The sequence below is a fragment of the Lentilactobacillus sp. SPB1-3 genome, assembly GCF_026913205.2.
Lineage (GTDB): Bacteria > Bacillota > Bacilli > Lactobacillales > Lactobacillaceae > Lentilactobacillus > Lentilactobacillus terminaliae.
Genome location: NZ_CP168151.1, coordinates 634,388 through 692,058 on the forward strand (window position 1 = coordinate 634,388; position 57,671 = coordinate 692,058).

The window sequence follows — 57,671 nt, forward strand, 5'->3', positions numbered from 1 at the left end:
TGACGACGAACTTGCTCAGTCAATTGACCAGCTTCATCATAACCTACATATCCAGGAGGTGAACCAATCAACTTAGCCACTGAGTGTGGCTCCATGTACTCAGACATGTCGAATCGAATCATTGAATCCTTAGAACCAAATAGTTGGAAAGCAAGTTGTTTAGCTAACTCAGTTTTACCAACTCCAGTAGGTCCAACGAATAGGAATGAACCAATTGGACGACCAGTTCCGTTGAATCCGACACGGTTACGACGGATTGCACGAGCAACCTTTTGAACGGCGTCATTTTGACCAATAACGTGTTTTTCAAGGTTAGGAGCAAGGTTCTTAAGTTGTTCTTGTTCCTGTGCTTGCAGGTCCCCAACTGGAATATCAGTCTTTTCTTCAACGATTTTTTGCATATCAGATTCAGTAACTTCTGGAATCGAAGCAGAGTCAATGTTGCCATCGGCTTTCTTTTGTTCCAATTTAGATACTTGATCACGGTAGTATGCAGCTTTTTCGTAATCTTCGTTCTTTAAGGCGTCTTGTTTTTGACTTTCAGCACTCTTGATCTTTTCTTCAATTGTTGAAGGGTCAACAACGTTGATAGTTAAGTTCTTACGAGAACCAGCTTCATCTAATAAATCAATGGCTTTGTCAGGTAAGAAACGATCTTGAATGTAACGGTCAGATAATTCAACAGCCGCTTTGATGGCATCATCAGTGTATTTAACATGGTGATAATCTTCGTAGCGCTTTTGAATTCCCTTAAGAATTTTGACTGCTTCCTCTGGAGAAGGTTCTTCAACAGTGACTGGTTGTAGTCGACGAGCCAATGCAGAATCTTTTTCAATGTCACGATATTCTTTTAAGGTTGTTGCACCAATAAGCTGAAATTCTCCACGGGCAAGTGCTGGCTTCAAAACGTTACCAGCATCCATGCCGCCTTCAGCATTACCAGCACCAACGATTTCATGAATTTCATCGATGAATAAAACAATGTCAGGGTTACCCTGAACTTCGTCAATTAATTGTTGCATCCGTTGCTCAAATTGGCCACGGATTCCAGTTCCTTGAACTAAGGAAACAACATCAAGACGGATAACTTGTTTGTTTTGCAGTTTAGCAGGAACATCGCCTGAGACGATTTGTTGAGCTAATCCCTCAACAACGGCTGTCTTACCAACACCGGCTTCACCAATCAAAACAGGGTTGTTCTTTGTTCTTCTATTAAGAATTTCAACGACTCGTTGAATTTCATTGTCTCGACCAACAACTGGATCAATTTTTCCATCTTTAGCAAGTTGGGTCATGTTGATACCATATTGATCAAGTAATGAATTTCCGTTACCTGAACGACCATTTTGACCACCGTTGGTAGGGCCTTGTGGTTGAGTAGGTGGGATTGATGATTGTGGATTATTGTTCATATCAGGATTTCCGTTTTGCATAGCTCGGAAAATATCATCTAATCCACCGAATCCAAATGGATCTTGTGCCATATCTTGAGCACCTCCCTGATTTCTTTGTCTGTTAGTTAGGAGTTGATAGCAATTTTGGCAAAGGTTAATTGTTTGCTTTGAACCATTTACATTTGTATATAAATGGATAGTTGCTTCATTTTGATGGCAATTTTGGCATAGCATTAATTGCTTTCCTCCTTTAAAATTAAGAATAAAGGTTTTGGTCAAAAAATACTGACCAACTTTGACCTTCGAAAAGTATTATACAATAACCAACTATAGAATCAAGTATATTGATTCATATTAAGGAGGCAGCTATGGAGAAAGCAGAATTCACTGATCAATTGCAAAAATTACGAAGCGGTGAGGTCTCTGAAATTAAAGTGGAGCCGGCAGATTTTATGAATTTTCAAGAGGCGTTTATGGATTTTGAGGCAAGAAAGCGAGTGATTGGTACTGCACAAAAAGGTGGTACGGTTGTCTATACCTTTGAAAAAACGGAAAGCGAATGAAAAAAACACTGTAAGCGGTTCATTTAAACTTGTATTTTGCTTTATTAATTGATATTCTTAGTAAGTAAAGATGATTTGACTTAACTATCTTTAAGCCAATAAACTCAGAGGAGAATGATAACAATGGAAAAACACGAATATAACATTACTGCTGAGACTGGAATTCACGCTCGTCCAGCTACTCTTCTTGTTCAAACTGCAAGCAAATTCAATTCAGATATTACACTTGAATATCAAGACAAATCAGTTAACTTGAAGTCAATTATGGGTGTTATGTCACTCGGAGTTGGTCAAAGTGCATCTGTTTCTATCACAGCAGACGGTGATGACGAGAAGCAAGCAATTGAAGCTATTACTGAAACTTTGAAACAAGAAGGATTAATAGACTAATAAAATGAAAATGTTCAAGGGGATTGCTGCTAGTGATGGGATTGCTATTGAAAAAGCATTTCTGCTAGTCGAACCTGATCTTTCATTTACAACATATACTGTGGATAACCCAGACGAAGAAATTGAACGCTTAAATCAAGCAGTGCAATTATCTAAGGATGAGTTATTTACAATTCATCAAAGAACCCAAAAAGACCTCGGTAGACATGCAGCTGAGGTCTTTAGTGCACATATAGAGATTTTATCTGATCCTGAATTTTTCGAACAAGTGACCCAGCTTATATCGCAGAAACGAGTTAATGCAGAATCCGCATTGGACACAGTTACCAATAAATATATGGATGCTTTTAATTCGTTAACTGATGCTTACATGAAACAGCGTGCTGACGATGTCAATGACGTTATCAAGCGGGTAATGAGTCATTTGCTTGGAGTTTCTTTGAATGATCCAGCTCTCGTTAATCGACAAGTCATTATTATTGCTCATGAGTTGACCCCAAGTGTAACAGCACAATTTGTCCCCAAGCTAGTTAAGGGGATAGTGTCTGACTTGGGTGGTAAAACATCTCACTCTGCGATTATGTCGCGGACATTAGCGATTCCTTCGGTCGTTGGATTGGAGAATATCATTGGAAATGTACACGATGGTGATACTGTGATTGTCGATGGCTTGACTGGGGATGTAATAGTTGACCCAGATGAAGATCAGATTGAGACATATCAGAAGAAGCAGCAAGAGTATCAGCAACAGAAGGCGCTTTTAGAAAAATTAACTGCTAGAAGAACCGTATCTAATGATGGCAAAGAAACATTATTGGCTGCCAATATTAGTTCGGATGACGAAGTAGAGTTTGCTATTCAGCACGGTGCAGAAGCCATTGGCTTATTTCGGACTGAGTTCTTGTATATGAGTACTGACAAATTGCCTACTGAAGAAGAGCAATTTACGATTTACAAACATATTTTGGAATTGATGAATAATCGTCCTGTGACGATCAGAACTGCTGACATTGGCGGAGACAAGCCAGTCCCGTATCTTCAAGCACCCAAACAAGCCAATCCGTTTTTAGGATATCGAGCAATCAGGTTAAGCTTGGACCGAGAGGATATTTTTAGAACTCAGCTTAGAGCGCTCATCAGAGCTTCGGCATTTGGTAAATTATCAATTATGTTTCCGATGATTGCGACCATTGAAGAGTTAAGACAAGCTAAAACAGTCTTTAATGAAGAGATGGCTAAAGTCAAATCTGATGGATTAAAGGTTGGCGAGATTAAAATTGGTATCATGGTCGAGGTGCCATCAACTGTGATATTAGCTGATCAATTCGCTGCAGAAGTCGACTTCATGAGTATTGGAACTAATGATTTAATTCAGTACACAATGGCGGCCGACAGAGGTAACGAAAAGGTGGCATACCTTTACCAGCCGCATAATCCGGCAGTACTCAGAATGATCAAGATGGTAATTGATGCTTGTCATCGAAATTCGATTCCAGCTTGTATGTGTGGTGAAATGGCTGGGGATCAGTTGGCCATCCCAATTTTACTGGGAATGGAACTAGATGAATACTCCATGAGTGCCAGACAAATCTTACCAAGTCGTTCATTGATAAGTACATTAGATTCTGACAAAATGGTGGCTCTGGCTAACCGTACTTTGAGCTTTTATTCAACAAGTTCAGAGGTAGTTAAAGATGTAAAACGTACCTTATATGATGACCACGAAGATACTTATAAATAACTTAACAAACCGGCTAATAAATTGGTGTTACTCAATTATCAGCCGGTTTGTTGTTTTACTGGTTTGCAATACATTTTTGAAACAAATATAATTACAATGATTATCTTGTAGCCGTTCTAGACGGAGTACGAATACTTAAAAAAGAAAGGGGAGCTTATCGTGAATATTGGAATTTTCACTGACACGTATTTTCCACAAGTAAGTGGTGTAGCTACCTCGATAAAAACTTTGAAGGATGAACTCAAACGCCAGGGGCACCAGGTTTATATCTTCACTACCACTGACCCTCATGTTGATAAAGACAAGTTTGAAAAAGATATCTTTAGGTTCTCAAGTATTCCATTTGTTTCCTTTACTGACAGAAGAATCGCCGTCAGAGGATTGTTTCAAGCTTATGAAATTGCTAAGGAACTTAATTTGGATATCGTGCATACTCAAACTGAATTTTCGATGGGAATGATCGGTAAGTTTGTTGCTAGAAATTTGAATATTCCCTGTGTGCATACATATCACACGATGTATGAAGACTATTTGCACTACGTGGCAAACGGCAGGTTATTGCGTCCAGTACATGTCAAAGAAGGGACTTTGGCTTTTTGCCATAATTTAAATGGTGTTATTACTCCATCTGACCGAGTGCTAGACACTCTCACTGATTATGGTGTTAAAGCTAATATGCGGATCATTCCAACTGGAATCGATGTGGATAAATTTAATAATCCTGTGCAAAAAAATATCCGTGAGGCTTATCAAATAGATGAAAAAACACCGTTGATTCTTACACTTAGTCGATTAGCCTTTGAAAAAGATATCGATCACGTTATCAATCTGTTGCCACAAATAGCTAAATCAATAACGGATGTTAAATTGATGATAGTCGGGGATGGCCCCGCTAAAGATGCGTTAAAGGATCAAGTTAATGAAATGAACTTGAACGATAGAGTAATTTTCACGGGCGAAATTTCTAATGATGACGTTAATGCTTTTTATCAAGCTGCAGATGTGTTTGTGTCAACGTCGACATCGGAATCGCAAGGATTAACGTATATTGAAGCGATGGCCGCTGGTGTTCCCGTTATTGTTCGATCAAGTGATTATACGGATGGCTTATTGAATAGTAGAAGTCTTGGTCAAACATTTAATAACGATGATGAGTTTGTTTCAATCGTTGATCGGTACCTAACAGAACCAGTCGATAGAACTGACCATTTCGTAGTTCAGACACTTGCCAACAAGCTACATGAGATTTCTGCACAGACGTTTGGCAATCGAGTGGTTGATTTCTATCGAGACATGAGAGTTAACCAGGAGTTAACTAGAAATAGTTCAATCGATACTCTTGAATAATTTTGAATCTGGAAGGAAAGTTGTATGTTAAAAATCAATATGTTTTCTACTGCTGAGAAGGTAAAGGGCCAGGGTGTGGGAAGCGCATATTCCGAGTTGGTAAAGATGCTCAAGAAGCATTTTCCCAATGATTTTAAAATCACAATTAACAAGTATGGTAAGGCAGACATCACGCACTATCACACGATCAATCCCACATTTTACTTGTCCACATTTTCTAAAAGTCGTGGTAGAAAAATTGGATACGTTCATTTTCTTCCCGAAACTTTAGAGGGTAGCATTAAGTTACCACAACCATTTAAGGGCATCTTTTATAAGTATGTCATTGCTTTTTATAAGCGAATGGATCACATTGTTGTGGTTAATCCCACATTCATTGATAAGTTGGTAAATTATGGCATACCTAGGGACAAGATTACATATATTCCCAATTTTGTTAGTAAAAAAGTTTTTTACGCGGTGGATGATGCCCAAAAATTAGCTTTAAGAAAAAAATATGGGTATGACCTAAATAAATTTACAGTTCTAGGTAGCGGACAGATTCAGACTCGAAAAGGAGTTCTGGATTTTATCAAACTAGCAGAGCAAAATCCATCGGTTCAATTCATTTGGACTGGGGGATTCTCTTTTGGCAAGATAACTGAAGGTTACGCTGAGCTAGAAAAGGTAGTGAAAAATCCACCTAAAAATTTGTCTTTCCCAGGAATTATTTCTAGGGATGAAATGGTTGAGTATTATAACATCAGTGACTTATTCTTATTACCCTCTTATAACGAACTCTTTCCTATGTCTGTCTTAGAAGCTTTTAGCACCAATACACCAGTCATGCTGAGAGACTTAGATTTGTACCATTCAATCATCGATGGATACTATATTGGTTGTAAGGACGAATCTGAAATGAATGAGAAGCTTCATGAATTAAGCAATGATTCAGAACTTCTAAACAAATACCGTCAGCAATCAATCATAGCGAGTGATCGTTATTCAGAGGACCACTTAGCAAAAATTTGGTTTGATTTTTATACTGAACAATCCAAGGAAGGGTCATATGTCAAGAAATAATAAGATAACACTTTCAATTATGCTGCTGTTGGGGGTTGCTATTTTTGCTTACTCAATTCGAGATGTTAAATTGAGTTCCTTAATTTCCGACTTTTTTTCACTTAACTTCTGGTGGCTACTAGTTGCATTTATTTGTATCATTATCTATTTGTTTGTTGAAGCTGTAATCACTAAGGTACTTGTTTCTGATAGGGTAGAACACTTTACTTTTAGAGATGCAATAAGAGTGCCGTTGGTTGAACAGTTATTTAATGGGATAACGCCATTTTCTTCTGGCGGTCAACCTGGACAACTATTTGTGATGATGCAGACAGGAGTCGATGGCGGTCGAGCAAGTTCGGTTTTATTGATCAAATTTGTCGTGTACCAGGCTATGATCGTAGTGAACTTCTTTATTAGTTTGGTAATTGGCTTTCATTATGTTGCCAGTAAGCTGCATCTGTTAGCGTTATTTATTGTGCTAGGATTTTTTATTCATCTTGGAGTTATTGTGGGACTGCTATTAGTTATGTACGTTCCCAAATTTACTAAGAAGATGGCAATGATTCTTTCGAAGCCCGCCAAGTGGTTTATGAAGGATGATAGGTATGACGAAATGCTGGCTACTTTACTCAGTAAAATTGATAATTTATATGAAGAAAGTGTCAGAATTGGCCGTAAAGCCAGTTTGCTATGGAAAGTTACCGGATTGACGTTTATTCAGCTGATCGCGTACTACTTAATTCCATACTTTATTATGCTTTCGTTGGGTTATACCAACGCAAACGTCATTATGATTACAAGCCTGCATGTGATGATCGTAATGATTATTTCACTATTTCCAATTCCGGGTGGTTCCGGTGGAGCAGAGTTTTCTTTTGAATCATTATTCGGTAGTTACATTACTAACAATAGCAAGATGGTCCTGGCAATGCTTTTATGGAGAATCATTACCTATTACTTTGGAATGTTTGCTGGAATCTTTGGATTAGTAATGAAACCTGATAAGGTCAGGGATTAAAAAACATTCATTAATGCCCACTAATATTAAATGAAGAGGCTTTTGGAGGAAACTAAGAATGTCGGATATTAAAAACCGAGTTAAAAATATTTTTAACACGACCTGGGGATTTTTCTTTTTAGTGATCGTGCTTTTCTGTATTAAAACATATATTGTTTACCAGACTAAGTTCACGCTTGGTGCTAAGGGTTCAATGCAACAATTCTTATTAGTAGTTAACCCAATCCCAGCGGCATTGTTAACTTTTGGGGTGGCACTATATTTTTCTGGTAGATTGAAATACTGGTTGATATTGATTATTGATTTTATTGAAACTACTTGGATATTTGCCAATATCGTTTACTATCGAGAATTTTCTGACTTCTTATCCCTTGGTATTATTAAAGGGTCAGGTAATGTTCAAAATAATCTTGGTAAGAGTTTAATGGAAATCATTCATCCAACTGACTTTTTAGTTTATTTGGATATTATTGTGCTAGTGGTATTACTAGTTACTAAAGCCATTAGAGTGGATACTAGGCCATTTAAAAAGTACAAAGCTTTAATAGTGACTATCGGTTCCTTATTCTTGATGTGGGGTGAGTACGGTCTCGCAAACACAGATCGAACGGGGTTACTGACTAGATCTTTTGATAACAACTATATTGTTAAGTATCTGGGATTAAATGAGTACGCTGCATTTAACGCTTATCAGACACAAAAAGAGTCTGCGACTAGATCACATGCTAAAGCTAGTGATATGGATAGTGTTCTTAAATATCTGAAACATTCTCGTGCCAAGGCCGATCCTTCATACTTCGGTAAGCTTAAGAATAAAAATATTATCATTATTCACTTGGAAAGTTTCCAACAATTCCTGATCAACTATAAGGTTGATGGTAAGGAAGTTACCCCTAATTTAAATAAGTTCTACAAGAATAAGCACACTCTGAGTTTTGATAACTTCTATCATCAAGTAGCCCAGGGTAAAACTTCGGATGCTGAAATGATGCTTGAAAATTCCTTATATGGATTGCCACAAGGATCTGCTATGGTGACTTATGGTTCACAAAACACGTATCAAGCTGCTCCTGCAATCCTTGACCAAAAGGGATATACGACCGCAGCATTCCATGGTGATGTACCAAGTTTTTGGAATCGTGATAGTACTTATAAGTCATGGGGATACCAGTACTTCTTTAGTTCACAGTACTATAAGGAAAAACCTAACTATAGCGTCGGATATGGTTTAAAGGATAAAATCTTCTTTAGAGATTCTGCTCAATATCTACAACAATTGCCACAGCCGTTTTACGTTAAACTGATTACTTTAACCAACCACTATCCATATCTGTTGGATAAAGAAAATACTAGTTTTCCAGCTACTAAGACTGGTGATAAGACTGTTGATCCATATGTTCAGACGGCTCACTATCTAGATCAAGCTTTTGGTGAATTTTTGAATTACTTAAAGAAGACTGGGCTTTATAAAAATAGTGCAATCGTGTTATATGGAGATCATTACGGTATTTCTAATAATCATCGTCCCGCTATTGCACAATTGTTGCACAAGAAATCAATTAATAGTTATGATCTTGCACAGTTCCAAAAAGTACCATTTATGATTCATTCACCAAATCTTAAAGGCGGAATCAGAAATACGTATGGTGGTGAGATCGATGTCTTACCAACGTTGCTACATTTGATTGGTGATAAAAATAACAACACCATTCAATTTGGTACTGATTTATTGTCTAAACAGCACGATCAAACCGTTGCGTTTAGGGATGGTGATTTTGTGACGCCTAAGTATACTAAAGTTGGTAGTTCGGTATACTTAACCAAAACTGGTAAAGAGATTACTCCTAACAAGAAACAATCTGAGCAAATCGATTCAATTCAAAACCATGTCACTACGGAATTATCTCTTTCCGACAGGGTAATTTATGGAGATCTTTTGAGATTTTACACGCCAAAAGGATTCACTAAGGTCAATAAGAAGGACTTTACTTATCAATATACTAAGTCCTTGAAGAATCTTGATGATGCTCAAAAGAAAAAGCCAACCAGCATCATGGCAGAGAATCATAATAAGTCTACGGTTTCTGAATATAAGACTGATGCACCCGAATTAAAATAATTGAATTGGTTTCTAAAGCTTTGTTAATTGACTTAATAAATTTGTAGGTGATGTTTTGCTGATATGTAATCAGCGAGGCATCGCCTATTTTGTTTGTTCTACATGATTCATAGAAGGTCTTCTTCATTGACTTTATTTCTATTTGAGAATATTCTTTAAGTCGTGGTGAAAAAAGTGTTGACGCCATTCTTGATTCTTGATAAGATATTACCTGTTGCTGATTGAGAACGAACGACATATACCAATTCGAAAATAAATTAGTTGTTGACATTATTTTCTGAATGTTATATACTTATCTTCGTTGTTTAATCGCAACACACAACTGAATTTCAAGTTATCACATCGGAATTTATTTCTGATTAGAGCTTCTAATTCACAATGTAGACCTTTGAAAACTGAACAAAATTTTCGACAAACAAATGTGTAGGGTTCTTTGATCGTTAGATCAAAGACAAACAATTTGCGAAGTCAATTCGCTAGTAACAAAAAAATAATCATGAGCTTACAAGCTTATCATTTTAAAATGAGAGTTTGATCCTGGCTCAGGACGAACGCTGGCGGCGTGCCTAATACATGCAAGTCGAACGCGTCTACGTTAATGAAATCAATGTGCTTGCACGGCGATGGATTTAACATTAGACGAGTGGCGAACTGGTGAGTAACACGTGGGTAACCTGCCCTCAAGCAGGGGATAACACTTGGAAACAGGTGCTAATACCGTATAACAACAAAAACCGCATGGTTTTTGTTTGAAAGATGGTTTCGGCTATCACTTGAGGATGGACCCGCGGCGTATTAGCTAGTTGGTGAGGTAATGGCTCACCAAGGCAATGATACGTAGCCGACCTGAGAGGGTAATCGGCCACATTGGGACTGAGACACGGCCCAAACTCCTACGGGAGGCAGCAGTAGGGAATCTTCCACAATGGACGAAAGTCTGATGGAGCAACGCCGCGTGAGTGAAGAAGGGTTTCGGCTCGTAAAACTCTGTTGTTAAAGAAGAACAGGTGTAAGAGTAACTGTTTACACCGTGACGGTATTTAACCAGAAAGCCACGGCTAACTACGTGCCAGCAGCCGCGGTAATACGTAGGTGGCAAGCGTTGTCCGGATTTATTGGGCGTAAAGCGAGCGCAGGCGGTCTTTTAAGTCTGATGTGAAAGCCTTCGGCTTAACCGGAGAAGTGCATCGGAAACTGGGAGACTTGAGTGCAGAAGAGGACAGTGGAACTCCATGTGTAGCGGTGAAATGCGTAGATATATGGAAGAACACCAGTGGCGAAGGCGGCTGTCTGGTCTGTAACTGACGCTGAGGCTCGAAAGCATGGGTAGCGAACAGGATTAGATACCCTGGTAGTCCATGCCGTAAACGATGAGTGCTAAGTGTTGGAGGGTTTCCGCCCTTCAGTGCTGCAGCTAACGCATTAAGCACTCCGCCTGGGGAGTACGACCGCAAGGTTGAAACTCAAAGGAATTGACGGGGGCCCGCACAAGCGGTGGAGCATGTGGTTTAATTCGATGCTACGCGAAGAACCTTACCAGGTCTTGACATCTTCTGCTAACCCAAGAGATTGGGCGTTCCCTTCGGGGACGGAATGACAGGTGGTGCATGGTTGTCGTCAGCTCGTGTCGTGAGATGTTGGGTTAAGTCCCGCAACGAGCGCAACCCTTATTGTTAGTTGCCAGCATTTAGTTGGGCACTCTAGCAAGACTGCCGGTGACAAACCGGAGGAAGGTGGGGACGACGTCAAATCATCATGCCCCTTATGACCTGGGCTACACACGTGCTACAATGGACGGTACAACGAGTCGCGAAACCGCGAGGTCAAGCTAATCTCTTAAAGCCGTTCTCAGTTCGGATTGCAGGCTGCAACTCGCCTGCATGAAGTTGGAATCGCTAGTAATCGTGGATCAGCATGCCACGGTGAATACGTTCCCGGGCCTTGTACACACCGCCCGTCACACCATGAGAGTTTGTAACACCCAAAGTCGGTGAGGTAACCTTTTGGAGCCAGCCGCCTAAGGTGGGACAGATGATTAGGGTGAAGTCGTAACAAGGTAGCCGTAGGAGAACCTGCGGCTGGATCACCTCCTTTCTAAGGAATAATACGGAAACCTACACATCGTCGAAAGTTTTGTTTAGTTTTGAGAGGTCTACTCTCAAATTTTGTTCTTTGAAAACTAGATAATATTAATTTTCTGTAGTGAATTATATTTAGAATATAATTTCAACCGAGAACACCGCGTATTGAGTCAATAAAATTAACGAATAAGTTTAATCGCATAAACTCAATTAATCAGTATCACGAAGTGATACTAGGTTAAGTTATTAAGGGCGCATGGTGAATGCCTTGGCACTAGGAGCCGATGAAGGACGGGACTAACACCGATATGCTTCGGGGAGCTGTACGTAAGCTTTGATCCGGAGATTTCCGAATGGGGAAACCCAGCAGTTTTAATCGACTGTTACTGGTCAGTGAATACATAGCTGATCAGAGGTAGACGTGGGGAACTGAAACATCTAATTACCCACAGGAAGAGAAAGAAAAATCGATTCCCTAAGTAGCGGCGAGCGAACGGGGAACAGCCCAAACCAAAGAGCTTGCTCTTTGGGGTTGTAGGACTGAACATTTGAGTTACCAAAGTTGTTGATAATCGAACAATCTGGGAAGATTGGCGAAACAGGGTGATAGCCCCGTAGATGAAATCAATGACCCTCAGTTCAGGATCCTGAGTACGGCGACACACGTGAAACGTCGTCGGAATCCGGGAGGACCATCTCCCAAGGCTAAATACTCCCTAGTGACCGATAGTGAACCAGTACCGTGAGGGAAAGGTGAAAAGCACCCCGGAAGGGGAGTGAAATAGTTCCTGAAACCATGTGCCTACAAGCAGTTAGAGCCCGTTAATGGGTGATAGCGTGCCTTTTGTAGAATGAACCGGCGAGTTACGGTAACATGCAAGGTTAAGGTGAAAAGCCGGAGCCGCAGCGAAAGCGAGTCTGAAATGGGCGTTTAAGTATGTTGCTGTAGACCCGAAACCAGGTGATCTACCCATGTCCAGGCTGAAGGTGAGGTAAAACTTACTGGAGGGCCGAACCCGTGTACGTTGAAAAGTGCTGGGATGAGGTGTGGGTAGCGGTGAAATTCCAAACGAACTTGGAGATAGCTGGTTCTCTCCGAAATAGCTTTAGGGCTAGCCTCGGACTTAGAATCATGGAGGTAGAGCACTGTTTGGACGAGGGGCCCGTCATGGGTTACTGAGTTCAGATAAACTCCGAATACCATTGATTTATATCCGGGAGTCAGACGGTGAGTGATAAGATCCATCGTCGAAAGGGGAACAGCCCAGACCACCAGTTAAGGTCCCTAAATGTATGCTAAGTGGAAAAGGATGTGGAGTTGCATAGACAACTAGGATGTTGGCTTAGAAGCAGCCACTCATTTAAAGAGTGCGTAATAGCTCACTAGTCGAGTGATTCCGCGCCGAAAATTTACCGGGGCTAAGCATACTACCGAGACTGTGGACATGACCATTCGGTCATGTGATAGGAGAGCGTTCTAAGGGCAATGAAGTCAGACCGTAAGGACTGGTGGAGCGCTTAGAAGTGAGAATGCCGGTATGAGTAGCGAAAGATCAGTGAGAATCTGATCCACCGAATGACTAAGGTTTCCTGGGGAAGGCTCGTCCTCCCAGGGTTAGTCGGGACCTAAGCCGAGGCCGAGAGGCGTAGGCGATGGATAACAGGTTGAGATTCCTGTACTAGTTGATTATGTTTGAGCGATGGAGGGACGCAGGAGGCTAAGTTGTGCGCACGATTGGAAATGTGCGTTCAAGCTATGAGTCAGTTGAGGAGTCAAATGCTTCTCAGCGGGTTGACAAGTAGTGATGAGGACCGAAATTTAAGTAGGGAAGCAACTGACGTCACACTGCCGAGAAAAGCTTCTAGTGAGTAATCAACTACCCGTACCGCAAACCGACACAGGTAGTCGAGGAGAGAATCCTAAGGTGAGCGAGTGAACTCTCGTTAAGGAACTCGGCAAAATGACCCCGTAACTTCGGGAGAAGGGGTGCTGACCGCAAGGTCAGCCGCAGTGAAAAGGCCCAGGCGACTGTTTATCAAAAACACAGGTTTCTGCAAAATCGTAAGATGACGTATAGGGGCTGACGCCTGCCCGGTGCTGGAAGGTTAAGTGGATGAGTTAGCTTCGGCGAAGCCCAGAAATGAAGCCCCAGTAAACGGCGGCCGTAACTATAACGGTCCTAAGGTAGCGAAATTCCTTGTCGGGTAAGTTCCGACCCGCACGAAAGGCGTAACGATCTGGGCACTGTCTCAACGAGAGACTCGGTGAAATTAAGATACCTGTGAAGAAGCAGGTTACCCGCGACAGGACGGAAAGACCCCATGGAGCTTTACTGTAGCTTGATATTGGGTGTTGACACAGCTTGTACAGGATAGGTAGGAGCCGATGAAGTCGGAACGCTAGTTTCGACAGAGGCGTTGGTGGGATACTACCCTCGCTGTGTGAACACTCTAACCCGCGCCACTTAGCGTGGCGGGAGACAGTGTCAGGTGGGCAGTTTGACTGGGGCGGTCGCCTCCCAAACAGTAACGGAGGCGCCCAAAGGTTCCCTCAGAATGGTTGGAAATCATTCATAGAGTGTAAAGGCAGAAGGGAGCTTGACTGCGAGACAGACAGGTCGAGCAGGGACGAAAGTCGGGCTTAGTGATCCGGTGGTACCGTATGGAAGGGCCATCGCTCAACGGATAAAAGCTACCCTGGGGATAACAGGCTTATCTCCCCCAAGAGTCCACATCGACGGGGAGGTTTGGCACCTCGATGTCGGCTCATCGCATCCTGGGGCTGTAGTCGGTCCCAAGGGTTGGGCTGTTCGCCCATTAAAGCGGTACGCGAGCTGGGTTCAGAACGTCGTGAGACAGTTCGGTCCCTATCCGTCGCGGGCGTAGGAAATTTGAGAGGAGCTGTCCTTAGTACGAGAGGACCGGGATGGACATACCGCTGGTGTACCAGTTGTGCCGCCAGGCGCATCGCTGGGTAGCTATGTATGGATGAGATAAACGCTGAAAGCATCTAAGTGTGAAACTCGCCTCAAGATGAGATTTCCCATTCCTATATGGAAGTAAGACCCCTCAGAGATGATGAGGTAGATAGGTTGGAAGTGGAAGTGCAGTGATGTACGGAGCGGACCAATACTAATCGGTCGAGGACTTAACCAAAAAATGGTGGTAAGTACCGGTACAGAAAATTAATATTAGCTAGTTTTGAGAGAACAAAGTTCTCTAAGTAACATAGTGTGGTGGCGATAGCCTGAAGGATACACCTGTTCCCATGCCGAACACAGAAGTTAAGCTTCAGCACGCCGAGAGTAGTTGGGGGATCGCCCCCTGCGAGGGTAGGACGTTGCCACGCAAATTAAAACCGTCGATAGTTAATTCTATCGGCGGTTTTTTTCTTGGGTTGATGTTCTTTAAGGATTCATATAAAATTAAGATTGCCGTTTTAGCTCAGAAGGTAGAGCATTTCCATGGTAAGGAAAAGGTCCCGGGTTCAAATCCCGGAAACGGCTTAATAAAAACAAAAAAATGACCTATTAAGGTCATTTTTTAGTCATAATTAATTGTGTGATCAATTTTGATTTCACTACTACTCAACGAGTCCTGACTAATAATTGGGGTTACTTTACCAACACTAATCATTGTTAGGCTATGCATTGCTCGTGTAAAGATGGTGTACAATGTGCCAGTATAATTTGAATTAGGATAATTCTTTTCAGAGATATCCCAAGCAATTACAGAATCAAATTCCAAACCTTTAGCTAGATAAATTGGAATAATCAAAACTCCCTTTGGCAGAGTTCGATCGGCATCTTTTAACAATGAAACATCGACTTTGGAATGAAGTTGTTCATAGACTTGGTTAGCCTCTTCAACATTTTTAACTAAAACAGCGACCGTACCATATTTAGATTGTTGATCTGAGACTAATTTTGTTAATTGATCATACGATTCTTTTAAATCGTTGGTGACAATCAACTCAGGAAGATCACCGTCACGCTGGAAAGCTTCAATATCACTACCATTAGGCAGAATCGATTTGGCAAAAGTCGTGATCGGGTATGTTGATCGATAAGATTTTAGTAAACTGATCAATCTAGAATGCTTAGTTTCAAAAGAAGAATTCAGCCTATCTAAGAGTTGCTTTGGTGTTTCCACTGACTTAAATAGTGTTTGTTCACTATCGCCTAGTAATGTCCATTTAGTTTGTGGAAAAGCATATTTTAAATATTTAAGTTGTGCGACTGTGTAATCTTGCATTTCATCAATAAATAGATATTTCATTGTATTGTTTTGACCACCACCACACATATAGTCCCTGAGGTATAGCAATGGGGCAGCGTCGTCTAATTCAACTTGATGAAATTCAAGTTTATGCATAAACTTATTTAATTCAGATTGCCATTCTTCCGTTGAAGCATGCACAGGTGCAGTGTATTGTTTCATAAACGCATCGTATTGAACATACGGATCAACAAAGTTATTGTTGAAAATCGCATCATAAACAGATTGAAGACGATTGGTAACAATTTGCTTAGCAATGTAAAATCTTTCTGCGCTTTCATCTTGAAAATCATTCAAGCGTTTGCCAGCCAATAAGTTATGATAACGTTCATCATTCATTTCATCTATCTGCTCATTAACCCAATCGGCTTGAGTTTCTTTATCAATTCTTCTTTTTAAACGTTTAATTAGTGCGTTCTTTGTCTTAGTGAATTTATCAGCTGTTTTTAAAGCCGCTGGAAACTGATTGAAAACCCGTTTGATTTCTTCTTTAGAAAAGAAAATTTCACCATTAAAATTGATATTAGAAAACGCGATTTTATCGGCAGTTAATGCATCACAATAATCAGTGATGGCATTCATGTATTCACCAGCTTCTTTTTCTTGGCGAATATTCATGTCAGTCTTGCTTAAGGTGTCGTCAATTTCATATCGTTCAAATAAACTTTGAACATTGATTCCTTTAAGTCGGTTATCAATGAATTCAGCAAAGGTAACTTGACGCATATTACGCTCACCTAAACTAGGCAAAACTTCAGAAATGTAGTGGCTGAACAAACGGTTAGGTGAGAACAAGATAATTTGATCCGCTTCTAAAGTATCTCGACTGTGGTATAGCAAGAAGGCAATTCTTTGTAAAATTGCGGATGTTTTACCAGAACCTGCCACCCCTTGAACAACTAGCAAGTCACTACGTGTGTCACGAATAATGTCATTTTGTTCGCGTTGGATAGTGGCAACGATATTTTGCATGTATTCATCGTTTTGCTCACCAAGGGCACTTTGCAATAATTCATCGCCAACAGTTTCATTAGTATCAAACATATTTTTGATTTCACTATCATTGATTTGAAATTGGCGCTTTTTATTCAGAGTCACAGTTTGTGTACCCATGGGAGCTTCATAACTTACTTTGCCCAGCGTACCGTTATAGTAAATACTGGAAATAGGTGCGCGCCAGTCATAGATTAAAAATTCACCATTTTTATCTTGGAAAGAAGCAGTACCAATATATAGCTTTTCAGGAGTTGGTTCATCATCTTCGGTGATATCGATTCGACCAAAGTAAGGTGATTTTTTTAGCTGTTTATAAGTATCTAATTGATCTTTTAAGATAGATTCGTTTTCAGTTAATCTTGAGACCAAACCTCTTTGCTGTTGTAATTCAGCACTGGTTTCAATCCGGTCATCAACTTCAAAATAGTTAACAGACGTGTTAGTAGAATAACTTTGTTGAACCCGTTTGGTTTCATCGTGAGCTCGGTCATATTCCTTTTGGGTATCATCAATCTTGTCAGTCAGTTTGGTTACAACTTCATCAACACGCTGCTGTTCAATTTTCTTTTCATTATTATCCAAATGGGCAAGTCCTTTCTTTTAGTCGTTATTATAAATGCTTTGAACATTTTAGATGTATTTTATGTGCCTGTCAATTCAAGCATACTTTGACATTTTGTTGATTTATAAGTAAAATAAAAGCGATATTTTGTTAAGTAGATAAGTCACTATCAGAGAGACTACAAACGGTGAAAGTAGTCACGATAAATCGAAATGGAAAAGGTAAACAATGGGTAACTCCTTATCGTTGAGAAGTGGCGGCTATTAATAGTCCGCAATTTAGGTGGTACCACGGTTTAACGTCCTATTGAGCAAGTCAATAGGGCGTTTTTTGAAAGGATGGATATTAGATGGCAAGAAAAGTTATTTTAACGGGAGATCGTCCGACAGGTAAGTTACATATTGGTCACTATGTTGGTTCTTTAAAAAATCGGGTTGAATTACAAAATTCCGGTGAGTACGATACTTACATTATGATTGCTGATATGCAAGCTTTGACAGATAACGCACGGGATCCAGAGAAAATTAGAAATAGTTTACTTCAGGTAGCAATGGATTATTTAGCGGTTGGTATCGATCCTGAAAAATCTACTATTTTAGTTCAATCACAAATTCCAGCATTATCTGAATTAACTGAGCATTATTCAAACTTGGTGACAGTATCTCGTTTGGAGAGAAACCCAACTGTTAAATCAGAAATTCGTCAAAAGGAATTTGGTAAGAGTGTGCCGGTTGGATTCTTTACCTACCCAATTAGTCAGGCCGCCGATATTACTGCGTTTAAAGCTGATACGGTTCCGGTTGGTGATGACCAAGAACCAATGCTTGAGCAAACGCGAGAAATCGTTAGATCGTTCAACTCAATCTATAAACAAGATATTTTGGTTGAACCACAAGGATATTTCCCACCTAAAGGCATGGGACGGATTCCAGGCTTAGACGGGAATGCGAAAATGAGTAAGTCGCTTGGAAATGCAATCTACATTTCTGATGACGCTGACACTGTAAAACAAAAAATTATGTCAATGTACACTGATCCGAACCATATTCATATTGAAGATCCTGGTCAGGTTGAAGGTAATGTTGTTTTCACTTACCTTGATATCTTTGATGAGGATAAGAAAAAGGTTCAAGAACTTAAAGATCAGTATAGTCATGGTGGTTTAGGTGACGTAAAAATCAAATTATATTTGAACGAAGTCCTTCAAGGAGTTCTAGAACCAATTAGACAACGTCGAAGTGTTTACGAACAAGATCCTGCAGCCGTCTACGATATTTTGAAGAAGGGTAGCGAAAAGGCAAACATTGTTGCCAATCAAACTCTTCAAGAAGTACGTGACGCAATTGGAATCAACTATTTTAACTAGTAGAAGGTGTTCAGTATGGAAAACCTTGTAATCTTGGATGTTGGTTCTAATTCCGTTAGGATGGCAATTAACCAAATTCAAAATGACGGCTCTTATCGAGAAATCAAGCGAGTTAAGAGTGACAGTCGACTATCTGAGGGAATGGGCGCAAAAAAAGTCCTTCAGGAAGTTGCGATGAAAAGAACTATTGCCTCGTTGGCAGATTTTAAAGATATTTATTCTCAATACAATCACGTTAACGTCATTGGTATCGCTACGGCCGCTGTTCGCCAAGCGACCAATAGTGCTGATTTTTTGAACCGAGTGAAGCAAAGAATCGGAATTGAAATTCAGGTTCTCTCTGGGGATGAAGAAGCATATTACGACTACGTCGGTGTCGTCAATAGATTAGGAATTAAGAATTGCTTGATCTTAGATATTGGTGGAGCAAGTTGTGAGTTAGTTGCTGTTAAGAAAAGCAAAAACACTAATTTAATTAGCATTCCGATAGGCGCTGTAAATTTATCTGAAAGATTTCATTTATCAGATCGAGTTTCTGGTTCTAACTTATTCAATGCTCAATTTCATATTAGAAAAGAATTCGCTAAAATTGATTGGCTTAATCAATCGAGAAGACAGCCACTTGTTCTTTTAGGTGGGGCTAACCGAACTTTAGCTAGAATTAATCGGAAACGGCAAAACATGTTACGAATTGACGCAATTCATGGATATCATCTATCGTATGAACAAGTCAATCGAACATTTTTGAACATGTTACGGGGTAATATGAAGCATAGACAACAGATTCCTGGATTGGAAACTGATCGAGCAGATATTATCGTCGGTGGTTTGATGCCACTAGTAGTGTTAATGGATTATTTAGATACTAAAAAAGTATATTTTTCTCAAAGTGGAGTTCGAGAAGGAATTATCACAGAATATATTGAGAAGCATTATAATAAATAAGAAGTAGCTAAAAGCTGGGGCAAGAAAACTTGACCAGCTTTTTGGCGCTATTGGTGGTGATGACATGAATTTAAAATATAATGGCTTTTATAAACATGATTATTTGACCAGATTGGATTTGGTATTGGGTCGAATAAATAATGCAGAAAATTCAAAGGTTATTATTGATGGGAACTATGATTCAAAATTTAAGAATATTATCGAAAATTATCTCACTAACTATCAGTTGCCAGAAGGCATTGCCACTAATTTAGTCGTGAATGATAGAGAATATATGGTACCAATGGTGACGGAGGAACCTTCTGTTATAGCAGCTTGCAGTAATGGTAGCAAGTTACTTTCAGATAATGGTGGTATTTCAGCAACTGTTATTAGTAACTTGGTTGATGGTCAGATAATTTTGAAAAGCAAAACACCGGAAACTGTTGAACAGTATGTAACTGAAAATCAAGCTAACTTGGTCAAAGTGGCAAATTTGAGCCACCCATCAATTAAGAATTATGCTCGTGGTGCACTTTCAGTTGCTACAAGGCGGTTAGATGGCCAATATATGTCATTAGACGTCACTGTGGACGCCGGTGAGGCAATGGGAGCAAACATAGTTAATTCGATGCTAGAGGCTGTTAAAAGCTACTTACAGGATGAACTAGCAAATGTGGAGGTACTGATGGCGATTTTAACCAATGATTCTCACCATGCCTTAGTTAAAGTTAAGGGAAAGACGTCTCTTAACCAATTATCTACACGAAGCATGTCTGGTAAGATAGTTGGTCAAAAGATATCTGAGGCCAGTTACATTGCCAAAATTGACGCTGTGCGAGCTACCACTCATAACAAAGGAATCATGAATGGAATTGACGCTGCTGCCATCGCACTAGGTAATGATTGGAGGGCGTTGGAAAGTGCCGTTCACAGTTTTGCCGTTAAGGATGGTCGATATCAAGGATTAACTGATTGGCAGATCGATGACGAATACTTAGTTGGTGAGATGACCATCCCAATTCCAATCGGTTTTATTGGTGGGGCTACTCGTGTACTTCCTCTGGCTAAAATCAATCAAGAGATTGCACAAGTTAGTGATAGCGAACAAGAGATGATGTTAATCGCTTCGGTGGGACTAGCACAAAACTTGGCGGCCTTAAAAGCACTAGTAACAGAGGGAATTCAACGAGGTCATATGGGACTAGCGGTGAAATCTGCCGTTATCGCAAATGGAGCCACTCCTGATGAAGTAGAAAAAGTTGTCAAAATGTTGGCAAAAACTGGCCAACACGATTCAGAAACAATTAAAAAGGTAATTAATAATTTCCGTAAGGAGAGTAATAAACATGGATAATAATGTTGATGTTAAATTAAATGATCAAGTCCAAGGACTTATTAATACGGTTGACCAATTTTGGGATGGAGAAGTGTCCGTTCAGTTCATTGGTAATTTACAAGCAGGTTTTGTTCGTCATGATCAAGCACAAGCAGTCCAAGATGGTAAAAAATTGATGATTCAAGTTTCTGATTTGAGTGCGCCAAATTATACGGCTTCTCACGAATTGATCCATGTTTTGATGACATTAAGAGGCTTTCCTCAAGTATTCTTCCCATTAACAACTGGTGATGAAAAGCTTGATGAGCAACTACAAATGTTGGGAACAGAGCTGTTTGACATTGTTTCTCATTTTGTAGTTGTCAGCGAACAACGAAAGCATGATTTGATTAATGATGAAATCGAGTCTATGTATTTAGAAGGTATTTATAAAACTATCAAGCCTGAACCTAAAGAAGGCGATGACCAACAGACGTTGCGTTCTTTGACATTGTTGGATGCAATGGTATTTTATGGCGATAAGATTAGTGCCTACAAAGAAAAATTAAGCCAAGATTTTCCAGTTTCATACCAAGCTGCTGAAAAATTATATGCAGTGATTACTGCTAAACCAACTAATTCGCCATTTGCTTTGCGACGTAATGTAGTTAAGCTATTTAAGGCCTTTGATGAGCAGTTACAAGCATGGGGATTACCTCAACTTCACAATACGGAATTTACCACAGTTTCTAATGTCTTATCTGAAAGACAATTAAACCTATCAGTGCGTCAAGTTTTCGAAATTTTCCATTCTGAGTTGAAGATTGCCAACACTGATAATCGTGCATACGTGGGCTTCAATAAAAACGATGATCAGAATTCATTTGTAATTGAAGAACCTGATAGCAAGACTGATAGTGCTGAGTTCTTCAAGGAAACATACGATAAGACTGTGAAGGAATTGTTAGAAGAATTAAAAATGCCATATATTATTCGAGAATAATTTGGGGATGAATTCAATGATTGAACCAGCAATTCAAGAATTATTTGATAATGCAAAAAAGATTACGTTTCTAACTGGGGCGGGGGTGTCGACGCCATCAGGGATACCTGATTACAGATCAAAAAATGGCTTATACACCAGTCAGCACACTGATAGACCCGCAGAGTACTACTTAAGCATTGATTGCTTAAGGCAAGAGCCTGAGGTCTTCTATGATTTTATGATCCACAATATGTATTACCCAGATGCTCAGCCTAATGTGATTCACCAAAGACAATCGGAATTCACAAAAAAACGGGATGCCATGGTAATCACTCAAAATATAGATGGTTTGTATCAAAAAGCTGATACGAAAAGCTTAGTGGAATTTCATGGAACGTTATTTGATGTTTACTGTCTTAAATGCGGTAAGCACGTTGATTACCATGAATACTTAAACGACATGCATCACGAAAATTGTGGTGGTATTTTACGCCCCAATATCGTTTTATATGGCGAAGGTTTGAATGGTGAAAATATTAGCCGGAGTATTGCTGCGGTTTCAACAAGTGATCTTTTAGTAGTGGTTGGAACATCAATGAAAGTTTATCCATTCGCCGGCTTGATTGATTACCGGCTTAACAGTGCTAAGGTTGTTGTAGTTAATCAAGAAGTTTTAGATTTGGGCTTTCCAATAACAATGGTTAAAACGAATGCAACAAACTTCTTTGAGGATTTACAGGTCAATTAACGCAGTGGAGGTCAATGATGATTAATATTGGATTAACCACTTTTGCAGATCATCCTGATCTGTCTGTAGATGGCAAGAAACAGGCTAAGCTTAGCGAATATAGTGGCCATTTCCCAGTGGTGGAAATGGATACACCATTTTACGCGATTCCCAAAACTTCAGTTATTGAGCATTGGCAGCACCAAGCGCCAGATAACTTTCAGTTTATTCTCAAAGCCAATCAATTGATGACTCTTCATGACATCGCAAAAGGCGAATCAGTGACGGAGGATGAGCGGGAAAAATCTTTTAGAGAATACTTAAAGTCAGTTAAACCATTGATTAAAGCTAATCAACTAAAAACGGTTTTGTTTCAATTTCCACCAACATTTCAGTTGAATACGGAATCCATTGAGTACTTGCGATTGATCAAAAGTCGGATGGGACAGTTATCTGTCTCCGTAGAATTTAGAGACGATTCTTGGTATGCAGATAACGTGAAAGGCGATGTTAAAAACTACTTAACTGAGCTTAATTTTACGTTTGTCACTCCTGATGAACCACATACATTAAATGTTGGGGTGCCATTTGAACCAGTGGTTACAAGTTCTTCGTTGGCATTCTTACGACTGCATGGTCGCAATGTTAAGGGATGGACAAATTCTAGTAGCAATTGGCGAACTGAACGAACGCTTTATAACTATTCAGAAGACGAATTAATGGAAATCGCTGCAATGGCGAAACAGCTTGCTGATCAAGTTGCTGAAGTTGTTGTGATTTTTAATAATAATGCTGGCCATGATGCCGCAAAAAACGCTCTTAGATTAAAGAAAATTTTGAATATTGAGTACAATGGTTTGGCACCATTACAAATGGATTTATTTTGAGTTAACGTCGCCAAAGATAAGGATTTTTGCTATACTTGAGGGTAATTATTAAAAAGTAAACGATATGAAAAGAGGTACTTTCATGGCAGAAAGTAAGCCAACATACTATATAACAACGCCAATCTACTATCCTTCTGGTAGATTGCACATTGGAAACTCATACACTACTATTGCTTGTGATGCCGAAGCTCGGTATAAGCGAGCAATGGGGTTTGACGTGTTCTTTCTAACAGGAACCGATGAACATGGATTAAAAATCGAACAAAAAGCGGAAGCTCTTAATACAACTCCGCAAGCCTATGTTGATGACATGGCTGCTCAAATTAAAAAATTATGGAAAACATTGGAAATTTCAAACGATCAATTTATTCGAACAACTGATGATTACCACGAAGAAGCAGTTGCCGAAATCTTTGACCGCTTATTAAAACAAGGTGATATTTACCTTGGCGAATACGAAGGTTGGTATTCAGTTTCTGATGAAGAGTACTTTACTGAAAGTCAACTTGCCGAAGTTTATAAAGATGAGAATGGCAAGGTCACAGGTGGTAAAGCACCATCTGGACACGAAGTTCAATTGGTTAAAGAACAGTCTTACTTCTTTAAAATGAGTAAGTATGCTGACTGGTTGCTACAATACTATCGCGAGCATCCAACTTTCATCCAACCAGAAGCACGGATGAATGAAATGATCAAAAACTTTATTGAACCTGGTCTAGAAGACTTGGCAGTTAGCCGAACAACCTTTAACTGGGGTGTTCCGGTTAAGTCTGACCCTAAACACGTTGTTTATGTTTGGATCGACGCACTTTCTAACTATATAACTGCACTTGGATATGGTTCTAAGGATCAAACCAACTTTGATAAGTATTGGCCAGCTGATGTCCACATGGTTGGTAAGGAAATCGTTAGATTCCATACTATCTATTGGCCAATTATCTTGCATGCACTTGGCTTACCTTTACCTAAGCAAGTATTCGGTCATGGTTGGTTGTTGATGAAGAATGGTAAAATGTCTAAATCTAAAGGTAACGTGATCTATCCAGAAACATTGGTGGAACGTTATGGATTAGACGCCGTTCGTTATTACCTACTTAAGGCAATGCCTTACGGAAATGATGGGATCTTTACGCCTGAAGACTTTGTTGACCGTGTTAATTATGACTTGGCCAATGATTTAGGTAACTTGTTAAACAGAACTGTTTCAATGGTTAATAAGTACGATGATGGTATTGTTCCTGAATTACAAAGTGGTGTGACTGATTTCGATAACGAATTAGAAGCAACAAGTAATGAAGTAGTGGCTAACTTTAAGTCATTTATGAATGAATTACACTTCTCAGATGCTTTAAGTGAAGCATGGAAGCTAGTGGCTGCATCTAATAAATATATTGATCAAACAGAGCCATGGGTATTAGCAAGAGATGAATCAAAGAAACAACAATTAGATTCAGTGATGGCTCATCTTGTGGCCTCATTGAGAGTAATAGCTGAGTTGGTTAGCCCAATCATGACACATGCTCCTAAAGAAATCTTTAGTCAACTTGGTATCCAAGACGAAATCGATTTGACTAACTTAGCATTTGCTGATCTTAAGGGCGGAGTTAAAGTTGCGGAAAAGGGTCAACCAATTTTCCCAAGACTTGATGTTGAAGAAGAAGTAGCATTTATCAAGGAACAAATGACTAAGTCTGATAAAGCTAAGGGTCGTGCTGCGATGAAAGAGGCTGCTGCCAACAGCTTTGATCCTACTGAAACTGGTTTGGTTTCTGATAAAAAAGAAGTTAGGTTTGATGCTTTTGAAAAGATTGAGTTAAAGGTCGCTGAAGTCAAAAATGTTCAAAAAGTTGACGGCGCCGATAAATTATTACAATTCCGTTTAGATGCTGGTGATGATGGTGATCGCCAAATCTTATCAGGAATTGCTCAATGGTATCCTGACTTTGATAAATTAGTTGGTAAAAAAGTAATTATCGTAGCTAACTTGAAACCTCGAAAGATGAAAGGTGAAGTTAGTCAAGGTATGTTACTGTCTGTTGAACATGATAATGGTGATGTTGAATTGGTTACAGTACCTGAACATTTGCCAAATGGCTCAACTTTAGAATAGGAGAAAGCCGCCTTCAGAAGAAAGCGGCTTTTTCAATAATTGAGGGATAAAATGAAAATATTTGATTCACACACTCATTTAAACGATGATGCATTGTATGAAGATGTTAATGGATACTTTGAACACGCACAAAAGTTAGGTGTGGAAAAAATTGCCAATGTTGGGTCTAACCAGGTACTAAATGAACGGTCAATTGCATTGGCTGAACAACATGCTGATATGTATTCAATTATTGGCTGGCATCCAGAAGATGCAATTTATTTTAAAGAAGAACAAGAACAGTGGTTGATTGATCAATTGAGCAACCCAAAAGTTGTCGCAATCGGTGAGATCGGATTGGATTATTACCAAACAACATCACCTAGAGCGGTTCAAAAAGCAGTATTCAAGCGCCAATTAGAAATTGCTAAAGAGTATCATCTGCCAGTTTCAATTCATAATCGGGATGCATTTGAAGATACTTATGCCATCTTAAAAGAAGTCGGCGTGAGTGAAATTTCTGGTGTTATGCATAGTTTTAATGGTGATCCAGAATGGCTCCAAAAATTCTTGGACTTGGGAATGTTGGTTTCCTATAGTGGTGTAGCCAGTTTCAAGAAAACTCATGAAGTTCATGAATCTGTCAAACAGACACCAATGGATAAGATGTTAGTTGAAACTGATGCACCTTATCTTGCGCCAGAACCATTCAGAGGTAAGCAAAATGAACCTGCTTACACTCTCTACACGGTTGAGGCTCTAGCAAGAATATTAGATGTAAACCCAGAAATCGTGGCGCGACATACCTACGAAAATACCTTAAGATTATTCGGGATAAGTGATGACAATAAATAAAAAAATTAAAGAAGTAATCGTCGTTGAAGGAAAAGATGATACTAAACGAATCAATGCCGCAGTTAATGCAGATACTATTGAGACTAGAGGCTCTGCAATTGATGAAGATACTTTACAATTGATCGAAAAGGTTGCTGAAACTAGAGGAATCATTATTTTTACTGATCCCGACTTTTCTGGTGAAAAAATCCGGAAAATCGTTTCTGAAGCAGTTCCAGAAGCTAAGCATGCTTTTATCAAAAAAAGTCAGGCAGTTCCTGAACGTTCAACTGGTTCATTAGGAGTGGAGCATGCTTCTCCTGAGGCAATTAGAGAAGCTTTGGCACATGTGTATACTGTTGACGATAATCCTGTTGAAACCATCTCTGTTGACGATTTATTACATTTTGGGTTAATGGGTGGAACGGGTGCTAAACAAAGAAGAAGAGAACTATCAGAATATTTAAATATCGGTTATGTCAATGCTAAACAGTTACGACATCGTCTAGCAATGTTTCAGATTTCCAGAACCGATTTTATTCAAGCAATGAGAGAAATTGAGGAAAAAAATAATGAATGACTTTCTAGAAATTGGGACCGAGACCAGAACCATGGCCATCCTGAATCAGTACAGACTATTTGCTAAGAAGGGCTTAGGTCAGAACTTTTTAGTTGATATTGACGTGTTAAGACGCATCGTTACCACTGCTGAAATTACTGAAGATGACTCAGTTGTCGAAATTGGCCCTGGTATTGGAGCTTTAACTGAGCAACTTGCTAAAAATGCCAGTAAAGTAGTCGCATTTGAAATTGATGATAACTTGCTACCTGTGCTGTACGATACTCTGCATGACTATTCGAATATCAAAATTATTAATCAAGATGTTCTAAAAGCAAACTTACCACAAGTAATTGACGAAGAGTTTGGCACAAACAAGAGCGTTAAAGTTGTTGCCAATTTGCCTTATTACATCACTACTCCAATTATCATGGATCTATTGCACAATGACGACCGCATTGAATCAATCGTTGTTATGATGCAAAAAGAAGTTGCTGAGAGATTGACCGCTAAGCCAAGTACAAAGGCATATGGTTCACTCTCAGTAATTATGCAGCAACAAAAAAATGTGGATATTGCATTCTTAGTAAGCAAAGATTCATTCATTCCCAGTCCAAAAGTTGATTCAGCGATTATTAAGATTACTACTAAAGAGCAAACTGGTTCGCAACCATTTGATTTGAAAAAATTTCAAGGATTTGTTCGAGGCTGTTTCATGCATCGCCGAAAGAGCCTATATAATAATTTACAGGGTATTTTTGGTAAAACCGCTGAAATCAAAGAGAACATCAAAGAGGTTACTACCGAAATGGGTTTGAGTGACAATGCTCGCCCAGAAGAGTTGACTGTAGAAGAATTTGTTGAACTATGTAATCGTTGTAATACCAAAGGATTGATTGCCTAAATGGCTGTTTATGAAAACTCGATTAGTTTGATTAGAGATAAGAAAGTTTGTGTTTTTATTCACGATATGTTATACTGAGATATCGTGAGGTGAGTGCAGTGCCTATCACATTATCTATGATTAAGCACGATATTGATGATCATATTGGTCAACGGATTAGTGTAACTTCTCAAATTGGGAGACGAAAAACTGCTACGCGCGAGGGGATTTTGCGGGAAACATTTCCTGCAGTGTTCGTAGTTGAATTGGATAAGGACTCTAGCTTAAATCGAGTTTCTTACAGTTACACTGATATTTTGACTAATAACATCAAAATTGAGTTCGATGCAAGTCAAATTGACTAGCAATCTGGGGGGCCGAGAGGCCTTTTTTTATACCTAAATTGTCATTGAAAAGTGACTAACTGACTTTTGACTGATTATTTAGTATACTTTTTATAATATATAGTTGGTCAGGGGATGTTGTTAATGAAAATGATCATAAAAGCTCCCGCCAAACTCAATTTAGGATTGGATGCGCCATTAGTTCATTCCAATAAAGAAGTTGAATGGGAAATGATAATGACCTCAATTTCACTTTGCGACTACGTTACCTTGGAGACAAATGATTCTCAAGCAATTGAAATTGATACTGATAGTGGCTTTCTGCCTGCCGATAGTCGTAACCTGGCTTTGAAGGCTGCAGAATTGTTTTTCAAAGCCAATCATATTCAAAGTGGATTAAAAATCAGCATTGAAAAAAATATTCCGGTTGCCGCTGGACTGGGTGGCGGTTCAACTGATGCCGCAGCAGTTCTCCGTGGACTAAACGAAATGTTTGCGACTGGTTATTCAATTTTTGAATTAGCAAAATTTGGCTTGCAGATTGATTCCGACGTTCCTTACTGTGTGTACGGCAAAACAGCACTGGTAACAGGGTATGGTGAAATTATTACACCTTTGCCTAAGTTGCCCCAGATGTGGTTTGTGTTGGCCAAGCCCAACATTAGTGTTTCGACACCTAAAATTGTTCGGTCACTATCGGGTACCAAATTAGATCATCCGGACATTAAATCATTGACTCAAGCGGTGCAACATCAGGATTACAATGGGATTAATCAGCATCTTGCCAACACCCTAGAAGGTATAACTGCAGAAAAATATCCTCAAATTTTGACTATTAAACATAGGCTAGTTAACTATGGTGCGGATGGATCGTTAATGACTGGTAGTGGTCCGACAGTGTACGGAATTTGTCGAAAGCAGAGTCGTGCAAGAAGAGTTTTTAATAGCATTTCGGGTTTTTGCAACGAGGTATATTTGGCTCAGTCGATTGAAACTAAGTAACAACGGTGATGAGACAATCGTCATCGTTTTTTTATGGACAAATACATAATTACTATATGATCTAAAAAATGTCATTGACAAATACATATGGACCTGTAAACTAAAACAGTAATGATTACTTTTTTCAGGAGGAAACAATTGTCAGAACAGGTTGTACAAGTGAATAACTTAAATGTTTCTTTTGGACGTCAGCAAGTGCTTAGTGATCTTAACTTGAATGTTCAGCGAGGAGAATTTCTCGCAATATTGGGTCACAATGGGGTCGGCAAAACCACGTTCGTTAGAACGTTACTTAAGCAACTCAAGCCAACCAGCGGTGAAATTATTCTTGCTCCTGATACTAAGATTGGCTATGTGCCTCAATTTAGAAATATTGATATTGAATATCCACTATCTATTCGTGACTTTATCGCTTTGTCGTTTACGGGGATTAGGTTACCTTTTTTGAACCGACAAGAAAAACAGATTTTGAATAGGGTAATTGAAATGGTTGATTTAAGTGACATTGCTAACCATTCAATGGGCAAAGCTTCTGGAGGAGAAAAACAGCGGGCATACCTTGCTTCAGCGTTAGTCAAACAGCCTAATTTGTTAATTTTGGATGAATCAACTGCTAGTCTTGATCCAGATGCTAAGCAAGAGCTGTTAAGAGTTGTTAAGCGCCTTAATGTTCAAGAACAATTAACCGTGATGTTTATTACGCATGATGTGTCAGTTATGGCAAAATATCCAGATCATTATTTATGGATGAAGCATGGCGGTTATGAATTAGGACTAATTGAAGATTTACCAAGTGAGGTGCTTAATCAGGATAATGTTTAATTTAGAATTTATGAGAAACGCGTACTTTGCTGGAACAATGATCGCTATCGTTAGTGCGGTCATCGGTACTTTTGTAGTCGCCAGAAATATGTCTTTTATGACCCATACTTTGTCAGAAATCGGGTTTGCTGGTGCTTCATTTGGTATTTTTATTGGCTGGCCGCCATTGAACGGGATGCTTTTATTTACTGCTATCAGTTCAATCTTAGTTGGCCAGTTAAGTGGTCGGATTGAGTCCCGTCGAGAATCAGTGATATCTGCTATTTCAGGACTCTTTATCGGTTTAGGAATTTTATTTTTGTCAATATCGCAAAAAAATGCTAGTTATGCTACCAATATTTTGTTTGGTAGTGTAATTGGTATCAGTGCACAAGACGTGCAGTTAATGGCCATTTTGTCAGCATTAGTGCTAGTCGTCGTCTTAATTGTTTATCGAGATTTAAAGGCCGACTCTTTTGATTCAATTGGCGCGAAAATCAACGGTGTCAATTCTCAAGCAATTTCAATTGTCTTTCTTTTACTACTGGCATTGAGCGTCAGTGTTGCTGCTCAAATCGTTGGATCGTTGCTGATTTTTATTCTGCTTACATTACCGGCATCTAGTGCTAAGTATTTCGCTCACACCGTATTTTCAATGATTATGTTAGGTGTTGGATTTGCTTTAGCTGGTGTGTGGTTAGGGTTGTACCTAGGATATGTAACTAACTGGCCAGTAACATTCTTCATTGCTTTTATTGAGGCACTTATTTATGGTATTGCTTTGCTATATAATTCGATTCAGAACCATAGCTAAGAGGAGCTATGGTTTTTTTATCTTAAATTAGCCGAAAAAAATTTTATAATTTAGCAATCGATTCAGCAAAATCCGAACATTTATGATAGAATTTAAGAGATATTACATACAAATTGAGGTGGGATTTTTGAAAGTACGTAGAAGTGATCGATTGATCGATATGACCCGCTATTTACTGGAACGGCCACATACACTTGTGCCGTTGACGTTTTTTTCTAAGAGATACGAATCAGCAAAATCATCTATTAGCGAAGATTTAACGATTTTAAAGAGAACTTTTCAAGAACGCGGCACAGGTTTACTAGAAACAGTTCCTGGAGCAGCCGGGGGAACCAGATTTTTACCATACATTTTAAAAGAAGAAGCTACTGACTTTGTGGGCGATCTAATGGACAAAATGAGTGATAAAAGTCGATATCTTCCAGGCGGTTATGTTTATATGTCAGACTTATTGGGGGATCCTGAAACACTGAGACAAATTGGTAGAATATTTGCTACCCAGTATTTAAATCAGGATGTCGACGCTGTGATGACAATCGCCACCAAAGGTGTCCCAATTGCTCAGGGTGTCGCTAACCTATTAAATGTTCCGTTCGTTATCGTCCGGCATGATATCGAAATCACTGAGGGATCTACAGTTAATGTGAATTACGTTTCTGGGTCCAGTGAACGAATTGAAAAAATGTCATTGTCAAAGCGAAGCCTTCAAAAAGGCGCTAATGTATTGATTGTTGATGATTACATGCGTGGTGGTGGAACGATTTCAGGTATGATTTCAATGGTTGAAGAGTTTGAAGCAAACTTAGTTGGAATTGGGGTCGTTGCTGAAAGTTCACGGCCTGAAAGTCGAAAGATTGGCGAATACACATCATTAATGACTGTTGACGCGGAAGATAATACAGTTATCGCAAAAACTGGTAACTATTTAGACAGAATTTTTAACTAATTTAATATAGGAGAAGACAGCATGGCAACAAAAAACACGATCATCCTTGCAGCAGGCAAGGGGACGCGCATGAAATCAAAACTTTATAAAGTACTTCATCGAGTATGTGGACGCACAATGGTGGATCATGTTCTAACTCAAGTAGAACATGCTAAAATGGACAACGTAGTTACCATTGTGGGCCATGGTGCTGAGGCAGTTGAAGAGGAGCTTGGTGATCGTACTAAGTATGCAGTTCAAGAAGAACAATTAGGCACTGGTCATGCAGTCCTACAAGCCGAAGATATTTTAGGCGATCTTGATGGAATCACTATGGTTGTTAGTGGGGACACTCCATTATTTACTTCTCAAACATTTGATAATTTGTTTGATTATCATCAAAACAAAAAAGCAGCAGTCACTATTTTAACTTCTCATACTGACGAACCATTTGGATATGGTCGAATTGTGAGGAATAATCTCGGTATCGTTGAACGAATCGTTGAACAAAAAGATGCCACCAGTGAAGAACAAGCCATTACCGAAATCAATACTGGGGTATATGCATTTGACAACCGGGCTTTATTTGATGCGCTTCATCAAGTTAACAACGATAATGCTCAAGGAGAATATTATCTTCCAGATGCAATTGAAATCTTGAAGAAGCAGGGCAAGACGATTGCTGCATATCAAATGGACGATTTCTATGAGTCTATGGGAGTTAATGATCGAGTTGCCTTATCAAAAGCCACTAAAATCATGCAACAAAGAATCAACGAAAGCCATATGCGAGATGGGGTTACAATTGTTGATCCTGAAAACACATATATTGATGTGGATATTAAAATCGGTTCAGATACAGTTATTGAGCCTGGAGTTCAATTAAAGAACCACACAGTAATTGGTAGCGATTGTTATATTGGTGCTCATTCAGAAATTCGTAACTCAACAATTCATGATGGTGTTACCGTGACTTCTTCATTGATCGAAGACTCAGAAATGCTTGAAGGCTCAGATATCGGTCCTAACAGTCATCTTCGTCCCGACTCACATATTGGTAAAGGTGTGCATTTAGGAAACTTTGTTGAAGTTAAAAAATCAACGATTGAAGATAATACTAAAGTTGGTCATTTGACTTACGTCGGCAATGCTAAATTAGGCAAAAACATTAATATTGGATGTGGAGTCGTCTTTGTTAACTATGATGGTGCTAAGAAGCATGAAACTGTAGTTGGAGATGATTCGTTTATTGGTAGCAATTCAAACCTGATTGCGCCATTAAATATTGCTGATCATTCATTTGTTGCTGCGGGTTCAACTATCAATAAAGACGTTGCTCGATACGACATGGCAATTGCTAGAGAACGCCAAACTAACAAGCCAGGTTATTATAAAAAGTTACCTTATCAAAAAGATTAGCTTTAGCGATGATATTTTAGGGGGATTCATTGTATAATTAAGTCAACAATACGAGTTAGCAAAAATTAAATTGGAGGATCCTAATGGCTCAGCAATACTTTGACGAACATTTGAAAATCTTTGCTCTAAATTCTAACAAACCACTAGCAGAAAAAATCGCTGCTACAGTGGGGGTTCCACTAGGTAAGACATCTGTCGATCGATTTAGTGACGGCGAAATTAGAATTAATATTGATGAAAGTATCCGTGGCGATAATATTTACATTATTCAGTCCACTTCAGCTCCTGTAAATGACAATCTTATGGAGTTGTTGATTATGATCGATGCACTTCGAAGAGCAAGTGCAAAGACAATCAACGTAGTTATTCCATATTATGGGTACGCTCGTCAAGACCGTAAGGCAAGATCTCGTGAACCCATTACAGCTAAATTGGTAGCTAATATGCTTCAAAAAGATGGCGTGGATCGGTTGATTACTCTTGACCTACATGCTGCTCAAATTCAAGGATTCTTTGATATCCCTGTTGACCATTTAATGGGAGCACCATTGTTAGCTGATTACTTCTTGGACCATGATTTTGATGAAGATACTGTGATTGTTTCCCCTGACCACGGTGGTGTATCTCGTGCCAGAGCGTTGGCTGAATTTTTGGAGAAACCAATCGCAATCATTGATAAGCGTCGTCCAGAAGCTAACGTTGCTGAAATTATGAACATTATTGGTGATGTTAAGGGTAAACGATGCTTGATGATCGATGATATGATCGATACTGCCGGAACGATTACTTTAGGTGCCCAAGCTTTAATGGATGCTGGCGCTAAAGAAGTTTATGCTTGCTGTACTCATCCAGTATTATCTGGCCCTGCAATTGATCGAATCGCTAAGTCACCAATTAAGAAACTAGTTATTACTGATACCATCCAATTACCAGCCGAGAAACAAATCGATAAGATTGTTGAAGTATCTGTAGGTCCACTTATTGGGGATGCAATTAAGCGCATTAACGAAAACAAACCTGTTAGTCCGCTATTTAAAAATCGTTTCCATGGATCTGAGGCTTAATGATTAAGTTAAAACCGGCAGTGCTGATCAGTTGGTTGTTAATATTGATTGTAGATGCAGTATGTATTGGCTTTTCCAGCATGCTAGCAGTTGGAAACGTTAACTTTATGTTTGGCTTAGGTTTTATGATTGTGGCGGCATTTTTAATTGTTAAAAATGGTCACTTGTTTACTGGTTGGCGATTCAACACCAAGAAAAAGACCGATCTAGAACAGGAAAATTTGCCTAAACAACCTAAAGTTAATGAAGTTGGGTCCATTAAGAATCAAGCAATCAAATTTAGCGCACCAACTAAATATTGTTTATATGTTGGCGGTCTATTGATAATTTTGGGAATTGGATTAACAATTATTTAAAAAAACACCATCGAGTTAGAAAGTCTAATTCGATGGTGTTTTTAGTTATTTTTAGTTGTTTACGTATTTATTAATGGCAAATGCAACACCATTTTCAGCATTACTCTTAGTTACAAATGATGCAGCTTGTTTAACTTCGTCGATTCCGTTGCCCATAGCCACACCGGTTCCGGCATATTCAATCATTGTTAAATCGTTTCCTTCGTCACCAATTGCCATAACTTGATCTGCACTGATGTTCAATCTATCAGCGAGGTCTTTTAAGGCATTACCTTTGCTGGCATTTTTATTCATCATTTCGATGAAGAATGGTTCACTTTGAACCACATACAATCTATCGGTGAGTTCTTCTGGAATGTTAACTTTCACTCTAGAAATAACTTCAGGGTGATCAACGAACATTGCTTTTGAAATAACCAAGTCATCTTTAATTTGTTCTGGAGTTTGGTAGACGATTGGTAAACGAACTAAGTAACTTTCACCAATGGTGTATGGGCTGATTTCTTGATTGGTAGTGATTATTTGATCTGTGGTTTCAATTTGGTAATGGGAACCAAGTAGTCGGCCAAACATCTCAGTTCTCAAGACATCTTCATAGCTTAAAGTGTGATGACTAATGATGTTACCACTAAGATCTTGGGCCATGGCACCGTTAAAGGTAATTGCATATTCGTCACTACCATCGATTGATAGTTCTTTTAAATATGGTTTAACACCACTTAACGGTCTACCTGTACAAAGGACAACCTTGACTCCTCGCTTGCGAGCAGCACTAACGGCATCAATCGTTGCTTGAGCTAATTCGTTGTTTTCGTTAAGCAAGGTACCATCAATATCAATGGCAATAAGTTTAATGTTCATAAAAATACTCCTAAAGTTAAATTAATTTATCGTTGTGAATGTGCTTAGTGAATTCATCATACTCCGATTGAAAAAGATCGACGTTTTCTTCTCTGGTCAAGATATTCTTCGGGAAGAAGAAACGATTATCACCTTCGGAACGATCAGAGATCGCACTAACAATTGGGCTAATATCTGATAGTTGAACTAGAGAACCATCTGCTTGGATTAGTTGAATCTGCTTTTTGGCAGGGGTGTAAGCATCGTATGGCTGATCAAAACTGTCATCGGTAGATGTGTAGTATTCAGGGTTATAACCGGCTTGCTCAATTAATTTTTGCAATTCTGGAATGAGAGATTTAGTTTCATTGGTAAAACGAACTGATTTGAATGGCTTTCGATCGATAAATCTGCTAGCTAAGTCAGCCAAAATATCATCAGAATATCTTTTCCAGTGAATAAAGTACGTATTTAAAACACCATCATCTAATTGTAAATAATCATCAAGGTCAAATTTGTCTTCAAAAAAAGGTAGCAAAAGATAGGGCACTTGTGATGTTTCAGTAACCGTTTTCTGGAAAACTTCTTTAGCTCGTGACAATAGTCGATTTAAAACTACTTCCATTGAACGAGATCCAGGATGAAAATAAACTTGTTGATACATTTGAAAACGACTAACTATATAATCTTCAACAGCGTGCATACCACTGATCTCAAAACAAATGCCATCATGATATGGTCTCATTACTTCAAGAATTCGCTGCAAGTCGAAAGTTCCGTATTTAACACCGGTATTGTAGGCATCCCTCAATAAATAGTCCATTCTATCCGCATCTAGCTGGCTAGAAATAATTTCAACTACCTGGCGATTAGGATATGTTTTGTTGATCACACTGGCAACCTTTTCTGGAAATTCAGGACTGACCCGTTTCAAAACCGCGTTGATCTCAGTTTGATCTGATGTAATGATTTGGCGGGTGATAGCTTCATGGTCCGTATGGAAAATATGCTCGAAAGTATGAGAATAGGGACCATGACCAATGTCATGAAGAAGGGCGGCACAAAGGGTGACTAATTCCTCGGAGCTGTTCCATAAGCCGTCATCAGGCGTTTTAGAAGGATAGTTCTTTGCAAATGATTCCGTAATTCTGCGGGCGATTTCATATACGCCAAGCGAATGAGAAAAGCGGGAATGTTCTGCCCCGTGGAAAACCAATGGTGTCGTCCCCAACTGATGAATTCGACGCAGACGTTGAAATTCGGTGGTGTTGATCAGGTCTAGAATAACTTTATAGTTAACGTAAACATAGTTGTGGACAGGATCTCTAAAAACTTTTTCTTTAGATAATTTTTGATTAGCGTATGTCAAACCTAACCTCCTATGGTTGGTAACTGTTGGTTACGCAATTTCATTTTTGATAATTGTTTATTACGGAGCTGATTAAACTCTTCGGTTTGAAGAACTTCCGCTGACTTTGAGTTGAGCTGGTAAGTCTTTTGAATGGTGTCAGAAATCATTTTTTTAATAATTTCATTATTACTATAGTGCTCGTTTAATTCAACTAGACTAGTCATTGAGGCAGGATTGATCTTAGGAAAATCCCAAGTGGTTTGGTTGTATGCATCAGAGGTTTTATAAAAATCTGAGATAATCTTACTGCGGTCATCTTGATTGCCAAATACACTCATATAAAGCATCAACACAACTGCATCCTTTTCTCTTCGCTGAGCAATTCCAGCGATTTTTTGACCATTAACACTTAAATCATATTTTCCTGGGCAGTAAGAATCCGTAATTTCATAAGCTTCGATAGGCAGATCGGGTAGGACCTGTTTCATCAGGTCAGTAATGATTTTATACGCTTCATCAACTGATAGTTGTTGATTTTTTGTCGGCAAGAAAAGCGAGACATTTAACACACCTGGATCAGAGATAACTGCTAGGCCACCAGAATTTCGTAAAAAATAATTATAATCTTTGTTAGTTAATAATGTTAATCCTGATGTTAACTTAGGCAAATGACGGTCGTTGATGCCCAAAATAACAGTTGGTGTAGTCGTAGTCCAAAACTGTAAAAACGGCGTTTGCAATTTATTAGTCATTTCTAAAATGGCATTAGTGTCTGCAAATGATTCCAATTGATGAATTGGTGAATAATTTGCTTCCAAAATAGTAATCGAATTAGTAAACATAGGTTCGCCCCTTACAATTGAATATGTTAATTATAACAGAGATTTGTAAGTTACTAACGGACTGGATTAAATGGATGAAAAAAATTAACAGGGGGCATATAATTAATTAGTAAAAACGTGTGAAGAGAAGGTGCAAAATGGATAACCCAGCAAATAATTTACCAGTACAGATTCATCTGAGAACGGATATTCTTCAAGATGGCAAGAAGTCTAATTTCGTATTTGACATGGAAGGTCAACTTGTTGAAATCGGTAATGCGATTTATATTCGTTATGATGAAGAGGTGGAAGGCGGTTCGATTCCAGTAACCATTAAGATCAATGGAAATGGTGATGTTAAGATTACTAGATCTGGACAAAATCGTTCCCAGCTGATGTTTAGTGAAGGAAAACGAATTTCAGCAGTATACAAAACTCCATATGGTCCTTTGGATATACAAACAGTAACTTTAGGACTAACAGCCGAGTTATTAGAGAATCCGCTTAGGGGTACCATTGAAATCTCTTACCTACTTTATGCCGGCCAGGAAATGTTAGGTAAATATAATATATCATTGCAATTTACGGTGTAACCGAGTATAGTAACTTTTAGACTGTTGAAAGGACGTGTACCAGTTTGGAATTAAAAGTCTTTGAAGGCCAAAACAAAAATGAACTATCTATGATCGAAGTTGCCCACGCAATTTTAGCGGAGCGCGGAGACGTTATGCCGTTCGCTGATTTGGCTAATGCCGTTCAAGAATACCTTGGTGATAGTAATAAGGAAATTCGAGATCGATTATCTCAGTTTTATACTGATCTAAATATCGACGGTAGTTTCATTTCACTTGGTGACAATCTTTGGGGCTTAAGAACTTGGTATCCCTACGAATCGATTGACGAGGCCACAGTTCATACTGAACTCGACGATGAAGATCGACCAAAGAAAAAGAAGCGTCGTAAGGTTAATGCCTTTTTAGCTGACGCTTCTGATGATGACGACGTTATTGATTACGATGATGATGATCCTGAAGATCAGGATGATGATTTTGACGACGAATCTGATGACGAAGATGAAACTACACCAGATACTAATATTGGTAAATACGATAATGATTTAGCTGATATTGATGATGACAGCGACGATGATGACAGCGATGACTCTGAATTACCCGATGGTATCGAAGGCGAATTAACTGATTTGTCCGACGATGATGATGATTTGTTGGCTTCAGATGATGATGACGACGATGATACAGATGGTGATGATTCTAGTTATGAAGATAAAGAAAAGTAATTTATCTTGACGCTGACCTGAATATTATGTATTATGTTTTCTGGGCTCCTTGAATGTTCAAGGGCATCAGAACGATGATTAATTTGTTCCCTATTCGATTATTTGAATAGGGATTTTTTATTTTTTTACCCCCCGCAGATTTTAAGAGGAGAGGAATTTTATATGACCAAATATATTTTTGTTACCGGAGGAGTAGTTTCATCACTAGGCAAGGGTATCGTTGCCGCATCATTAGGTAGACTACTTAAGAATCGTGGATTAAATGTAACTATTCAAAAGTTTGATCCATACATTAACTTGGATCCAGGAACAATGAACCCCTACCAACATGGAGAAGTCTTTGTTACGGATGACGGCACAGAGACTGATTTGGACTTAGGTCATTACGAACGATTTATTGATAATAATTTAAATAAGTATTCGAACGTGACTACTGGAAAAATCTATGATGAAGTTCTTCGTAAAGAGCGTCATGGAGATTATCTTGGTGCGACCGTTCAAGTAATTCCTCACATCACTGGTATGATCAAAGATAAAATCATGCGGGCTGCTAAAACGTCAAATGCCGATATTGTGATTACTGAAATAGGGGGCACGGTTGGTGATATCGAATCACTGCCATTCCTAGAAGCAATCAGACAAATGAAGAATGAAGTCGGTGAAGAGAACACATTCTACATTCACACCACCTTAATTCCTTACTTAGGTGCTGCTGGTGAAATGAAGACTAAGCCAACACAACATTCCGTTAAGGAACTGAGAGGATTAGGAATACAACCTAACCTACTAGTTGTTCGGTCTGAAAAACCAGTTACTGATTCTATGAAGCAAAAGATTTCACTATTTTGTGATGTTAAAAAAGAAGCGGTCATTGAATCATTAGACGTTCCTACACTTTATTCAATTCCATTGCGATTACAAGAACAAGGCATGGATCAACAAGTACTTGATCATTTTGGAATTCAAGCACCCGTGGCTGACATGGAAGACTGGAAACAGCTTGAACAACACGTTCAGAATTTGAAGAGAAAAATTAAAATTGTATTGGTTGGTAAATACGTTGGTCTACAGGATGCATACATTTCTGTTGCTGAGGCCTTGAAACATGCTGGATATCCAGTGGATGCTGATATTGATTTAGAAATGGTTGATGCAGAAAAAGTTACTCCTGAAAATGTTGCGGATTTCGTTGATCATGCTGATGGGATCTTGGTTCCTGGTGGCTTTGGTGATCGTGGAATCGAAGGAATGATTACTTCCATCAAGTATGCTCGTGAAAACGATATCCCATTCCTTGGTATCTGTCTTGGAATGCAAATGGCTAGTGTTGAATTTGCTCGTGACGTATTGGGTTACGCAGATGCAAACTCAACTGAAATGGATCAAAACACTGAGCATAAAGTTATCGATTTAATGGCTGATCAAGCTGATGTTTCTGATATGGGTGGTACTCAAAGATTGGGTGCATATCCATGTAAGTTAAAGCCTGGAACTAAGGCTGCTGCAGCTTATGACAATGCTGAAGAAATTTCAGAACGTCATCGTCATCGTTATGAATTTAACAATGCTTATCGTGAAGAAATGGAAGCTCATGGGTTAGTATTCTCAGGAACTTCACCTGACAATCATTTGGTGGAAGTCATTGAAGTACCAACAAACAAGTTCTTTGTTGCTGCTCAATATCACCCAGAATTCTTATCAAGACCAAACCGTCCAGAAGGATTATTTCGTGACTTTGTCGCTGCCGCAAATGATCGTTACCTAGAAAATACAAAATAATTGATTTTAACAGCTCTAATTCCGTGTTATGCTGAATTAGAGCTGTTTTTTTATAGAATTGTATAATTAGGCTGAAAGTATTGTATTTTGCCCTTATTTTTTATAAGATATCTCTTGGCATGTAATTTGTCTGAAAGAAGAAATGAGGAAGTTTACGATGAGTAAATTAATTATAAATGGGGGAAAGAAGTTAGCCGGTGAAATTACTATTGGTGGTGCTAAGAATAGCACGGTGGCATTGATTCCTGCTGCTATTCTTGCCGATACACCGGTGAGCTTTGATTCAGTTCCAGATATCCTAGACGTTCATAATCTGATGGTTATCTTGGAATCGATGAATGTGTCCTCCGATTTTCATGATGATGTGTTAAACATTGATCCAACAAACATTGTTGAAGCACCATTACCAAGTAAAGCCATTAAGAGTTTACGTGCATCGTATTACTTTATGGGAGCATTACTTGGTAGATTTCATCGGGCAACCGTAAGTTTCCCCGGTGGTGATAATATTGGTCCTCGACCAATCGATCAACATATTAAAGCATTTAAGGCCCTTGGGGCAAACGTTACTGAAGAAAATGGAACTGTTACTATCACAACTGGTGAAGAAGGTCTTCACGGAGCACAAATATTCTTGGATGTCGTATCAGTTGGGGCAACAATCAACGCAATTTTAGCAGCGGTTAAAGCAAAAGGAACCACTGTTCTTGGAAACGTTGCTAAAGAGCCAGAAATAATTGATATTGCCACATTCTTGAATAATATGGGTGCCAACATTCGTGGAGCCGGAACTGACGTAATCAGAATCGAAGGGGTTGACTCTTTAGTAGCCAAAAATACCCATACGATAATTCCCGACCGGATTGAAGCTGGTACATATCTATCACTTGCGGCAGCTATGGGTGATGGAATTACAGTTACTAATGTCATTCCGGAACATTTGGAGTCGTTTGTGGCCAAACTTGAAGAGTTAGGTGTAAATCTTCAGGTAGATGAGGATAGTATCTTCGTTGGACCATCTGATTCACTACAACCAATTCAGGTTAAGACAATGCCTTATCCTGGATTCGCAACTGATTTGCAGCAACCACTAACACCATTACTTTTTAAGGCAAATGGTCGTAGTGTGATTATTGACACGATTTATCCAAAACGGGTCAAACACATTTCTGAATTAGTTAAGCTTGGCGGCCACATTAAGTCTGAGGATATTGAAGAAGGAATCATTGCAGTTGATACTTCTAATGACCTCCACGGAACTACAGTTTCTGCTGGTGAAATCCGTGCCGGTGCCTCATTATTGATCACTGGGCTAATGGCTGACGGTACCACTGAAATTTTGGATGCTGATAATATTCTTAGAGGTTATGGCAGTATAGTTAAAAAATTAACTGCTGTTGGTGCTGATTTGAAATTGGTCAGTGATTAAATTTTAGTCTGATTTGATATTGAATCAATTTTTATTCTATGTTAAAATAACAAAGTTGACTAATCGATAATCTCTGGGTCATCACATTGATTCAGGGCAAAGGAGCGATATATAATGAAACAAGGAATTCATCCAGATTACCATAATGTTGTATTTCAAGATTCAAGTACTGGTTTTAAGTTTATGGCAGGTTCTACTAAGAACTCTGACGAAACTATTGAATGGGAAGATGGCAACACTTATCCATTGATTCGTGTTGAAATTTCATCTGACTCACATCCTTTCTACACAGGTAAGCAAAAGTTTACCCAAGCAGATGGTGCTGTGGACCGATTCAACAAAAAGTACGGTCTTTCTTCAAACAACTAATAAAATGCGAGGCTATGCCTCGTTTTTTTGTTATCTAATTTTGATAAATAAAAAGGTGGTTAATCCCTGACTTGGGATTAACCACTTTTTTGTACTTACATAGATTTTCTTAGTGATTTAGTGTTGATATAAACTAATCCTAAGTTGATAACTACTAGGAATGCTGTGGAAATGAAAACTCCTGAGTAGTCGAACGATGATGAGACTAATGACCCAATTAAAGGACCAGCAACGTTACCCATTGCCTGAAATGATTGATTCCAACTAAATATCCTTCCAGTTACGTAGGCAGGGGTATTTTTCGTTAAAATCGTTTGAACAGCGGGTAACATCGATGCGTTCGAGATACCGATCAAGAATCTAAGTCCAATCAATTCCCAGACGTTCGTTACAAATGCCATGGGGATGTAAACAATAATGGCAAGACAGAATCCAAACATCAATATCTTTTCAGAACCGATTCGATCGCCAACCCGACCTAATGCGGGAGCAGCAAATAATGTTGCAATTCCTGGAATGGCAGCAACTACTCCACTGAAGAAGGTTGCTTGCGGGCTGTTATTCATGATTTCTCGCACGTATAATGCTAAAATTGGTGCAATCGAGTTGTTCGCCGCTTGAATAATCATAGTGGTGATGAACATACCGAAAACTAACTGTGAGTTACTAAGAGATTTGATAACTCCTCGTGTGGTAAGCATGGCTTCTTTTTGAACTGGTTCAAAGTTCTCGTGAACTAAGAATGTGGTTACTAGAAAAACAATTACAAATAAGAATCCAGTGATGATAAAGGTTAACCGATAACTAAAAATTGAAGCTAGGGTACCACCAAGTAGTGGTCCCAGCAGTGTTCCTGAAACGTTTCCAGTTACCAGTGTCCCTAAAGCTTGACCAGATTGTTTCTTAGGAACTTGAGTGGCAATTAACGCGTTGGCGTTACTGATGTATCCAGAAAAGACACCTTGAATTAGTCGGTAAATAATTAATTGCCAGACGTTCGTTGCCGTACCCATTAAGAAGAAAATTACTGTCAATCCGGCGGAAGCTCTGATCAACATCAATTTTCGACCAGTTTTGTCAGCTAATTTTCCCCATAAGGGTGACACAAGTGCCGTCATAAAATAGCTTGCTGCAAAGGCCAAACCACTATATAAGCTTAGTTGGCCCTTAGTAAAATGTCCCATAGTGTCAACATACAAAGACAGAAACGGCATAACCTCAGAGAAGCCGATACCAGCCATGAATGTTCCAAACCAAAGGACGAATAGATTTTGTTTCCATGAAAATTTTTTTGCCAAGTCGTTCTTCCTTTCAAAATAAGGTGGAGATTAAAAATGAAAATAAATAAGATAGTTCACACATTATTTATTTTTGGCTTGATAATCGTCTTGATTGTGGCTATATTGCTAATTTTTAATCGGCAATTTAAAAACCAACTAGTCAAGTCGTATCAGCCAAAGATTTCTCGTCAAGTAGTGGATAAGAATGAAAAACTACTTGAACAAAATAAACATACGTCAAATAAGTCTAACGCAAGAACAGTTAATCAAGCAAGTTCAGGAATTAGCTTCGACTTTGATAAAGTAGTTAACTTAGATTTTTAAACTGCTCTATTGGCTCGATTGAATGGAAGCAGTGTTCATGTAGTTGGTCAGCTTATTGCGCCCTAAGCTGGTTTACACTTGTCAATTGGATTGGGAGTTTCAAACCAGTCCCTGGCATTAGCTGCAGGTACGATGAGGCCTGATCAAAAAATGGGTTCAGGTAATTATCCTTTGGCGGGGCACCACATGTTAGATCATAATATATTATTCGGACCGCTTTATTACCGTGCTAAGGTTGGTCAGATGGTTTATTTAACGGACATGAACTACGTTTATAAATATGTGATTTATCAGAAAAAATTCATTTCTGCTTACAATATTTCTGTTATTAAACAAACAAAAAAGCCGATTGTTACCCTGATTACTTGTGATAAAACAGGGGCAAATCGACTTATGGTTCGTGGAAAGTATCAAGGACGTGAACTGATTAAGGACACATACAGTAACTTGAGACAATCCATCACGAAACCGAAATTTAATTAAGCATATCGCTCTTAATATATTTTAGCCATTTTGGTAAAGATTCAGCTAATTGATTATAAGTTCTATCAAAGCGATGATCATACCAAGGATCGGCTATTTCCTGATTCGAATTATTTAAGATGTTTAGACAAAGGTGAATTTTGCTAACCGCATTTTTCGGTGCAATTTTAGTTAAATCTAGGATGTTTTGGTTATCCATTCCGATAATTAAATCGGCCCACTCAAAGTCTGACTGCGTGATTGGCCGACTGATTTGACCATCCATTGATAAATGATGTTTTGCTAATTCCGCAATCGCACCTGGATGAGGGGAATTTCCTTCTTCATAACTACTAGTACCAGCTGATTGAACATTGATTTGTTCCTGTAGATCATCATGTTGAATTAATTGTTTAAACATCGTTTCTGCCATTTGTGAGCGGCAAATATTGCCTAGACAAACGAAAAGAATATTCATAATTTGAGTTCACCTCGTTTTAAAGTAATCTATATGTTACCAAGGGAATCATTAAAGAGCAAATAGACTGATTTTTTTACGGATTTATGCCCACAATGTCATGGGGAAAGTGTACAATTAAAGTATATTACTAAGGCGGGGAAAATAGGCATGAAGGGTAATTACGTATTCTTAAATTCAAATCCAATTGCGAATATGGTGCTATCATACGGTATCACTGGAGCCGATTTTTTGAATGGAATTGATGACATACCAGATAACATTATGTTGTTAGATGATGATGTTGCATCTGCTAATGGTTTCAATTCACATTCAAAATTTAATTTGATCAATGGTTCTGGTGAGGTGAGAAGGTACTTGCTCGAAGATCCTAATCATGTAAAGAAATTTATTGATTATGAATCAGAAGATAGCTTGAACAGTCTTAATCCGTTTGAAATTGCTGAATTATTGTATTTGGGCCATATGCATACCCCAATGGGACGCCCTTATTCTTCTAAGTTAGTTAATCGCTACATTTATCTTAGTCACGGCGATGAGATAATGAGAACTTATTATCGTAAATATTCAGAGTTTAATCATATTTTGGAAATTGCTATTAAGCGTAAACTTCGAGAATTGCACAATTCAAGAAGAGTCTTTTTGCGGCCATTAGCCATTAAAGACATCGATAAATCTATTCTAATCGATCTGATCAGTAAGGGTGGAGATGGCTTATTTATTGAGTTTGAAGGGTTAGTTGAACGCCACAAGACGTATCCAATTCCATTGAGGATGTTGAATAATCCAGATGGAGCCTCGGTAGTGTTTAAAACGTCACAAGTCAAAGAAAACACAAGAGTTGTTGGCACTCTAACATACGACTTAAAGAAGTCTGAGTGGGACCTTCAGTGGATCGATGATGAGGATCTATTATAGAATGTGGTATTATTCTTAGTAGACAATAATTTTAGGAGAACAATCAATTATGAAAATGACAATTGCAGAGATCGCTCAGGCAATCGATGCTGATACCTCATTGATTTCCAAAGAAAACTTAACTAAGGAAATTACTAGTGTTGATTTTGATAGTCGAAACATCACTGAAGGCGGGTTATTCATTCCATTATTGGGTGAAAAAGATGGCCATAATTACATTGAAAGTGCTGCAGCTAATGGAGCTGGCGCCACATTATTCGCCAAAGATCATGAAAATCAGCTTCCCGTGGCTATTCCAGCACTGCTGGTTGATGATCCCTTAAAATCATTTCAAACGCTAAGCAAGTATTATTTACAAAAAATCAATCCACGAGTGATTGCTGTCACTGGTAGTAATGGTAAAACCACGACCAAAGATATGATTGCAGCGGTTTTAAGTGCTGAATTTAACGTGGTTAAGACCCATGATAATTTTAATAATGAGATCGGAGTTCCATATACATTACTTCAAATGGAATCTAATACTGAATTTTTAGTGGTTGAGTTAGGCATGGATCGACCAATGCAATTAGATTTCTTAAGCAAGTTGGTTGAACCTGATGTCGCCTTGATCACAATGATCGGTGAAGCACATATCGAATTCTTTAAAACTCGGGATAAGATTGCCGATGCAAAGATGGAAATTACCCATGGGTTAAAGGAAGATGGTATTTTCATTTATGATGGAGATGAGCCATTACTTCGTGAACGGGCAAAGGATTTGTCTGTTAGAACCATGACCTTCGGTAGCAACACTGAAAATGATATTTATCCAACTAAAATCGATGGTGAAAAGTTTGAAACTAACTTCACTACTAATCTCTGGCCAGACATGGAGATGACGATTCCATTAATTGGTGACTATAACGTTAACAATGCGTTGATGGCCATTTTAGTAGGAAAAATTTTTAGAATTCATGAAAAATTGATTTCTGAACAATTAAAACATGTTCAATTAACAAAGAATCGTACTGAATGGCTTGAAGGTAAGCTGGGTGAGGCCATTTTGAGTGATGTTTATAACTCCAACCCTACAGCAGCTTTAGAGGTCTTAAAAACAATCAATGAGACGCCGGTTTCTGGTCGCCGAGTAATTGTGTTAGGTGATATGTTAGAGCTTGGAGAACAATCATTATCCATGCATGCTTCTTTAGCGAAAAATATTTCGCTGGATAAAGACAATCAAATTTATTTGATTGGAAAGGATATTCAAGCATTGGCAGATGAGCTTAGACCACAATACGATAACACGCGACTTCATATTTACCAGAAAGATCAGTTGGATAAGCTAGCAGCAGACTTAATTGTTGATATGCAGCCCAATGACACAGTTTTATTAAAAGCTAGCCATGGTATTCATTTGGAACAAGTTGTGGCTAAGTTAGTTAAGTGATAAAAAGAGACAGAATCGCTTGGTGTTATGCGATTCTGTTTCTTTTGTTTGCTTACTGCCAATGGATGTTGTATACTTGTACAGTTATTTTATTTGAGAATTTGGTCAAGTCATGAACGATACACGGGAAACGGATTTTTCTTCAGTTCATGATGGTGCCCTGATGTTTCATAATTTTAGGAGGAAACATATTTGAAGTTTAGTGAATTAGGATTGTCAGATAGCATTTTATCTGCTATCTCAAAGAGCGGGTTTGAAGAAGCAACCCCAATCCAAGCCGAAACCATCCCAATGGTATTAGAAGGTAAGGATGTAATTGGTCAGGCCCAAACAGGAACTGGAAAAACAGCAGCCTTTGGTCTACCTATCTTGCAAAAAGTTGATTTGCAAGGTAAAGATATTCAAGCGTTAGTGATTTCACCAACCAGAGAGTTGGCAATCCAAACCCAAGAAGAATTATACCGATTGGGTAAAGACGAGGGTGCTAAAGTACAAGCCGTTTATGGTGGTGCTGACATTCGTCGTCAAATCAATAACTTAAAGAATCATCCACAAATCGTGGTGGGAACACCAGGACGGATTTTAGATCATATTAATCGTCGAACTTTAAAACTTGAAAACTTGAAGTACTTAGTTCTTGATGAAGCTGATGAAATGCTAAACATGGGATTCTTGGAAGATATTGAATCAATTATCAAGAAGACTCCTGAAGCAAGACAAACATTGCTGTTCTCAGCAACTATGCCACCTGAAATCAAGCGGGTCGGAGTTCAATTCATGAAGGATCCTCATCATGTTAAGATCAAGGCTAAGGAATTAACCACTGACTTAATTGATCAATACTATGTTCGAGTTAAGGAATACGAAAAATTCGATACAATGACTCGATTCTTCGATGTGCAAGCACCTGAAGTTACCATCGTATTTGGTCGTACTAAGCGTCGAGTTGACGAAGTATCTAAGGGACTTGAAGCTCGTGGCTATAAAGCTGCTGGCCTTCATGGTGACCTTACTCAAAGTCGTCGTACTCAAATCATGAATGAATTCAAACAAGGTAAGATCGATATTTTAGTTGCAACTGACGTTGCTGCTCGTGGAATTGATATTTCTGGAGTAACCCATGTTTACAACTATGATATTCCTTCTGATCCAGATAGTTATGTTCACCGAGTTGGTAGAACTGGTCGTGCCGGTCAACACGGTGTGTCAATTACATTCGCAACACCAAACGAAATGGATTACTTACGAGAAATCGAAAAGTTAACCAAAGTGAGAATGTTGCCTTTGAAGCCACCAACAGAAGAAGAAGCATTTGCTGGTCAATTAAATGCTGCTGAATCTCAAGTTGGCGAATTGATCAACAAGACTAACACAGATAAGTATGCTGACATGGCTAACAAGCTTATTGATGAATACGAAGCTACTGACTTAGTTGCCGCATTGTTAAACGAAGTTACTCGTGACGATGTGAAAGTTAAGATTACTCCTGAACGTCCATTATCAAGAGGTGGTCGTTCTAGAAGAAATGGTGGCGGTCGTTCTAGAAATAGAAATGACTCACGTGGTGGTCATCGTGGTAACGGTGGCGGCGGTCGCGGTGGAAACCGTGGTGGCGGTCGTGGCGGTTACAACCGTTCTTCAGATCGAGATCGTAACAAGAAGAGTAGCGGTGGTCGTCGTGATGGCGGCAAGCGTGAAGGCGGTCACGGTTCAGATAGAAAAAAGAACTTCACAATTAAAAACGGTTAATTTTTTACCTAAAAAAGCAGTTTCCTTATGGAAACTGCTTTTTTGCTACTTTTAAATTAATATGCTTCATTGCATCGTGAATTATTTTCAGTATGACCGAAACGTGGATTTAAAGGTAATTATGGTATTATATGTAGAGACTTTAAATTGAAAAGAGTAAAAATATGATTGCTGGAATTGGAATCGATATAACTGAAATTGAACGAATTAAAATGGCGGTGAAAAAGAATCCTAATTTTTTGAACCGCACTTTAACAACCGAAGAGATTGCAGCACTGGATGACCTCTCTGATAAACGCCAATTGGAGTTTATTGCCGGTAGATTTTCTGCCAAGGAATCTTATTCAAAAGCAATGGGGTCAGGATTAGGTGCGACTGTGTCACTGCTTGATTTAACGATTTTGAATAATGACTTGGGCAAACCGGTCATTGTCGAGCATCCTTTTGATGGTCGGGCACACCTATCGATTTCTCATACTGATACCTTAGTAATGACGGAAGTAATTTTAGAAAAGGGGACAGATTAATGGTAGTCGCAATGATGCGAAACAGTCAGGTATTAATTGATCAACAAGCAATTTTTAGTAATATAAAAAATGCTCGAGAAAATCTAGAAGCGGATTCTGACTTGTTCGTTGTACTTAAGGCAGATGGGTACGGACATGGGGCAGTCCAAGTCGCTAAGATAGCCCAGAGTGCTGGAGCAACAGGATTTTGTGTTGCTATGCTTGATGAAGCCATGGAGTTGCGTGAAGCTGGGATTATATTACCTATTTTGGTCTTAGGAATCACTGATGCTCAGTGGGCACCAGTAGCTGCTGATAATAATATTTCTTTGACGATTTCCTCATCTGATTGGTTGAAGCAAGCTGCTGAAGTTTTGTTTGTAACCAAGGCATCCACAAAATTAAAAATTCACGTTGCTTTGGACACTGGTATGGGAAGAATTGGTTTCCAAACCCCTCAGGAATTGGCCGAAGCATTAACTACTTTAAAATCTCTTTCAAAAAATATTGAATTTGAGGGTATCTTCACTCATTTCGCGACCGCTGATGAAAAAAAAGATGACTACTTTCAGCAACAGTATGATAAATTCAACGCTTTTATGGAAGTTGTGTCTGATCGACCAAAGTATGTTCATGTGGCTAACTCTGCTACTAGTCTGTGGCACAAAATTTGTGGTGGTAACATGATTCGCTTAGGAATCGCCGCTTATGGTCTCAATCCTTCTCAAAGAGAGATTACTGAGTTGCCATATGATTTAAAACCAGCTCTGACATTAACATCTAGTTTAGTGCACGTGAAAATGGTGACGAAGGGAACTCATATTGGTTATGGTGCAACATATGAGGCCCAAAAAGACGAATGGATCGGTACTGTGCCAATGGGGTATGCGGATGGCATTGCCCGTAAATTACAGGGATTTGATGTCCTCGTGAATGGTCACAAGTGTGAAATAGTTGGTAGGGTTTGCATGGATCAATTTATGATTCGTTTAGATCGGAAATATGATGTTGGTACATCTGTGGTTATTATTGGTAAGTCTGGTGAACTACAGAACACTGCTGAAGACATAGCTGATTATATTGGCACCATTAATTACGAGGTTATTTGTGGCCTGCAACCGCGAATCAAACGGGTATATTTTTAAATTTTACTGCATACTTAACTATTCCATGGTATATTATTAGTTAGCTAAAGAAAATATAGGGGATAGTTTTATGGTAAATACAGTCCAGAATAATAAACATTTCTCACTAGCAGTAGATGAGCAAATCACTAGTAGATTAAGTGATTTTTGTAGCCATATCGGGATAAATCAATCATCGACGGTAAATATTGCTATCAACTATTTTTTTGATGATCCGAAACTGATTCATTCATTAATGGATGGTTATCGCGAGATGGGAAACTTAAATCGTGAGTTAACTCATGACTTTTTAGCTTGTGAGGCTGATGCCGAAATTCACCTTGCCCAGTATCGGAATAAATTCGATAACTAATTTATTTATATTTAGTTTATCGTCAGAGGGGGTAAATAATGGCTGACGTTTTATTTAAACGTGGGGACATTTTTTATGCTGATCTTTCGCCGGTAATCGGTTCTGAGCAGGGGGGAATGAGACCAGTATTAATTGTCCAGAATGATATTGGAAATCATTATAGTCCTACAGTAATTGTTGCAGCGATTACTGCCAGAATTTCCAAGCCCAAAATGCCAACACATGTTGGTATTAAGGCCGGGGATGGAATTGAGCGTGACTCAGTAATTCTGTTAGAACAGATTAGAACGATCGATAAGCAACGCTTGAAGGATAAGGTCACTCATCTTAACGATGATTTGATGCTTAAAGTGGATGAAGCAATTAGAATCAGTCTTGGAATTGTGGATAACTAGATTCTTCAAGTGGCGTACATAAAGAATTACAGGTCATTAAAATAGATTCAGCATCTAGCAAACTAATAGTGTCATTTGTTGAATTTGGACCATTCTTCTCATAATTAAATAACCAAATGGTTACTATCAGGCGAGGCATTGTCTATATCATGACGATGCTTCGCCTGATTTTTATTTATCTAACAATTTGTATCCAATTTGATATTTTTAGACAAAAAAATACCCAAGAAGTATTGGTAAATAACTTTTCAGGTATTTTGATGGTCTTTTGAATTAAAGTGTTTTTTCTTCTTGTAAGTTTTCCACTTCTGGAACACGGAAATCTTTACGTTCCAATGCGGCAATGATTCGATTTAAGCGATCGCTATCTACTTCTGCAGGTAAAGTAAACATTATCCGGTGCACAAGTTCACCTTCTTGAGCATCAAGTGAAATAACACTCGCAATTGAGGTGTATTTAGTAATGATCTTAGTGATGTCCTCAAGGTCACCACGTTCGCCACTAGCAACAACTGTTAGTACGTAACTACCAATGTTAACGTTCCATGATTGTGAAAGCATATCCAACAATCTTGTATGAGTTAAAATTCCGTAGAAATTGTTTTTTTCATCTAGGACAGCAATGTATGGCAAATCTTTGATTGAAAAGAATACTTGGAAGAAGGCAGAGTTGATATTAATAAATTTAGTAGCATTTTTAAGTAACGTAGTAACTGGCAATGTCATATCGCCACCACGAGACTTGTGACGATAAATATGCATCTTATAGATGTTACCACGGAAAATAGTTCCAGTTTCATCTAAAATTGGAACACAACGATAGCCGGAATCTTCAAGTACTGCAAGGGCTTCTTCAAGAGTATTGCTCTCCTTAACAGTCACTAATCGTTCCTTAGGCTTGACTAAGCTTTTAAAAAGCATAAACATTCCTCCAATTAACGGTATTTTTATATTCTCATCATACCATAATAATCTGAAATATTTATTAATAAAAGTAATAATTTATGTACAAAAAAAGCCGCCGAAGCGACTTTTGCTGAATTATAGTTGAGACATACCATCGGCAGTAGTCTTTTGAAGAGTTTCTGCTGATTTTCTCATTAATTCCTTTTCTTCATCGTTCAAAGGAACTTCAATAACTTCGGCAACACCTGAACCATTGATGATAGCAGGAGTACCAATGTAAACATCGTTTAATCCGTATTGGCCGTCCATTGGAGCGCCAACAGGAAGAACAGTGTTTTCATCACGTAACACAGCTTTAGAAATTCTCATCAAAGCAGTAGCAACTCCGTAGAAGGTTGCACCCTTACGGTTAATGATTTCATATGCCTTGTGACGAGTTTCGTCTTCGATTTGGTGAAGGTCATCCATTGATAAGCCGGCACGTTTTGCACGGGCAATCAATGATTCGCCACCAACAGTTGCAGCAGAATATGCAGCAAATTCTGAATCACCATGTTCACCCATGATGTAAGCGTTAATTGATTGTGGGTTAACATTTAGCTTTTTAGCTAAACCAACTTGAAGTCTTGATGAATCAAGAGATGTACCACTACCAAATACACGGTTCTTTGGAAATCCTGAGAATTTTTGAGCAGCGTAAGTCAAAATATCAACTGGGTTAGCTGCAACTAAAATAATTCCTTTGAATCCTGAAGCAACTAATGGGTCAATGATTGCTTGCATAATCTTAAGGTTTTTGTTAACAAGGTCCAAACGTGTTTCTCCTGGCTTTTGTGGTGCACCAGCAGTGATAACAGCTAAGTCAGCATCAGCACAGTCTGAGTAGTCACCTGAGAATACGTGTTTTGGTGAAGTAAATACTTGGGCGTCCTCAAGGTCAAGGGCGTCTCCTTCTGTACGTTCCTTTACAACATCAACGATAACAAATTCTTCGGCAAGTCCTTGTTGCATCATAGCGTATGCGTATGATGATCCAACGGCACCGTCACCAATTAAAGCAACTTTTTGGCGATCTAAAGTCAAATTGATCATCTCCTATAAAATTTTCTGAAACCAACAACATTATAACATAGGATTGTTGTAATATTCACAACCAATTTGGCGAATGCTTTGGTTAAACGTGTTCAATCAAAAAATAATTATTATAAAAATGAACAAATTCTATAATATGGTATAATTTTTAGGATAAATATAAGGACAAGCTGAACATTTTTTGTTCGGCCTTTTGTGTTGTCAGAAAGAAAGAGGAACTTTAAAAAATGAAATTAATCGTTGGTTTGGGAAATATCGGTCCCCAATATACTGGCACGCGTCATAATACTGGCTTTATGGTGGTTGAAGAATTTGCAAAACAGCATAATATTCAAATCATAACCAGAAAGATGGATGCTAAGTATGGTGAAGGATTTATTGGTAGTGAAAAGGTGATGGTCGTTGAACCTACCACGTTTATGAATGAGTCAGGAAGAGCAGTGGTTGCTTTTCAGAACTATTTTGATATTGATGTTGACGACATTATTATCATTCATGATGATATGGACTTACCAGTAGGCAAAATCAGAATCAGAGCAACCGGTTCTGCCGGTGGTCATAATGGAATCAAAAGTATTATTGCGTCAATCGGCACCAGAGATTTTGCTCGTATTAAGGTCGGAATTGCCCATCCGCAACGTCAAAAGGTAGTGGATTACGTATTAGGTAAATTTTCTAAAGAACAATTACCTGACTTTTTATCTGCACAAGACCATGCTGTTAGCGCACTTGAGGACTGGGTCGACGGTAGCGCCATTCCAGAATTAGAGAATAAATTTAATTAATTAGTATTGTAGAGAGGAAGAGACGAATGGAATTAGATCATCTATTTGAGGGGATCGCAGATTTTGAAGACATCATTAAGCAGGTTGCGCCTAAATCCCGTCAATTAGTAACTGGATTAAGCGGATCAGCAAAAACGATGTTCATCAATGGAATATATAAGCAAATCGATCAACCAATGATCATCGTGACCGATACGCTAGCGCATGCGGATCAATTGACAGCTGATTTAGCTAATCTGGTTTCAGATGATCAACTATTCGAATTTCCAGTCGAGGAAATTGGAGCCAGTGAATTAGCTACCAGTTCTCCTGAATATAAAGCTTTACGAGTTTTAGCATTAAATCAATTAGCTAGTGGTACGCCTTCAATAATCGTGACATCTGTATCAGGGGTTAGAAGAATTTTACCAACTAAAGATCAGTTTGTAGATGCTAAGTTAGAGATTGCAGTTGGTGATGAATTTGATTTAGATGAATTGAAGCTTAAACTCCACCAGATGGGTTACTCAATTCAAAAAATGGTCGCTGCACCAGGTGAATTTTCAATCAGAGGTTCAATTGTGGATATCTATCCATTAAGCAGTGATAATCCCATCAGAATTGATTTTTTTGATACAGAAATCGATTCTATGCGAACATTTAATGTTGCTGATCAGAGAAGTATTGAGAATATTAGTAACAGTGTTATTTATCCCGCAAGTGATTTGTTGATAACCACTGAACAACGCCAGTCGTTGGTGGATGATTTAAACAAAAAGTTAACTGCAACGATAAAAAAGCTGGATGATGAATCAGTCAGTGTGTTGCAGAATAACTTAGACGTTAAAATTACCGATTTGAGCAACGGAATGAATGATCCATATTGGCTGTTATTCTCTCAGTTGTTATACCCAGAGAAAACATCACTCATCGATTATCTAAGTAATAAGGGAATTGTTGTTTTTGATGAATATTCAAAAATAACTGAATCCAACGCTCAATTAGTGACTGATGAAGAAGAATGGCTTGACGACAAGGTTGCCCAACACGAAATTTTACCAGATTCAAATTATACCAGTGATTTTAAAGCGACATTTAAGGAAAACCAACATGCTAGTATATTATTTTCTCTTTTCAAAAAAGGATTAACTAATCTGAAGTTTTCTCAAATTAGTCAATTTAATACCAGACCGATGCAACAATTCTTTTCATCAATGCCGATGCTTAAAGGTGAAGTGAATCGGTGGTCTAAGAATCAGACCACAGTCATTATGATGGTTGCTGATGAAAAGCGATTGGATAAAGTTGCTAATACTTTGGCAGACTTTGATGTGAATGTCACCATTGCTGAACCGAATAAGTTATTGCCAGGCAAAGTTCAGTTGATCGCTAATGGCTTAGATAATGGATTCGAATTACCTCAAGACAAGTTAGCTATTATCACTGAAAGAGAGCTCTTTCAAAAGGTTACTAAGAAACATCGAAAGATGACGACCTTCACCAATGCCGAACGAATTAAGAGCTATACAGATTTAAAGCCTGGGGATTTTGTGGTTCATGTCAATCATGGTATCGGTCGTTATGAAGGTATGAAAACCATGGAAGTTGATGATAAGCATCAAGATTACTTAACCATCACTTATAAAGATAATGCTCAGTTGTTTATTCCAGTCACTCAGCTTAATTTAATTCAAAAATACGTTTCCTCAGAGGACAAGCATCCTCGAATCAACAAACTTGGCGGTAGTGAATGGGCTAAAACTAAGCAAAAAGTTGCCAGCAAAATTGAAGATATCGCTGATGACTTGATAGAACTCTATGCCAAACGTAGTGCCCAAAAGGGCTTTTCTTTTCCTAAGGATGATGCTTTACAGCACGATTTTGAAAATGAATTTCCATACAACGAAACTCCCGATCAATTAAGAAGTGCCCAGGAAATCAAACGAGATATGGAAAATGTCCGACCGATGGATCGATTGTTAGTCGGGGATGTTGGTTACGGTAAAACGGAAGTAGCTTTAAGAGCAGCTTTTAAAGCGATTGAAGTTGGCAAACAGGTTGCTTTTTTGGTGCCAACAACAATCTTGGCTCAGCAACATTACGAGACTATGCGTGATCGGTTTGCTGATTATCCAATTGAAATCAGGGTTCTTTCAAGATTTCAAACTAGAGCGGAGATCAAAGAAACTCTTGCAGGCCTGGAAGATGGCACGGTGGACGTTGTGGTAGGAACTCACCGAATCTTGTCCAAAGATGTTGGTTTTAAAGACCTTGGTCTGTTGATTATTGATGAAGAGCAACGATTTGGTGTTAAACATAAGGAAAGAATTAAGGAACTAAGAAGTAACGTTGATGTTTTGACCTTAACGGCAACGCCAATTCCAAGAACACTGAATATGTCGATGATGGGTATCCGTGATTTGTCAGTTATTGAGACTCCACCAGCTAATCGTTATCCTATCCAAACCTATGTGATGGAACAAAATGCTGGCGCAATCAGGGATGCCATTGATCGTGAAATGGCTCGAGGCGGCCAGGTGTTTTACTTGCATAATCGGGTTGGTGACATCGAAAAAACAGTGGCCAATCTTGAAGAGCTAGTCCCAGATGCTAGGATTGCTTACATTCATGGTAAGATGACGGAAAATCAGTTGGAAAATGTTTTATATGAGTTTATTAATGGCGAATACGACGTCATGGTGACAACTACGATTATTGAAACCGGTGTGGATATTCCTAACGTTAATACGTTGTTCGTTGAAAACGCTGATCGAATGGGACTATCCCAGTTATACCAACTCCGCGGTAGAATTGGTCGAAGTAGTCGAGTTGCGTATGCCTACTTCATGTATCAGCCAAATAAATCTCTCACTGAGGTTGGTGAGAAGAGGCTGGAAGCCATTAGAGACTTTACTGAATTGGGATCAGGATTTAAAATTGCCATGCGTGATTTATCCATTCGTGGTGCTGGTAACTTGCTGGGTAAACAACAACATGGATTTGTTGATTCAGTGGGGTATGATCTATATACCCAAATGTTATCAGATGCTGTGGCTAAAAAACGTGGGAAAGAAGTCACACAAACGACTAGTTCAGTTATTGAATTAGATGTGGAAGCATACTTACCAAGTGACTATATTGATGATAATCAA

50 protein-coding genes, 1 tRNA gene and 3 rRNA genes (2 of these 54 running past the window's edge) are annotated in these 57,671 nt (G+C 38.8%); 45 read left to right on the forward strand and 9 right to left on the reverse strand.

Annotation, left to right across the window (positions count from 1 at the left end; genetic code table 11):
• On the reverse strand, positions 1 to 1,628 hold the 5' portion of the coding sequence (locus tag O0236_RS03150) for an ATP-dependent Clp protease ATP-binding subunit (RefSeq protein WP_268912715.1). It extends 610 nt beyond the left edge of the window; 1,628 of the gene's 2,238 nt are visible here — the first part of the coding sequence; the start codon lies at positions 1,626 to 1,628; its stop codon lies off the left edge, out of view.
• A 134-nt stretch (positions 1,629 to 1,762) separates the two neighbouring features.
• On the opposite strand from O0236_RS03150, the gene O0236_RS03155 reads away from it, so the two are divergent.
• The 11 genes from O0236_RS03155 to O0236_RS03205 all read left to right on the forward strand — a co-directional run bounded on the left by O0236_RS03155 (position 1,763) and on the right by O0236_RS03205 (position 15,203).
• Positions 1,763 to 1,957 (forward strand): hypothetical protein, encoded by a 195-nt coding sequence (locus tag O0236_RS03155; RefSeq protein ID WP_268912716.1) that lies wholly within the window; start codon positions 1,763 to 1,765, stop codon positions 1,955 to 1,957.
• 123 nt (positions 1,958 to 2,080) lie between these two features.
• On the forward strand, positions 2,081 to 2,347 hold the full coding sequence (locus O0236_RS03160) for a phosphocarrier protein HPr (RefSeq protein WP_268912717.1): 267 nt from the start codon (positions 2,081 to 2,083) through the stop codon (positions 2,345 to 2,347).
• 4 nt (positions 2,348 to 2,351) lie between these two features.
• Positions 2,352 to 4,088 carry a phosphoenolpyruvate--protein phosphotransferase gene (gene ptsP, locus O0236_RS03165; protein WP_268912718.1) on the forward strand — a complete coding sequence of 579 codons (1,737 nt, stop codon included), beginning with the start codon at positions 2,352 to 2,354 and terminating at the stop codon, positions 4,086 to 4,088.
• A gap of 159 nt (positions 4,089 to 4,247) precedes the next feature.
• Positions 4,248 to 5,435, forward strand: coding sequence for a glycosyltransferase family 4 protein (locus tag O0236_RS03170; RefSeq protein ID WP_268912719.1), 1,188 nt, complete (start codon positions 4,248 to 4,250; stop codon positions 5,433 to 5,435).
• A gap of 24 nt (positions 5,436 to 5,459) precedes the next feature.
• Positions 5,460 to 6,497 carry a glycosyltransferase family 4 protein gene (locus O0236_RS03175; protein WP_268912720.1) on the forward strand — a complete coding sequence of 346 codons (1,038 nt, stop codon included), beginning with the start codon at positions 5,460 to 5,462 and terminating at the stop codon, positions 6,495 to 6,497.
• Entirely contained in the window at positions 6,484 to 7,497 is a 1,014-nt protein-coding gene (locus tag O0236_RS03180) for a lysylphosphatidylglycerol synthase transmembrane domain-containing protein (RefSeq protein WP_268912721.1), read from the forward strand. The genes O0236_RS03175 and O0236_RS03180 overlap by 14 nt, the downstream gene beginning before the upstream one ends.
• A gap of 58 nt (positions 7,498 to 7,555) precedes the next feature.
• Positions 7,556 to 9,616: an LTA synthase family protein gene (locus O0236_RS03185; RefSeq protein ID WP_268912722.1), complete on the forward strand. Its 2,061-nt coding sequence runs from the start codon at positions 7,556 to 7,558 to the stop codon at positions 9,614 to 9,616.
• A gap of 519 nt (positions 9,617 to 10,135) precedes the next feature.
• Positions 10,136 to 11,710, forward strand: a 16S ribosomal RNA gene (locus O0236_RS03190).
• A gap of 223 nt (positions 11,711 to 11,933) precedes the next feature.
• A 23S ribosomal RNA gene (locus tag O0236_RS03195) occupies positions 11,934 to 14,853 on the forward strand.
• A 76-nt stretch (positions 14,854 to 14,929) separates the two neighbouring features.
• Positions 14,930 to 15,046, forward strand: a 5S ribosomal RNA gene (rrf, locus tag O0236_RS03200).
• Together the 16S, 23S and 5S rRNA genes with 1 tRNA gene alongside form the textbook arrangement of a ribosomal RNA operon.
• Positions 15,047 to 15,130: 84 nt before the next feature.
• A tRNA-Thr gene (locus tag O0236_RS03205) sits at positions 15,131 to 15,203 on the forward strand.
• Positions 15,204 to 15,240: 37 nt separating this feature from the next.
• On the opposite strand, the gene helD is transcribed toward O0236_RS03205, so the two are convergent.
• Positions 15,241 to 17,553, reverse strand: a complete 2,313-nt coding sequence (gene helD / locus O0236_RS03210) for an RNA polymerase recycling motor HelD (protein WP_268913917.1) — start codon at positions 17,551 to 17,553, stop codon at positions 15,241 to 15,243.
• Positions 17,554 to 17,882: 329 nt separating this feature from the next.
• On the opposite strand from helD, the gene trpS reads away from it, so the two are divergent.
• The 18 genes from trpS (at position 17,883) to O0236_RS03300 (ending at position 34,830) form a co-directional block, all read left to right on the forward strand.
• The gene (trpS, locus tag O0236_RS03215; RefSeq protein ID WP_268913916.1) at positions 17,883 to 18,899 is read left to right on the forward strand and encodes a tryptophan--tRNA ligase; all 1,017 of its coding nucleotides are present in this window, start codon (positions 17,883 to 17,885) and stop codon (positions 18,897 to 18,899) included.
• A gap of 15 nt (positions 18,900 to 18,914) precedes the next feature.
• Positions 18,915 to 19,844 (forward strand): Ppx/GppA family phosphatase, encoded by a 930-nt coding sequence (locus O0236_RS03220; protein ID WP_268913915.1) that lies wholly within the window; start codon positions 18,915 to 18,917, stop codon positions 19,842 to 19,844.
• A gap of 64 nt (positions 19,845 to 19,908) precedes the next feature.
• A complete protein-coding gene (locus tag O0236_RS03225) occupies positions 19,909 to 21,180 on the forward strand; it encodes a hydroxymethylglutaryl-CoA reductase, degradative (protein ID WP_268913914.1) in 1,272 nt (423 codons plus the stop codon).
• Positions 21,173 to 22,144 (forward strand): IpaB/EvcA family protein, encoded by a 972-nt coding sequence (locus O0236_RS03230; protein WP_268913913.1) that lies wholly within the window; start codon positions 21,173 to 21,175, stop codon positions 22,142 to 22,144. The genes O0236_RS03225 and O0236_RS03230 overlap by 8 nt, the downstream gene beginning before the upstream one ends.
• A gap of 16 nt (positions 22,145 to 22,160) precedes the next feature.
• Complete coding sequence (locus tag O0236_RS03235; protein ID WP_268913912.1) at positions 22,161 to 22,874, forward strand: NAD-dependent protein deacylase; 714 nt, start codon at positions 22,161 to 22,163, stop codon at positions 22,872 to 22,874.
• A 17-nt stretch (positions 22,875 to 22,891) separates the two neighbouring features.
• Positions 22,892 to 23,740 carry a DUF72 domain-containing protein gene (locus O0236_RS03240; protein WP_268913911.1) on the forward strand — a complete coding sequence of 283 codons (849 nt, stop codon included), beginning with the start codon at positions 22,892 to 22,894 and terminating at the stop codon, positions 23,738 to 23,740.
• 82 nt (positions 23,741 to 23,822) lie between these two features.
• Positions 23,823 to 25,850, forward strand: a complete 2,028-nt coding sequence (gene metG / locus O0236_RS03245; protein WP_268913910.1) for a methionine--tRNA ligase — start codon at positions 23,823 to 23,825, stop codon at positions 25,848 to 25,850.
• Positions 25,851 to 25,901: 51 nt separating this feature from the next.
• Positions 25,902 to 26,684: a TatD family hydrolase gene (locus tag O0236_RS03250; protein ID WP_268913909.1), complete on the forward strand. Its 783-nt coding sequence runs from the start codon at positions 25,902 to 25,904 to the stop codon at positions 26,682 to 26,684.
• Positions 26,671 to 27,243, forward strand: a complete 573-nt coding sequence (rnmV, locus tag O0236_RS03255) for a ribonuclease M5 (RefSeq protein WP_268913907.1) — start codon at positions 26,671 to 26,673, stop codon at positions 27,241 to 27,243. Before O0236_RS03250 ends, rnmV begins: the two co-directional genes overlap by 14 nt.
• Positions 27,236 to 28,126: a 16S rRNA (adenine(1518)-N(6)/adenine(1519)-N(6))-dimethyltransferase RsmA gene (gene rsmA, locus O0236_RS03260; protein ID WP_268913906.1), complete on the forward strand. Its 891-nt coding sequence runs from the start codon at positions 27,236 to 27,238 to the stop codon at positions 28,124 to 28,126. Before rnmV ends, rsmA begins: the two co-directional genes overlap by 8 nt.
• Before the next feature lie 98 nt (positions 28,127 to 28,224).
• Positions 28,225 to 28,470, forward strand: a complete 246-nt coding sequence (locus O0236_RS03265; RefSeq protein ID WP_268913905.1) for a Veg family protein — start codon at positions 28,225 to 28,227, stop codon at positions 28,468 to 28,470.
• Positions 28,471 to 28,593: 123 nt separating this feature from the next.
• Positions 28,594 to 29,451, forward strand: a complete 858-nt coding sequence (gene ispE, locus O0236_RS03270; RefSeq protein ID WP_268913904.1) for a 4-(cytidine 5'-diphospho)-2-C-methyl-D-erythritol kinase — start codon at positions 28,594 to 28,596, stop codon at positions 29,449 to 29,451.
• 138 nt (positions 29,452 to 29,589) lie between these two features.
• The gene (locus tag O0236_RS03275; RefSeq protein WP_268913903.1) at positions 29,590 to 30,273 is read left to right on the forward strand and encodes a metal ABC transporter ATP-binding protein; all 684 of its coding nucleotides are present in this window, start codon (positions 29,590 to 29,592) and stop codon (positions 30,271 to 30,273) included.
• The gene (locus O0236_RS03280) at positions 30,266 to 31,066 is read left to right on the forward strand and encodes a metal ABC transporter permease (protein ID WP_268913902.1); all 801 of its coding nucleotides are present in this window, start codon (positions 30,266 to 30,268) and stop codon (positions 31,064 to 31,066) included. The genes O0236_RS03275 and O0236_RS03280 overlap by 8 nt, the downstream gene beginning before the upstream one ends.
• 127 nt (positions 31,067 to 31,193) lie before the next feature.
• Entirely contained in the window at positions 31,194 to 32,012 is an 819-nt protein-coding gene (gene purR, locus O0236_RS03285) for a pur operon repressor (RefSeq protein ID WP_268913901.1), read from the forward strand.
• A 21-nt stretch (positions 32,013 to 32,033) separates the two neighbouring features.
• Positions 32,034 to 33,410, forward strand: coding sequence for a bifunctional UDP-N-acetylglucosamine diphosphorylase/glucosamine-1-phosphate N-acetyltransferase GlmU (gene glmU / locus O0236_RS03290; protein ID WP_268913900.1), 1,377 nt, complete (start codon positions 32,034 to 32,036; stop codon positions 33,408 to 33,410).
• Between the two features lie 83 nt (positions 33,411 to 33,493).
• Positions 33,494 to 34,474 (forward strand): ribose-phosphate diphosphokinase, encoded by a 981-nt coding sequence (locus tag O0236_RS03295; protein ID WP_268913899.1) that lies wholly within the window; start codon positions 33,494 to 33,496, stop codon positions 34,472 to 34,474.
• Positions 34,474 to 34,830 (forward strand): DUF3899 domain-containing protein, encoded by a 357-nt coding sequence (locus O0236_RS03300; RefSeq protein ID WP_268913898.1) that lies wholly within the window; start codon positions 34,474 to 34,476, stop codon positions 34,828 to 34,830. Before O0236_RS03295 ends, O0236_RS03300 begins: the two co-directional genes overlap by 1 nt.
• 51 nt (positions 34,831 to 34,881) lie before the next feature.
• On the opposite strand, the gene yidA is transcribed toward O0236_RS03300, so the two are convergent.
• The 3 genes from yidA to O0236_RS03315 are packed head-to-tail and all read right to left on the reverse strand — an operon-like array spanning position 34,882 to position 37,863.
• Positions 34,882 to 35,691, reverse strand: a complete 810-nt coding sequence (yidA, locus tag O0236_RS03305) for a sugar-phosphatase (protein WP_268913897.1) — start codon at positions 35,689 to 35,691, stop codon at positions 34,882 to 34,884.
• A 16-nt stretch (positions 35,692 to 35,707) separates the two neighbouring features.
• Positions 35,708 to 37,039 (reverse strand): HD domain-containing protein, encoded by a 1,332-nt coding sequence (locus O0236_RS03310; protein WP_268913895.1) that lies wholly within the window; start codon positions 37,037 to 37,039, stop codon positions 35,708 to 35,710.
• 2 nt (positions 37,040 to 37,041) lie between these two features.
• Entirely contained in the window at positions 37,042 to 37,863 is an 822-nt protein-coding gene (locus O0236_RS03315; RefSeq protein ID WP_268913894.1) for a lipoyl protein ligase domain-containing protein, read from the reverse strand.
• A gap of 137 nt (positions 37,864 to 38,000) precedes the next feature.
• On the opposite strand from O0236_RS03315, the gene O0236_RS03320 reads away from it, so the two are divergent.
• From O0236_RS03320 to O0236_RS03340, 5 genes are all read left to right on the forward strand, one after another.
• On the forward strand, positions 38,001 to 38,435 hold the full coding sequence (locus tag O0236_RS03320) for a DUF1934 domain-containing protein (protein WP_268913893.1): 435 nt from the start codon (positions 38,001 to 38,003) through the stop codon (positions 38,433 to 38,435).
• 44 nt (positions 38,436 to 38,479) lie between these two features.
• A complete protein-coding gene (gene rpoE, locus O0236_RS03325; RefSeq protein WP_268913892.1) occupies positions 38,480 to 39,139 on the forward strand; it encodes a DNA-directed RNA polymerase subunit delta in 660 nt (219 codons plus the stop codon).
• Positions 39,140 to 39,301: 162 nt separating this feature from the next.
• The gene (locus O0236_RS03330) at positions 39,302 to 40,918 is read left to right on the forward strand and encodes a CTP synthase (protein WP_268913891.1); all 1,617 of its coding nucleotides are present in this window, start codon (positions 39,302 to 39,304) and stop codon (positions 40,916 to 40,918) included.
• Positions 40,919 to 41,075: 157 nt separating this feature from the next.
• Positions 41,076 to 42,347, forward strand: a complete 1,272-nt coding sequence (locus O0236_RS03335; protein WP_268913890.1) for a UDP-N-acetylglucosamine 1-carboxyvinyltransferase — start codon at positions 41,076 to 41,078, stop codon at positions 42,345 to 42,347.
• A 114-nt stretch (positions 42,348 to 42,461) separates the two neighbouring features.
• Positions 42,462 to 42,716: a type B 50S ribosomal protein L31 gene (locus O0236_RS03340; RefSeq protein ID WP_268913889.1), complete on the forward strand. Its 255-nt coding sequence runs from the start codon at positions 42,462 to 42,464 to the stop codon at positions 42,714 to 42,716.
• Between the two features lie 95 nt (positions 42,717 to 42,811).
• Here the strand turns inward: O0236_RS03340 and O0236_RS03345 are convergent, their stop codons facing one another.
• Positions 42,812 to 44,014: an MFS transporter gene (locus O0236_RS03345; RefSeq protein WP_268913888.1), complete on the reverse strand. Its 1,203-nt coding sequence runs from the start codon at positions 44,012 to 44,014 to the stop codon at positions 42,812 to 42,814.
• A 36-nt stretch (positions 44,015 to 44,050) separates the two neighbouring features.
• Between O0236_RS03345 and O0236_RS03350 the strand changes: the two genes are divergently transcribed.
• Together O0236_RS03350 and O0236_RS03355 are read left to right on the forward strand one after the other, a co-directional pair.
• On the forward strand, positions 44,051 to 44,320 hold the full coding sequence (locus tag O0236_RS03350) for a hypothetical protein (protein ID WP_268913887.1): 270 nt from the start codon (positions 44,051 to 44,053) through the stop codon (positions 44,318 to 44,320).
• A gap of 78 nt (positions 44,321 to 44,398) precedes the next feature.
• On the forward strand, positions 44,399 to 44,803 hold the full coding sequence (locus tag O0236_RS03355; protein WP_268913886.1) for a class A sortase: 405 nt from the start codon (positions 44,399 to 44,401) through the stop codon (positions 44,801 to 44,803).
• On the opposite strand, the gene O0236_RS03360 is transcribed toward O0236_RS03355, so the two are convergent.
• Positions 44,796 to 45,260 carry a low molecular weight protein-tyrosine-phosphatase gene (locus tag O0236_RS03360; protein WP_268913885.1) on the reverse strand — a complete coding sequence of 155 codons (465 nt, stop codon included), beginning with the start codon at positions 45,258 to 45,260 and terminating at the stop codon, positions 44,796 to 44,798. The two genes, O0236_RS03355 and O0236_RS03360, sit on opposite strands and share 8 nt — an antisense overlap.
• 150 nt (positions 45,261 to 45,410) lie before the next feature.
• Here O0236_RS03360 and O0236_RS03365 point away from each other — a divergent pair, with 150 nt between their 5' ends.
• The 7 genes from O0236_RS03365 (at position 45,411) to O0236_RS03395 (ending at position 51,757) form a co-directional block, all read left to right on the forward strand.
• Complete coding sequence (locus tag O0236_RS03365; protein ID WP_268913884.1) at positions 45,411 to 46,178, forward strand: hypothetical protein; 768 nt, start codon at positions 45,411 to 45,413, stop codon at positions 46,176 to 46,178.
• 49 nt (positions 46,179 to 46,227) lie between these two features.
• Positions 46,228 to 47,610, forward strand: coding sequence for a UDP-N-acetylmuramoyl-tripeptide--D-alanyl-D-alanine ligase (locus O0236_RS03370; protein ID WP_268913883.1), 1,383 nt, complete (start codon positions 46,228 to 46,230; stop codon positions 47,608 to 47,610).
• 192 nt (positions 47,611 to 47,802) lie between these two features.
• On the forward strand, positions 47,803 to 49,359 hold the full coding sequence (locus O0236_RS03375) for a DEAD/DEAH box helicase (RefSeq protein WP_268913882.1): 1,557 nt from the start codon (positions 47,803 to 47,805) through the stop codon (positions 49,357 to 49,359).
• A 164-nt stretch (positions 49,360 to 49,523) separates the two neighbouring features.
• A complete protein-coding gene (acpS, locus tag O0236_RS03380; protein WP_268913881.1) occupies positions 49,524 to 49,886 on the forward strand; it encodes a holo-ACP synthase in 363 nt (120 codons plus the stop codon).
• Positions 49,886 to 51,010 carry an alanine racemase gene (gene alr / locus O0236_RS03385; RefSeq protein ID WP_268913880.1) on the forward strand — a complete coding sequence of 375 codons (1,125 nt, stop codon included), beginning with the start codon at positions 49,886 to 49,888 and terminating at the stop codon, positions 51,008 to 51,010. Before acpS ends, alr begins: the two co-directional genes overlap by 1 nt.
• Positions 51,011 to 51,080: 70 nt before the next feature.
• Positions 51,081 to 51,362: an antitoxin gene (locus O0236_RS03390; protein WP_268913879.1), complete on the forward strand. Its 282-nt coding sequence runs from the start codon at positions 51,081 to 51,083 to the stop codon at positions 51,360 to 51,362.
• A 38-nt stretch (positions 51,363 to 51,400) separates the two neighbouring features.
• Positions 51,401 to 51,757 (forward strand): type II toxin-antitoxin system PemK/MazF family toxin, encoded by a 357-nt coding sequence (locus O0236_RS03395; protein ID WP_268913878.1) that lies wholly within the window; start codon positions 51,401 to 51,403, stop codon positions 51,755 to 51,757.
• Between the two features lie 273 nt (positions 51,758 to 52,030).
• Here the strand turns inward: O0236_RS03395 and cbpA are convergent, their stop codons facing one another.
• Together cbpA and O0236_RS03405 are read right to left on the reverse strand one after the other, a co-directional pair.
• A complete protein-coding gene (gene cbpA, locus O0236_RS03400; RefSeq protein ID WP_268913877.1) occupies positions 52,031 to 52,678 on the reverse strand; it encodes a cyclic di-AMP binding protein CbpA in 648 nt (215 codons plus the stop codon).
• Positions 52,679 to 52,798: 120 nt separating this feature from the next.
• Positions 52,799 to 53,755, reverse strand: coding sequence for an L-lactate dehydrogenase (locus O0236_RS03405; RefSeq protein ID WP_268913876.1), 957 nt, complete (start codon positions 53,753 to 53,755; stop codon positions 52,799 to 52,801).
• Between the two features lie 227 nt (positions 53,756 to 53,982).
• Between O0236_RS03405 and pth the strand changes: the two genes are divergently transcribed.
• Complete coding sequence (gene pth / locus O0236_RS03410) at positions 53,983 to 54,540, forward strand: aminoacyl-tRNA hydrolase (RefSeq protein ID WP_268913875.1); 558 nt, start codon at positions 53,983 to 53,985, stop codon at positions 54,538 to 54,540.
• Between the two features lie 26 nt (positions 54,541 to 54,566).
• On the forward strand, positions 54,567 to 57,671 hold the 5' portion of the coding sequence (gene mfd, locus O0236_RS03415; RefSeq protein ID WP_268913874.1) for a transcription-repair coupling factor. It continues 426 nt past the right edge of the window; only the first 3,105 of its 3,531 coding nucleotides appear in the window; the start codon lies at positions 54,567 to 54,569; the stop codon falls past the right edge of the window.

Bases quoted from the DNA above. Each gene is read 5' to 3' on its own strand.
- O0236_RS03280 (WP_268913902.1), top strand. From the start codon at position 30,266: ATGTTTAATTTAGAATTTATGAGAAACGCGTACTTTGCTGGAACAATG.
- acpS (WP_268913881.1), top strand. From the start codon at position 49,524: ATGATTGCTGGAATTGGAATCGATATAACTGAAATTGAACGAATTAAA.
- O0236_RS03315 (WP_268913894.1), bottom strand. From the start codon at position 37,863: ATGTTTACTAATTCGATTACTATTTTGGAAGCAAATTATTCACCAATT.
- ptsP (WP_268912718.1), top strand. From the start codon at position 2,352: ATGAAAATGTTCAAGGGGATTGCTGCTAGTGATGGGATTGCTATTGAA.
- trpS (WP_268913916.1), top strand. From the start codon at position 17,883: ATGGCAAGAAAAGTTATTTTAACGGGAGATCGTCCGACAGGTAAGTTA.
- O0236_RS03160 (WP_268912717.1), top strand. From the start codon at position 2,081: ATGGAAAAACACGAATATAACATTACTGCTGAGACTGGAATTCACGCT.
- O0236_RS03390 (WP_268913879.1), top strand. From the start codon at position 51,081: ATGGTAAATACAGTCCAGAATAATAAACATTTCTCACTAGCAGTAGAT.
- O0236_RS03370 (WP_268913883.1), top strand. From the start codon at position 46,228: ATGAAAATGACAATTGCAGAGATCGCTCAGGCAATCGATGCTGATACC.
- O0236_RS03340 (WP_268913889.1), top strand. From the start codon at position 42,462: ATGAAACAAGGAATTCATCCAGATTACCATAATGTTGTATTTCAAGAT.
- ispE (WP_268913904.1), top strand. From the start codon at position 28,594: ATGAAAATGATCATAAAAGCTCCCGCCAAACTCAATTTAGGATTGGAT.
- O0236_RS03225 (WP_268913914.1), top strand. From the start codon at position 19,909: ATGAATTTAAAATATAATGGCTTTTATAAACATGATTATTTGACCAGA.
- O0236_RS03300 (WP_268913898.1), top strand. From the start codon at position 34,474: ATGATTAAGTTAAAACCGGCAGTGCTGATCAGTTGGTTGTTAATATTG.
- O0236_RS03295 (WP_268913899.1), top strand. From the start codon at position 33,494: ATGGCTCAGCAATACTTTGACGAACATTTGAAAATCTTTGCTCTAAAT.
- O0236_RS03180 (WP_268912721.1), top strand. From the start codon at position 6,484: ATGTCAAGAAATAATAAGATAACACTTTCAATTATGCTGCTGTTGGGG.
- O0236_RS03395 (WP_268913878.1), top strand. From the start codon at position 51,401: ATGGCTGACGTTTTATTTAAACGTGGGGACATTTTTTATGCTGATCTT.
- cbpA (WP_268913877.1), bottom strand. From the start codon at position 52,678: ATGCTTTTTAAAAGCTTAGTCAAGCCTAAGGAACGATTAGTGACTGTT.
- O0236_RS03350 (WP_268913887.1), top strand. From the start codon at position 44,051: ATGAAAATAAATAAGATAGTTCACACATTATTTATTTTTGGCTTGATA.
- O0236_RS03405 (WP_268913876.1), bottom strand. From the start codon at position 53,755: ATGATCAATTTGACTTTAGATCGCCAAAAAGTTGCTTTAATTGGTGAC.
- O0236_RS03250 (WP_268913909.1), top strand. From the start codon at position 25,902: ATGAAAATATTTGATTCACACACTCATTTAAACGATGATGCATTGTAT.
- O0236_RS03185 (WP_268912722.1), top strand. From the start codon at position 7,556: ATGTCGGATATTAAAAACCGAGTTAAAAATATTTTTAACACGACCTGG.
- metG (WP_268913910.1), top strand. From the start codon at position 23,823: ATGGCAGAAAGTAAGCCAACATACTATATAACAACGCCAATCTACTAT.
- O0236_RS03235 (WP_268913912.1), top strand. From the start codon at position 22,161: ATGATTGAACCAGCAATTCAAGAATTATTTGATAATGCAAAAAAGATT.
- yidA (WP_268913897.1), bottom strand. From the start codon at position 35,691: ATGAACATTAAACTTATTGCCATTGATATTGATGGTACCTTGCTTAAC.
- rsmA (WP_268913906.1), top strand. From the start codon at position 27,236: ATGAATGACTTTCTAGAAATTGGGACCGAGACCAGAACCATGGCCATC.
- O0236_RS03360 (WP_268913885.1), bottom strand. From the start codon at position 45,260: ATGAATATTCTTTTCGTTTGTCTAGGCAATATTTGCCGCTCACAAATG.
- rnmV (WP_268913907.1), top strand. From the start codon at position 26,671: ATGACAATAAATAAAAAAATTAAAGAAGTAATCGTCGTTGAAGGAAAA.
- O0236_RS03220 (WP_268913915.1), top strand. From the start codon at position 18,915: ATGGAAAACCTTGTAATCTTGGATGTTGGTTCTAATTCCGTTAGGATG.
- O0236_RS03230 (WP_268913913.1), top strand. From the start codon at position 21,173: ATGGATAATAATGTTGATGTTAAATTAAATGATCAAGTCCAAGGACTT.
- alr (WP_268913880.1), top strand. From the start codon at position 49,886: ATGGTAGTCGCAATGATGCGAAACAGTCAGGTATTAATTGATCAACAA.
- O0236_RS03335 (WP_268913890.1), top strand. From the start codon at position 41,076: ATGAGTAAATTAATTATAAATGGGGGAAAGAAGTTAGCCGGTGAAATT.
- O0236_RS03320 (WP_268913893.1), top strand. From the start codon at position 38,001: ATGGATAACCCAGCAAATAATTTACCAGTACAGATTCATCTGAGAACG.
- glmU (WP_268913900.1), top strand. From the start codon at position 32,034: ATGGCAACAAAAAACACGATCATCCTTGCAGCAGGCAAGGGGACGCGC.
- O0236_RS03175 (WP_268912720.1), top strand. From the start codon at position 5,460: ATGTTAAAAATCAATATGTTTTCTACTGCTGAGAAGGTAAAGGGCCAG.
- O0236_RS03365 (WP_268913884.1), top strand. From the start codon at position 45,411: ATGAAGGGTAATTACGTATTCTTAAATTCAAATCCAATTGCGAATATG.
- O0236_RS03330 (WP_268913891.1), top strand. From the start codon at position 39,302: ATGACCAAATATATTTTTGTTACCGGAGGAGTAGTTTCATCACTAGGC.
- O0236_RS03155 (WP_268912716.1), top strand. From the start codon at position 1,763: ATGGAGAAAGCAGAATTCACTGATCAATTGCAAAAATTACGAAGCGGT.
- pth (WP_268913875.1), top strand. From the start codon at position 53,983: ATGAAATTAATCGTTGGTTTGGGAAATATCGGTCCCCAATATACTGGC.
- O0236_RS03240 (WP_268913911.1), top strand. From the start codon at position 22,892: ATGATTAATATTGGATTAACCACTTTTGCAGATCATCCTGATCTGTCT.